Annotated in this window: 39 protein-coding genes (1 of these 39 cut by a window edge); 29 read left to right on the top strand and 10 right to left on the bottom strand. The window is 41.7% G+C overall.

The window, feature by feature from the left end:
* A protein-coding gene (locus ACESZG_RS12750; RefSeq protein WP_025581291.1) for a hypothetical protein crosses the window boundary here: on the bottom strand, positions 1 to 547 show its start. It extends 680 nt beyond the left edge of the window; the window shows 547 of its 1,227 coding nt (coding positions 1-547); it begins with the start codon at positions 545 to 547; its stop codon lies off the left edge, out of view.
* 559 nt (positions 548 to 1,106) lie between these two features.
* On the opposite strand from ACESZG_RS12750, the gene ACESZG_RS12755 reads away from it, so the two are divergent.
* Entirely contained in the window at positions 1,107 to 2,357 is a 1,251-nt protein-coding gene (locus ACESZG_RS12755; RefSeq protein ID WP_025581292.1) for an ATP-binding protein, read from the top strand.
* Positions 2,358 to 2,480: 123 nt separating this feature from the next.
* On the opposite strand, the gene ACESZG_RS12760 is transcribed toward ACESZG_RS12755, so the two are convergent.
* Both ACESZG_RS12760 and ACESZG_RS12765 read right to left on the bottom strand, forming a co-directional pair.
* Positions 2,481 to 6,359 carry a hypothetical protein gene (locus tag ACESZG_RS12760; RefSeq protein WP_055059006.1) on the bottom strand — a complete coding sequence of 1,293 codons (3,879 nt, stop codon included), beginning with the start codon at positions 6,357 to 6,359 and terminating at the stop codon, positions 2,481 to 2,483.
* Between the two features lie 291 nt (positions 6,360 to 6,650).
* Positions 6,651 to 7,667: a PD-(D/E)XK nuclease family transposase gene (locus ACESZG_RS12765; protein WP_118615040.1), complete on the bottom strand. Its 1,017-nt coding sequence runs from the start codon at positions 7,665 to 7,667 to the stop codon at positions 6,651 to 6,653.
* A gap of 111 nt (positions 7,668 to 7,778) precedes the next feature.
* Here ACESZG_RS12765 and ACESZG_RS12770 point away from each other — a divergent pair, with 111 nt between their 5' ends.
* Entirely contained in the window at positions 7,779 to 8,216 is a 438-nt protein-coding gene (locus ACESZG_RS12770) for a DUF6618 family protein (RefSeq protein WP_118615029.1), read from the top strand.
* Between the two features lie 92 nt (positions 8,217 to 8,308).
* Here the strand turns inward: ACESZG_RS12770 and ACESZG_RS12775 are convergent, their stop codons facing one another.
* Positions 8,309 to 8,524: a hypothetical protein gene (locus ACESZG_RS12775; protein ID WP_227311529.1), complete on the bottom strand. Its 216-nt coding sequence runs from the start codon at positions 8,522 to 8,524 to the stop codon at positions 8,309 to 8,311.
* Between the two features lie 171 nt (positions 8,525 to 8,695).
* Between ACESZG_RS12775 and ACESZG_RS12780 the strand changes: the two genes are divergently transcribed.
* The 4 genes from ACESZG_RS12780 to ACESZG_RS12795 all read left to right on the top strand — a co-directional run bounded on the left by ACESZG_RS12780 (position 8,696) and on the right by ACESZG_RS12795 (position 12,230).
* Positions 8,696 to 10,267 (top strand): AAA family ATPase, encoded by a 1,572-nt coding sequence (locus ACESZG_RS12780; protein WP_118615032.1) that lies wholly within the window; start codon positions 8,696 to 8,698, stop codon positions 10,265 to 10,267.
* Positions 10,268 to 10,525: 258 nt separating this feature from the next.
* Positions 10,526 to 11,380, top strand: a complete 855-nt coding sequence (locus ACESZG_RS12785) for a DUF3990 domain-containing protein (RefSeq protein WP_118615035.1) — start codon at positions 10,526 to 10,528, stop codon at positions 11,378 to 11,380.
* A 15-nt stretch (positions 11,381 to 11,395) separates the two neighbouring features.
* Entirely contained in the window at positions 11,396 to 11,884 is a 489-nt protein-coding gene (locus ACESZG_RS12790; RefSeq protein WP_368210829.1) for an antitoxin, read from the top strand.
* Positions 11,885 to 12,074: 190 nt separating this feature from the next.
* Positions 12,075 to 12,230: a hypothetical protein gene (locus ACESZG_RS12795; protein ID WP_368210827.1), complete on the top strand. Its 156-nt coding sequence runs from the start codon at positions 12,075 to 12,077 to the stop codon at positions 12,228 to 12,230.
* On the opposite strand, the gene ACESZG_RS12800 is transcribed toward ACESZG_RS12795, so the two are convergent.
* Positions 12,207 to 13,472, bottom strand: a complete 1,266-nt coding sequence (locus tag ACESZG_RS12800; RefSeq protein WP_373218464.1) for an ATP-binding protein — start codon at positions 13,470 to 13,472, stop codon at positions 12,207 to 12,209. The genes ACESZG_RS12795 and ACESZG_RS12800 overlap by 24 nt on opposite strands.
* Positions 13,473 to 13,853: 381 nt before the next feature.
* Between ACESZG_RS12800 and ACESZG_RS12805 the strand changes: the two genes are divergently transcribed.
* Positions 13,854 to 15,359 carry a recombinase family protein gene (locus tag ACESZG_RS12805; protein ID WP_347459828.1) on the top strand — a complete coding sequence of 502 codons (1,506 nt, stop codon included), beginning with the start codon at positions 13,854 to 13,856 and terminating at the stop codon, positions 15,357 to 15,359.
* A 57-nt stretch (positions 15,360 to 15,416) separates the two neighbouring features.
* Here ACESZG_RS12805 and ACESZG_RS12810 read toward each other — a convergent pair whose 3' ends face one another.
* A complete protein-coding gene (locus tag ACESZG_RS12810) occupies positions 15,417 to 16,163 on the bottom strand; it encodes a lysophospholipid acyltransferase family protein (RefSeq protein WP_373218466.1) in 747 nt (248 codons plus the stop codon).
* 253 nt (positions 16,164 to 16,416) lie between these two features.
* On the opposite strand from ACESZG_RS12810, the gene ACESZG_RS12815 reads away from it, so the two are divergent.
* From ACESZG_RS12815 to ACESZG_RS12855, 9 genes are all read left to right on the top strand, one after another.
* Positions 16,417 to 16,839 carry a protease complex subunit PrcB family protein gene (locus ACESZG_RS12815; protein WP_022379928.1) on the top strand — a complete coding sequence of 141 codons (423 nt, stop codon included), beginning with the start codon at positions 16,417 to 16,419 and terminating at the stop codon, positions 16,837 to 16,839.
* 22 nt (positions 16,840 to 16,861) lie between these two features.
* Entirely contained in the window at positions 16,862 to 18,412 is a 1,551-nt protein-coding gene (locus ACESZG_RS12820; RefSeq protein ID WP_022379929.1) for an SPOCS domain-containing protein, read from the top strand.
* A gap of 159 nt (positions 18,413 to 18,571) precedes the next feature.
* Positions 18,572 to 19,450, top strand: coding sequence for a 4-(cytidine 5'-diphospho)-2-C-methyl-D-erythritol kinase (ispE, locus tag ACESZG_RS12825; protein WP_022379930.1), 879 nt, complete (start codon positions 18,572 to 18,574; stop codon positions 19,448 to 19,450).
* Positions 19,440 to 20,159 carry a GntR family transcriptional regulator gene (locus ACESZG_RS12830; RefSeq protein WP_008707732.1) on the top strand — a complete coding sequence of 240 codons (720 nt, stop codon included), beginning with the start codon at positions 19,440 to 19,442 and terminating at the stop codon, positions 20,157 to 20,159. Before ispE ends, ACESZG_RS12830 begins: the two co-directional genes overlap by 11 nt.
* 174 nt (positions 20,160 to 20,333) lie before the next feature.
* Entirely contained in the window at positions 20,334 to 21,827 is a 1,494-nt protein-coding gene (locus ACESZG_RS12835) for a spore germination protein (protein WP_373218484.1), read from the top strand.
* Positions 21,824 to 23,509: a GerAB/ArcD/ProY family transporter gene (locus tag ACESZG_RS12840; RefSeq protein ID WP_373218469.1), complete on the top strand. Its 1,686-nt coding sequence runs from the start codon at positions 21,824 to 21,826 to the stop codon at positions 23,507 to 23,509. The genes ACESZG_RS12835 and ACESZG_RS12840 overlap by 4 nt, the downstream gene beginning before the upstream one ends.
* Positions 23,510 to 23,639: 130 nt before the next feature.
* The gene (locus ACESZG_RS12845) at positions 23,640 to 23,915 is read left to right on the top strand and encodes a hypothetical protein (RefSeq protein ID WP_062807205.1); all 276 of its coding nucleotides are present in this window, start codon (positions 23,640 to 23,642) and stop codon (positions 23,913 to 23,915) included.
* Between the two features lie 42 nt (positions 23,916 to 23,957).
* Positions 23,958 to 24,779, top strand: a complete 822-nt coding sequence (gene murI, locus ACESZG_RS12850) for a glutamate racemase (RefSeq protein WP_008707727.1) — start codon at positions 23,958 to 23,960, stop codon at positions 24,777 to 24,779.
* Positions 24,780 to 24,860: 81 nt separating this feature from the next.
* The gene (locus tag ACESZG_RS12855) at positions 24,861 to 25,307 is read left to right on the top strand and encodes a DUF1934 domain-containing protein (protein ID WP_020993305.1); all 447 of its coding nucleotides are present in this window, start codon (positions 24,861 to 24,863) and stop codon (positions 25,305 to 25,307) included.
* A 123-nt stretch (positions 25,308 to 25,430) separates the two neighbouring features.
* On the opposite strand, the gene ACESZG_RS12860 is transcribed toward ACESZG_RS12855, so the two are convergent.
* Positions 25,431 to 25,886, bottom strand: a complete 456-nt coding sequence (locus ACESZG_RS12860) for a hypothetical protein (RefSeq protein WP_022379933.1) — start codon at positions 25,884 to 25,886, stop codon at positions 25,431 to 25,433.
* A gap of 349 nt (positions 25,887 to 26,235) precedes the next feature.
* Here ACESZG_RS12860 and ACESZG_RS12865 point away from each other — a divergent pair, with 349 nt between their 5' ends.
* The 8 genes from ACESZG_RS12865 (at position 26,236) to ACESZG_RS12900 (ending at position 37,686) form a co-directional block, all read left to right on the top strand.
* Positions 26,236 to 28,029: a polysaccharide deacetylase family protein gene (locus ACESZG_RS12865; protein ID WP_373218472.1), complete on the top strand. Its 1,794-nt coding sequence runs from the start codon at positions 26,236 to 26,238 to the stop codon at positions 28,027 to 28,029.
* 36 nt (positions 28,030 to 28,065) lie between these two features.
* Positions 28,066 to 29,520, top strand: a complete 1,455-nt coding sequence (locus ACESZG_RS12870; RefSeq protein WP_022379935.1) for a polysaccharide deacetylase family protein — start codon at positions 28,066 to 28,068, stop codon at positions 29,518 to 29,520.
* An 18-nt stretch (positions 29,521 to 29,538) separates the two neighbouring features.
* Positions 29,539 to 30,819, top strand: coding sequence for a trigger factor (gene tig / locus ACESZG_RS12875; RefSeq protein ID WP_373218474.1), 1,281 nt, complete (start codon positions 29,539 to 29,541; stop codon positions 30,817 to 30,819).
* Positions 30,820 to 30,935: 116 nt separating this feature from the next.
* On the top strand, positions 30,936 to 32,288 hold the full coding sequence (locus ACESZG_RS12880) for a polysaccharide deacetylase family protein (protein ID WP_118338808.1): 1,353 nt from the start codon (positions 30,936 to 30,938) through the stop codon (positions 32,286 to 32,288).
* Positions 32,289 to 32,701: 413 nt separating this feature from the next.
* The gene (gene glgB, locus ACESZG_RS12885) at positions 32,702 to 34,588 is read left to right on the top strand and encodes a 1,4-alpha-glucan branching protein GlgB (RefSeq protein ID WP_373218477.1); all 1,887 of its coding nucleotides are present in this window, start codon (positions 32,702 to 32,704) and stop codon (positions 34,586 to 34,588) included.
* A gap of 213 nt (positions 34,589 to 34,801) precedes the next feature.
* A complete protein-coding gene (locus tag ACESZG_RS12890) occupies positions 34,802 to 35,035 on the top strand; it encodes a hypothetical protein (RefSeq protein ID WP_022379952.1) in 234 nt (77 codons plus the stop codon).
* A 336-nt stretch (positions 35,036 to 35,371) separates the two neighbouring features.
* Positions 35,372 to 36,580, top strand: a complete 1,209-nt coding sequence (locus ACESZG_RS12895) for a CobW family GTP-binding protein (protein ID WP_288547374.1) — start codon at positions 35,372 to 35,374, stop codon at positions 36,578 to 36,580.
* Positions 36,581 to 36,735: 155 nt separating this feature from the next.
* Entirely contained in the window at positions 36,736 to 37,686 is a 951-nt protein-coding gene (locus tag ACESZG_RS12900; protein WP_008707706.1) for a GTP-binding protein, read from the top strand.
* On the opposite strand, the gene ACESZG_RS12905 is transcribed toward ACESZG_RS12900, so the two are convergent.
* Positions 37,679 to 37,750 (bottom strand): DUF6783 domain-containing protein, encoded by a 72-nt coding sequence (locus ACESZG_RS12905; protein ID WP_368230103.1) that lies wholly within the window; start codon positions 37,748 to 37,750, stop codon positions 37,679 to 37,681. The two genes, ACESZG_RS12900 and ACESZG_RS12905, sit on opposite strands and share 8 nt — an antisense overlap.
* A gap of 99 nt (positions 37,751 to 37,849) precedes the next feature.
* Between ACESZG_RS12905 and pth the strand changes: the two genes are divergently transcribed.
* The 3 genes from pth (at position 37,850) to ACESZG_RS12920 (ending at position 43,212) form a co-directional block, all read left to right on the top strand.
* Complete coding sequence (gene pth / locus ACESZG_RS12910) at positions 37,850 to 38,431, top strand: aminoacyl-tRNA hydrolase (RefSeq protein ID WP_144136780.1); 582 nt, start codon at positions 37,850 to 37,852, stop codon at positions 38,429 to 38,431.
* A gap of 99 nt (positions 38,432 to 38,530) precedes the next feature.
* Entirely contained in the window at positions 38,531 to 41,848 is a 3,318-nt protein-coding gene (mfd, locus tag ACESZG_RS12915; protein ID WP_173702319.1) for a transcription-repair coupling factor, read from the top strand.
* Positions 41,849 to 41,970: 122 nt separating this feature from the next.
* Positions 41,971 to 43,212, top strand: coding sequence for a peptidylprolyl isomerase (locus ACESZG_RS12920; protein WP_373218480.1), 1,242 nt, complete (start codon positions 41,971 to 41,973; stop codon positions 43,210 to 43,212).
* Positions 43,213 to 43,400: 188 nt separating this feature from the next.
* Here the strand turns inward: ACESZG_RS12920 and ACESZG_RS12925 are convergent, their stop codons facing one another.
* On the bottom strand, positions 43,401 to 44,201 hold the full coding sequence (locus ACESZG_RS12925; protein WP_118409591.1) for an HAD family hydrolase: 801 nt from the start codon (positions 44,199 to 44,201) through the stop codon (positions 43,401 to 43,403).
* On the bottom strand, positions 44,191 to 45,387 hold the full coding sequence (locus ACESZG_RS12930; RefSeq protein WP_022379957.1) for a DUF4317 domain-containing protein: 1,197 nt from the start codon (positions 45,385 to 45,387) through the stop codon (positions 44,191 to 44,193). Before ACESZG_RS12930 ends, ACESZG_RS12925 begins: the two co-directional genes overlap by 11 nt.
* Positions 45,388 to 45,605: 218 nt before the next feature.
* Between ACESZG_RS12930 and ACESZG_RS12935 the strand changes: the two genes are divergently transcribed.
* Positions 45,606 to 46,124 carry a nitroreductase gene (locus tag ACESZG_RS12935; protein ID WP_022379958.1) on the top strand — a complete coding sequence of 173 codons (519 nt, stop codon included), beginning with the start codon at positions 45,606 to 45,608 and terminating at the stop codon, positions 46,122 to 46,124.
* Between the two features lie 106 nt (positions 46,125 to 46,230).
* Positions 46,231 to 46,647, top strand: coding sequence for an acylphosphatase (locus ACESZG_RS12940; RefSeq protein ID WP_306441525.1), 417 nt, complete (start codon positions 46,231 to 46,233; stop codon positions 46,645 to 46,647).
* Positions 46,648 to 46,803 lie beyond the last annotated feature (156 nt).

The following is a 46,803-nucleotide window of genomic DNA, read 5'->3' on the forward strand; positions in this document are numbered from 1 at the left end:
CTGGTTTTACTGCCATTCCTTCAGCATAAGTACCATTAGAAACAGTTACGTTCTGATCTGACAGCTGAACTGGAGTAATTGTAAATTTCTTATAAGTAATAGCGTTTACTTTCTGACCATTTTCATCTTCGAAAACCTGATTTGTTGTATCGTTGTTGCCAGCATAGTTGCCTTTACCAACTACAGCGATATATGCTTCATGGCTGGCATTACCTGTTACATTGTGGAAGTATTTAATTTCAAAATCTTTTCCTTCTTCTAATTTAACAGTTTTATGTGTAATCGGATCAGTATAAGAATAGTTGAATGTTGCGCTTGCAAAAGTATGAGCTTTTCCATCATAGATAAATGACTGATTAGCTACATTAACTTCTTTTCCATTTGCATCCTTTGAATCTGGATAACTAATTGTAAATTGACCAAGATCAATATTTACAGTACCTAATTTAGCTGTAATCTGTGTATTGTTATTGGAATCTTTTACTGTAGGACGAATCTGATGTCCGGTATAGCTTTGATCATTTACATTTACAGTTAAAGAAGACATATCAGCTGGTGTAATCGTAAATGTAGTTGTTGTAGTAGATGTATTGTCATCATCACCTTTTCCAACAATTGTTACAGTTGCAGTACCTACATTTGTACCGTTTGCAATAGACTTAATTTCGTAATCTACATCTTTTTCGAGCTCTTTTGTTCCATCCTTTACAATCAGTTCTGGAATAATTGCTTCTCCTGTGTAAGTATAAGATGCTTTTTCTGTAGAAACAGTCCAAGCACTTGCCTGTGGTTTGCTGATTTTAGAATAACGGTATACAGCTGCAGGCTGTGTAGTAATATTATTTCCGCTTGCATCAACACCCCAGAAATTTTTATTTGTAATTGTAATCTTAGTGCATTATTTACGTATAATATTTATTATTTCACAATTATACAATTACGTTGGCTTTTGATCGGCGGAATTATATTTGATGATTATATAAATCGTTGTATTCTATATGAAACGAAAAAAGAAATCGTTGCATTTCGATTGGAACGATTTTATACTATATATTACAAATCAATATTGGGTTTCAAAGGATTGAAAATGTGGAGGAAAATGTATCATGAGGGAAAGCAGAACATTGGAATATAAGGAAAATCTGTCATCTAACACGTTTCTGAAAACGATCAGTGCCTATGCTAATTATGGCGAAGGAAAGATTATATTTGGAATCAATGATCAGGGGAACGTCATCGGCATAACAGATCCAGTGAACGGATGTCTGAATCTGGAGAATAAGATCAATGACAGTCTCAGTCCTGTGCCGGAGTTCCGTCTGGAGATACAGGAAAATACGATCGTGCTCACTGTTTATGAAGGCAGGTATAAGCCTTATCTCTATAAAGGTAAAGCTTATAAAAGAAATGATTCTTCTACAGTTGAAGTGGATCGTCTGGAATATAACCGGTTGATCCTGGAGGGCTGTAATCAGACTTTTGAGGAGATCACTTCATTCAATCAGCAGCTTACTTTTGCTAAATTGGAAACAGAATTTATCCGGGTGATGGGCATTGAGAAGATCAATAAAGATATTTTAAAAACTCTTGAACTGTATTCTGATCAGAGTGGGTTCAATAATGCAGCTGCACTTCTTGCTGATGATAATCAGTTTACGGGAATAGATATCATACGTTTTGGTGATACCATAGATGAGATCATGGACAGGGAATCACTAGAAAATATTTCCATACTTTCTCAGTTGGAAAAAACACTTCAGATGTTCCGAAAGTATTATCAGTATGAAAAAATAGAGGGAGCCGAAAGGAAATGTATTGACAAAATCCCGGAAAAAGCCTTCAGGGAAGCAATAGCCAATGCTCTGATCCATCGAATGTGGGATATCCCGGCATCTATAAAAGTCAGTATGTATGCGGACAGGATTGAGATCAGTTCTCCGGGAGGGCTTCCTGCCGGAATCAGCGAAGAGGAATACCTGAATGGTCAGATATCCATACTCAGAAATCCTATTATCGGAAATGTGTTCTTCCGGCTGAAATATATTGAGAAATTTGGAACCGGAATCATGAGGATCAATCATGCTTACAGGAACGCACTGATAAAACCATCGTATCAGTGTTTTTCTAATTCTATCAAAGTAATTCTTCCTGTTATAAGGGAAAACTATGACCTGAGCGAAGCCGAACAGATACTGGTCAGCATCCTTAAGGGAAAAGAAAAAATGTCAAGATCAGAAATTGAGAAAGCAGCAGAAATGGAAAAGAGTAAAGCAGTACGTACTCTGAACAGCCTGATTGAAAAGAAAATCCTGAAAAAAACAGGTGCAGGCAGGGGAGTCAGATACACCTTGAAATAGCAGAAAGCAATATAAGGATAAGATTCTGTTAGAATATATGGTATAGGTTTATTAAAAAGAAAGACTCCGATCGCAATGACCGGAGCCTTCTTTTTAGGAATCTGTATTAATTACCCAAATGGATTATTTAACAGTAGCCTTTTTCAGGTTTGACCATGGGCTGAAGACTTTCTTTCCGTCTTCGGATGTTCTGTTGAATGCATGCATTCCAACTACCCATGTTCCCTTTGGTACTTTCTTGAATGTTGCTGTTACTGTACCTTCTTTGAGGTTCAGTACTTTGTGATCGCCATAGTGATATGGACGTGTCTCACCGTTTTCTTTCTTGGAGGATGTTCCAAGTACTACATCGTAACCAGTTGCATTTGCAGCTGCTTTGTATGTTACTTTGATAGTAGATCCGCTTACTTTAACGTTTGTGATAACCGGAGCATCTGGTGTGATTGCTGTTACAGAGAATGGATAAGCATTGGACCATTCACCAAATACTTTCTTACCGTTCTCATCACGTGTCCAAGCGTGGCAGTATGCATAGTACATACCCTGATCTACATATTTGAATGTAGTAGAAGTCTGTACCTGATTCTTACTGATAGATGTATAATCTTTGTTTGTGATGCAATCACGGTCTGTAGAAATTACATAATCATAACCTGCAGCGCCGTCAGCTTCACCAGAAAGGATAACAGTTGCTTTGTTACCAACAACTTTAACATTGCTGATTACTGGAGCACCAACATTTTCAGATTTCTTTACAGATACTTTCTGGCTTCCTGTATAGCTCTTGCTATCAGCTTTAGCTGTTACAGTAGCAGTTCCATCACCATTGTCTTTTACATCGTATTCTGTTGCTGGAACGATTACGCTACCATTAAGTACAGTAGTTGTTAATTTACCGTTTGTTTCGGAAATTTCAACTGTTGTATTAGCAATGTCTTTTTTAACAATCTTCCATGTTATATCAATAGTATATGTGTTTGTAGTGTCATTTACAACTGGATTGCTGAATACTCCAGTCCATTCACCTGTACCATTGCTCAGTTTATATCCATTTTTAAGCTTTAATGTAGCTTTTAATACTTTATTTGAAGCTGTAACATCTACATTGTTAGAAAGTCCTGTGAATTCATAATCAGTTCCTTCTACTAATGTTTTATCGCCAACCTTAATTATTACATTTGGTGTAACAGCTACACCACCAGCATATTCTGTGTCTGATACAGTAATATTTTTGCGACCTACAGTAACTCCTTCAATTGCGAAGTCCTGAGCTTTTGTATAAGTTACATCGCTTCCTTCAAATTTTGTAGAACCAGCATAGTTTCCAATACCTGTAACATAAACATATGCTTTTGGTCCGGTAATATTATTGAAATACTTGATTTCATAATCTTTACCTTCAACAAGATTCATAGTTCTATATTTAGCTACGCTTGGAACAAATTTAATGTCTTTAAATGTTTTTTCTGTTCCGTCATATCCAAATACATAATTTGTTTTGGTAAAGTCAATCTTATCACCGTTTTCATCAAATGCGTAGAATGTACCATTTAAATAGCTGGTAGTAAGTGCTCTAGGAAGAATCTTAAATCCAACTTCTTTAGTTTCACCAACAAAGTTAGTATTTGTTTTTACTGGTGCTAATGTTACTGTTGCATCACCAACATTTACATTTACTTTAGAAGTTGTTGGGTATGTAATTGCAAAATCAGAAGCGCTCAGTTCAACATCATTTAATGTGATTTTAAAATTAGAAGTTGTTGGCTTAATCTGACTTCCTGTATAGGTAAATGCTTCTTTTTCTGCGTCAGTAGTAGCTTTTGCTTCAACTTTAACATCACTCAGATTTGCTTTGTTAATTGTAAATTTAGCTGTCTGAGTTCCAGAATAATCACCTTTTCCTACAACAGTTACTGTAGCTTCACCAGCATTTTTGTTGTTAGAGCAGGACTGGATTTCATAATCAATACCAGATGCCAGTTCTACACCATCAACTGTTAATTTTACAGTCGGTGTAATTGCTTTTCCAGTATAAGTATAAGATCCTACAACTTCAAGTTTTGCATTAGTATCAGCGATATCTTTGTTAGTTACAGTTGTTGTTTTGGAAGCAGTAACTTCAGTTGTACCAGTTGTATAGTTTTTGTTTTTAATATCTGTTTCTACTAATTTTGTAGTAATTGTTGCACCTACTGAAACAGGAGTTGTGCTTGAAGTATATGTTAATTTATATGCATCTGCCGGAACATCTTTTTTCTTTCCTGTAGCGCCTGCTTTAACAGTAACTTTTCCATCCATGTAGTCAGATGCGGTCTGAAGACTTCCATTGTACTGAACTTTTTCAGGAACAGTAATATCTGCAGCTTCGATTACTGCGGCATTAATTGCAAATGTACCAATTTTAACACGGCCACTATAGTTTCCAGTACCTACAATGTAAACTTCTACGTCTTTTTTGGAAACAGCCTTAGCATTTGTGTTATCATTTACATACTCTACTTTGTAATCACTTGTAGATAAGTTAACATTTGTAGTTCCACTAACAAATTTAACATCTTTAATATCTTTAGTGATTGCCTCACCAGTGTATGTTTCAGCTCCTAAATCTTCAGCAGAATTTGCTTGTTTATCTTTAGTTGTGCCAAGTGTATATCTTAATCCATCTACTGTAAGTTTATTTAATGTTACAGAAAGATTTACGGTTGTGTTTCCGATAACGTTTGTATTATCACCATTTACAGAAACAGATAAAGTTGTCGCACCACTTGCTAAAGTTGCTGGAGCAACAGTAATAGCAGAAGAAATATAAGATGTTACCTCTGTGTCGCCAATGTAGAAATGAATTGCATTCTTTACAGCTGTTGCATTAGATGCATCATCTTTTCCAATACTGTCAGTAACAATTTTGAAATCTGACATCTGATTAGCAACAACTTTAACTTTATCTGTTGTAACTTTTATTACATTACCTGTATAATTGCGATTTGTTTTTTCATCTTTATCTAAGGAGTCTGTAGCAATGCTCAATGTGCTTTCAGTGCCAACAGCAGTTAATCCACTTCCAGTAACTGTATATACAGATGTTGGAAGAGTTTCTCCTGTTACAGTGTCTTTAACTGTTACATAATCAGAAGAGATTTTAGATCTTTCTGCATAAGAAACAGTATTTTTCTTTAATGTTAATTCTAATTTGTCTGGATTCAGAGTACGTTTGTTAATTATAAAAGGTGCTTTAATCTGTCCTGTATATCCTGCTTTGTCTACAGTAGCAACAACCTGAAGTGTTTTTCCAGCAGGTGTAGCATTTACAAGATCGTCTCCCTCATATGTATACTTAAAGTCATTATATGAAAGACCTGAAATACCAGCAATTGTAAATCCAGCAATCTGAGTATCACTAAATGCCACCTGTTTACCAGTATAAGCTACAGTTGCGCCACCAAGATTTAATGTCGCAGATGAAACATCTACACTCTTAATTTCAATGCCTTCAATTGTAGTTTTAAATCCAGCATTAGCACCCGTTCCTGTAATCTCTACAGATACAATATGACCAGCATCAGTAGATACAAAAGTAGCTGATGTTAATTTACTATTTAAATCAGCAACACTTGTAGCACTTCCAGTATAAGTTCCTGAATGACCAACAACTTCTTTGCCATCAATACGAACTTTATAATCAAAGTTTGCAACATCAGTGCTACCATCTTTAAGATCACCAGATACAGCCAAAGCGCCTGTCCAATTTGCTAATGTTAATTTAGGTGCAGTTGCAGTTGCAACATCTGTCACGTCAGTAGTATTTTCTACAACCGGAGCTTCTGTAGCATCATCAGAAAATGTTTCAGCAGCCGGAGCTTCAGTCTCAACGGCAGCATCAGTACCATCGCTGAACTCAGCAGCCCATACCGGCACATTAGAAGTAGCAAGCATTGCAACAACAAGTGACATACTTAATGTCTTTTTTGCCATGCCCTTCTTTGTGTTTTTAATCTTTGTCATGATTATAGTTCCCCTTTGGGTGGTGGACAGGTTGATTTTGTATAGGGATTTGGTGTGAGGAATGATGATTATTTGTTAAAGTATATGCGTTATATGATTTATAACTAATTTTTTATAGATTTTTATATGAAAATACATAATTATATTCAAAAAGGTCTGTATTTAATGCGCAAAAAAGCTTTCAATCATATCCGAAAAGATGCGATTGAAAGCTTTTTTCACATTATGTAATAAACTTGCTACTTGTTGAGTATAGTTTCATACAGAATTATAAAGGTATCATTTAGAACTTTAGGCTGTAAAAGTCATTCCCATAGATTTTGCAATCTCTTCCAGCTTATCTGTGGCAAAACCAGTATATTTTTTAATTTTGTCAATTGGTTCTTTATCTTCAAGCATCATTTTTGCAAGGGACAGATTTTTCTGTTTTACACCTTGTTCCACGCCCTGTTCGATGCCCTGTTCAATACCCTGTTCAACAAGTGCTTTTCCAAGATTACACATATCCTGCACCTCGCTTTCAAATTCTTCTGTCATGGCAATGCCGAAATCATCCTGAAGACGGGCTTTCTTCGTTTCCGGGGATATGGAAAGAGAAAAGAGTGTGTTCAGCAGATCAAGGATCTCCAGATCACTTTCTTTATCAGCATCACCCAGGTTTACGATCACAACTTCCATAAGGTCATAGCTGTCCGGACTTTCATAAGGTTTCCCCAATACCGTATCTTGTACTGTGTAATAGCGGAAAATCCCGTTCCTGCGTTTTTTTGCCGGATCCGGACAGATCCAGATGCTGTAGACTTTCTGGAGTTTTTCATAGTGTTCTCCAGTAAAGACAGTCCCATACTGTTCAGATATCATTCTTGCGCAGTAATAGAAACCTCTTGTAACTAACGGATATCCCGGTGTGTCATTCAACTGGATCTCCAGATTGATGATCAGCTGCACCGGTTCTGAATTGTCCGGAATGTATGCCCTGAAACGGATGTCATAATATACCGTCTGTTCCCTGATTGCATTTGCCTCGGAATTAAGGCTGTCTATCCGTTCGTTTCCATCCAGTGTTCCGGTGTAGTCAGGCTGCTCCTGATGTACTGCGCGGCTGGAAACTTCGATGTTGCCATTTAAGCAGTTTTCACAGATAAACTTAACACTGTATTGGGAAAATTCTTTTGTACAGGATTTGAGGATCCAGGCAGCAACTGCCTTATAGGTTAATAGTTTCTTGGCACATTCGTCATATCTTGCACGTTCTGCGGCAAGGTCTATAGTCTGTGCCAGATCTGTCTGATGTACTATGGATGTCACCTCCCTGTCACATATTTTGTATTTATATTTTATCAGAGCTGTTGTTTGTTTACCAGAGAAACTTTTCGACAATCATAGAATAAATTTTGACAAAAAAGAACTCCTATCGTAATGATGATAGGAGTCCTATTTGGGAATTTCTGTTCTTCTTGCTTTATAAAAATTTCTGTATCATTTTATGTAAAGATTACTTTCTTCCCGGATTTTTTCGATGATCTGACCCCAGTAGCTATGGGATCCTATTACCAGTGCAGCAATCCGGACAGCAATGAAAAAAACTGGACCGGTCATATCCGTCCATTAAACATAAACAGAAATGAGTTTGAGGTGACCGCTCGTGGGAGCACTTTCCATCTGCTGGTAGGAAAACATGCATATGGAAAGTATCTGTGTATTCCCAACTGGGGGATCGGCACAGAAATATCGTCTCTGTCGGACTGCTTCTGGAACAGGGAACGCCTTGAACAGGACTATCCGGAGCTGTCAAAGGTGGACATCATCAGTATTGTAAAAGCACTTGAAGCACTCAGCTCATATGTAACATTGTAAATGAAACAGATAATCCGGCAGGAAATCTGCCGGATTGCACAAAATGCCAATGACACAAAACATAGCAGATTATGACATGGGAGCAAATCTGACTAGTGACAAACTAAGAAATCAGCAACAGGAACATTTTGGGATAATCTTACCAATTTACCTTTGTGAAAAATAGCAAATCTATCCGTATTATCATAAAAAACTGCCAGATCACATTCTTGCAGCAAATACTGCAAATTTGCAAAGGATTCTATATATCTTTTTTCAATATCTGAAGCAGGAATTCCATGTCCACCATTTTGAACTCTTTCTTCCACTCTTTGTTTTGCAGTTTCAGCAGAATCTACACTTATGAAAATGCTTTTAAATGACAAACATTAAGAACAATTTGTCGATTCTTTGCTGTGGCAGAAGCATCAGAATAATGTTATAATTCCTATAAACAAGAAATAACAGGAATCAGTTTGGAAGAAAGGTGGTTTTTATTTATGGGGTTATATTTGAATCCAGGAAATGAGGGATTTTTTGAGTCAGTTTCTTCCCAGATTTATGTAGATAAAACAGAACTCATTCAGTATACAAACCAGGTATTTCGAACTAAGCAGAAGTTTCTTTGTGTAAGTCGTCCAAGACGTTTTGGAAAGTCTATGGCTGCCGAAATGCTGGCAGCATATTATCAAAGAAACTGTGATTCACAAAAATTATTTGCCAATATGAGCATAGCAAAAGACCCTTCATTCCCAGTGCATTTAAACAGATATAATACAATTTTTTTGAACATGCAGGATTTTTTCAGTCGCACACATAATATTGACAGGATGTGTGAGCTTTTCAGCAAATATGTTCTTCGTGATCTTCTGAGAGAGTATCCTGATCTTGATTATCTGGATCAGACAGATCTGATTGACGTGCTGCAGGAAATTTATAGAGAGTACAAAATTCCATTTGTTTTTATTATTGATGAATGGGACTGTATTTTCAGAGAAAATAAAAATGATATGGAGGCTCAGAAAAAATATCTGGATTTTCTCAGAAACCTGTTGAAAGACAGAAACTATGTCGGGCTTACTTATATGACAGGAATTCTTCCAATCAAAAAGTACGGTTCTCATTCTGCATTAAATATGTTTGACGAATTTTCCATGACCAATCCAGGAGCGCTTGCTGAGTATGTTGGTTTCACGGAGAATGAAGTGAAAGTGTTATGCAAACAATTTGATATGAGTTTTCAGGATACAAAGTGTTGGTACGACGGATATTTTTTTGAAAAAATCGGACATGTTTATAATCCCCGTTCTGTTGTAAGTGCCATGCTGAGCCATTCTTTTGATAATTACTGGAACAAAACAGAAACATTCGAGGCTCTGCGAGACTATATTGTTATGAATTATAAGGGCCTGAAAGAAGCTATTATCGAATTACTTGCCGGAAAAAGACTGGCAATAGATATTAGCTCGTTTAATAATGATATGACTACCTTTTCAAGCGCTGATGATGTATTAACGCTGTTTATCCATCTGGGATATCTCGGATATGATTTTTCCAGAAAGGAAGTGTTTATTCCAAACAGTGAGATCACAACGGAATTTATTACTTCCATACGAGATGCCGGATGGCAGGAAGTAATTACAGCAATAAGAAATTCTGAAGAGTTACTGCAGGCAACATGGAAACTGGAAAATAAAGTAGTTGCTGAGAAAATACAGGCGGCACATTTTGAAACTTCTATTTTAAAGTATAATGATGAGAATGCATTGGCTTGTGTACTTTCACTTGCATATTATAGTGCTCGTGCTTATTATACAGAAATCAGGGAGCTGCCGTCCGGAAAAGGCTTTGCAGATATTGTATACCTGCCCCGAAAAGAGCACCTGGACAGGCCGGCTATGATAATTGAATTGAAATGGGATAAAAGTGCTGACAGTGCAATCCGGCAGATAAAAGAACGCAATTATCCCCTGGCATTGAGTGGTTACTGTGGAAATTTATTAATGGTTGGAATTAATTATGACACGAAAACAAAAATACATGAATGTATTATCGAAAAATTGGATATGTAAATTGTAAAAATAAAAGCTCCGGTCGCAATGACCGGAGCCTTCTTTTTTAGGAATCTGTAGTAATTACCCAAATGGATTATTTCACTTTAACTATTTCAAGATTGGACCATGGGCTGAATACTTTCCTGTTATCAATGGATGTTCTGTTGAATGCATGCATTCCAACTATCCTAACACACAGGGATTACCAGTTGCAAATAAAATTTTTAATTGAACTTATTTAAGTAATATGCTATAAATAAGTTTGAGGTGATGAATATGGAATATAATTTTTCAGAGGATCTGAAGTCTATACGAGAGATTCTGGGATTTTCTCAAAGTGAACTTGCAGAAAAAATCGGAGTAGAGCAGGTGACGATCTCAAGAACCGAGCTGAAAAAAACAGAACCATCGGCAAGGCTTTTGGAAGCAGTATATTCGTTTGCATTTGATAAAAACATAAAGATAAACAAATTAAAGGAAATGTTCTGGAGAGATGATTTAGGTGCAAATGAAAAATTGCTTTTTCATGGCGCTAAAACTGAAATTGACGGAGAGATTGATATTCATAAGGGAAGAAAAAATAATGATTTTGGGCAGGGATTTTATACAGGAGAAAGTTATGAGCAGGCAATATCATTTGTTTCAGGGTTTGGTAATTCTTCCGTATATTATATCAGATTTGATGACAGAGATCTGAAATGCAAGAGATATGAAGTAAATCAGGAATGGATGATGACGATTGCTTACTATAGGGGAACATTGGATGAGTATAAGGATCATCCGGCAGTAAAGGCACTTATAGAACAGTCACGGAACTGTGATTACATAATTGCTCCAATTGCAGATAACCGTATGTTTCAAATTATTAATTCATTTATCGCCGGAGACCTTACAGATGAACAGTGTAAACATTGTCTTGCTGCCACAAATCTTGGGATGCAGTATATTTTTCTGACTGAAAAGGCTGTATCCCAGATAAAATTAACAGAACGATGCTATATATCAAATAATGAAAGGGAATACTATAAAAATATAAGACTTGAAGAGTCAAAACTGGGTGATGACAAAGTTAAATTAGCTAAAAGGCAATATAGAGGGCAGGGAAGATATATTGATGAGATTCTGTCATAAAGGGGTGACCAATATATGAAAAGGATGAATAAGGATGGAGTGCTTTTATGTGAACTTCAGGCAACAGCATTTGAAAAGTCAATTGATAAAATGGAGTCAAGTTCAGAGATTTTTATCAGGCGATTTATGAGGAGTCGAATAGCTAAAAGGCTTGATGATGGATCAGTACTGGAAAATAATATCCAGGCAGAGGATATCCTGCAGCTGGTTAATGAAGAATATGGGTTTTCTAATTATGGTTCTGTGAAATATACCCGTAACGAAATGTATTGGATTGGATATATTTACAGGTATTTTGTAATAACCTACGAATTAACTTCCATGCAAGTCTATAAGATCGTAAAGCCAAAGGAACTGAAAGGGCTGTTTTTGCCATATCATACAATGGATCCATCTCAGGCTATTGAGCGAATATTGGAAGCAAAAGGCCTGTTTACAGATGAAAAAATGGAATTGGAACGTCAGTATGAAATATTCAAAAGAATACGAAATAAAAAAATATAAGGGGCTGTCCTGAAATTCACCAATGTTAAGATTTTCACCGTATGATAAAGTAAAGTTCTTAGCAATATCAATTTCATTTCCGTTTAATGTAGTATAAATTTCATCAGCTGGTACTTCCAGTGAATATCCTCTTCCTGTCAGAATCAGCGAAGAGGAATACCTGGTCAACATCCTTAAAGGAAAAGAAAAAATGTCAAGATCAGAAATTGAGAAAGCAGCAGAAATGGAAAAGAGTAAAACAGTACGTACTCTGAACAGCCTGATTGAATTACATAAGAACTACCGGCCGGAGTCTGCTTTTGCCTGTTGTATCTGCCACGTTCTATATGCAAAATACCGCATATAAAGGCACGATCCGATAAGCTTCTTTTTGCCTGAAGTCTTCGGCAGAGATTAAATACATTTGCGTGGGTGCAGGAGAGAGAGAAGATTTATTCAGCTGCATAAGGTTCCTGCACTTCTGATGTGGGGTGGTGCGGTAGTCTATGGCAATAAAATGACTGTTTTTGGACAGTAAAAAGGGAACTTCCGCCTGGTTGCCGCTGGACCAGTAGGAGAGGGCATAGCCATTCTGGATAAAGTGCTGTGCCAGAAAGGTTTCGATACAGGCTGTACCGGCGGTGGTTTCTTCTCCTGACAGAAGCTGGAAGGCAGGGATTTTTAGTATGCATGAGCATAATCCGGTGTCAACAGGATACAGATGTAAGGAGGTTTCCGAAGGTTTGCTGCAGACAGCTGTCTGGCAGGGAATGGCAAGTCCGGCGCTGATCAGCCACTGCAGGGGTTCGTGGTAGACTTTGGCAGTAGCACCTTTTGCAATGCGGGTGTACTGGAATTTACGGCTGGTTCTGCCGAGCTGTGCAGGGATCGAGAGCCAGGCATTGCGGCAGTGGCGGGCGGTTCCTTTTGGAGCCAGAGCAGTAATATCGCTGAGAAAAAGATTAAGGAGCTTTTGCTGGGTGTCAGGTACCAGCAGGAGCTTCTTTTCTTTTTTGTATTCCATAATGGCAGCAGGCATTCCGCCGATGATCAGATAGAGACGGAACTGTGACAGGGCTTTTTCGTGGAGTTTCTTTCCCATTGGGCTGAAATCGGAGAAATGATTGCGGATTTCTCTTGTAAGGGCAAACTCAGCATTGGCCCACAGAAATTCTTCAAAATCCAGTGGATACAGAGTCAGGATATCAAAGTCGTGGACGGAGAAAGAATCAGAGTTAACCACACCTTTATAGATAGAGGCAATGTGATATTGTGGAAAGTCCAGGGCAATAGAGGTAAGAAGTGTGGAAATCTGAGGAATGCACTGGATATTGTCAAGAATCAGAAGGGAAGAGGCAGGGCGCAGTGGTTTTCCTGCACAGGTTTCCAGAAAAAGCAGTACTTCCTGTGGATCATGTGGAACAGACAGATAGTCTGTAGCAGAGCGGTCTGTTTCCAGATTGATGTAGAGTGTATGTTCGTATTGCTTATTTCCGAAGTCCATAAGTAGCCAGGTCTTGCCTGTCTGGCGAAGCCCCTGAAGGATTAAAGGTTTGCGGCCGGGATTTTTTTTCCAGTATATCAGGGAATCGGTACATTTTCTTCTCATATGGGAAATCTCCTTTTAGTCGGTGACACAGGTATAGAGTGAACGGTAACGGTACAGGACAGTTATAAATGATCAGCAGAGGAACGAGTTGATTGTAGAGGAATATTTATGACATCATTATACAATGAAACTGTCGGAAAAATCTATACATAAAGATAGAAAAAAGTCGATTTACACATTTTTAAATATTTGTTATCGTAATTGTATAGACAAAATGTAATCGCTCAGGTTTTTCTTCCCGGAGGAGGAATTGTTGAATGGTTACAGTGCCGGTTACTGTTTATTCTGTGCATTGCAAGACGTGTTGCGGAATGCAGGGTGAACGGTAACAACATTGCCCGGCAAAACAACAATTATTTCATTTCACAAAGGAGGACCCCTATGAAGAGAATCAATGCAATCTACGCAAGGCAGTCAGTGGACAGAGCAGATAGTATTTCTATTGAAAGTCAGATCGAGTTCTGCAAGTACGAGTTAAAAGGTGGAAGTTTCAAAGAGTACAAGGATAAGGGTTACAGCGGCAAGAATACAGTCAGACCACAGCTTCAGCAGCTTCTGACAGATATCCGCAGAGGGGAAGTGGAGAAAGTGATCGTGTATAAGCTGGATCGGATCAGCCGTTCTATTCTGGATTTTTCCAATATGATGAATCTGTTTCAGCAGTATCAGGTGGAATTTGTCTCTTCTACAGAGAAATTTGATACTTCGACACCTATGGGACGGGCAATGTTAAATATCTGCATTGTGTTTGCGCAACTGGAACGTGAGACTATTCAGAAGCGTGTCAGCGACGCATATTATTCCAGAAGTCAGAAAGGTTTTCGAATGGGCGGCAAGCCTCCTTATGGTTATCGGCTAGAGGAGATCCTGATGGAAGGAATCCATACAAAGAAGCTTGTGGAAGAACCCGGGGAAGCGGCAATTGTGCGGGAAATTTTTGATATGTACGAACAACCGGACACTTCTTATGGGGATATCACCAGATATTATGCGGAAAAGGGAGTGCAGTTCTACGGAAAGGAACTGATACGTTCCATGCTGGCCCAGCTTTTGAGAAATCCGGTATATGTGCGGGCTGATATGGATGTGTACCGTTTTTTCAGGAGCCATGGAACCAATATAGTAAGCAGTCCGGAGCAGTTTGACGGGATTCATGGATGTTATCTTTATCAGGGGCGGGATGCGCAGACAGATAAGCTGCAGAATCTTAAGGGACATATGCTGGTGGTGGCACCTCATGAGGGGCTTGTGTCTTCGGAGCAGTGGCTGAACTGCAGGATCAAGCTTATGAGAAATAAAACGATTCAGGCCAACCGAAAAGCTGTGAATACATGGCTGGCAGGGAAAGTGAAATGTGGCAATTGCGGATATGCACTTATGAGTATTAAAATACAGTCCGGTAAACAGTACCTGAGATGTACGAAGCGTCTGAACAACAAAGCCTGCCCGGGGTGCGGGAAGGTTTATACTGAAGATGTGGAGAATTATGTATATAAAGAGATGGTACGTAAGCTGCGCGAAGGACAGTCTCCTGCCGCTTATACGAATTTAAAGGAAAATCCGCAGGTAAAGCAGATTTACAGGGAGATTGAGGAAATAGAAAAGGAGATTTCTCTGCTTGTGGATTCTCTGGCAGGTGCCGGAGAAACACTGACAGATTATATTAATCAGAGAGTGGAAGAAATAGACCAGATACATCAGTTAAAGCTGGAGAAATTATCGGTGCTTGCGGAGAATCATGCGACACCGGAGCAGATGGAAAAGGTAGCATCTAATATAAGTCTGTGGGGAGAGATTGATTTTGAGGAGAAGAGGTTTACAGTTGATAAGATGATCAGGTCACTTAGGGTATTTCCCGGATCAGTCCAGATACAATGGAAATTCTGATATATAACAGTCCGGCAGAGCGTAAATTTTTGTTTTTACGCTCTGCCGATGGTCTTATTATTTTTCGGTCAGTGTTTTGTTCTTTATAAGCATTTCGCGAATTACGTTTTGCGTATATTCTCCGACATGCCTCTTATCTTCTTTGCTCAGTTCATCCGGATAGATCGGCTTACCGTATTCTACTACAACTTTTGCAGGAGATATCTTCGGGAAGTGTGCCTCGAAAATGTTGGCTGAATTGCTGATCGCAATTGGGATGATCGGGCATTTGGCCTTGGTAGCGATTTTGAAGCTTCCTTCATGGAAGGGAAGCATGTCCAGCTCATCTTTATTTCTGTTTCGGGTTCCTTCCGGGAAAATACAGATGGAAATTCCGGATTTTACTTTGTCTACTGCGGTCAGGATCGTTTTGAGTCCCTGTTTGATGTCTTTCCTGTCAAGGAAGAGACAGTGGAGATAACGCATCCATGTGGAAAGAAGAGGAATTTTCTCCATCTCTTTTTTGGCAATGTAGCCTGTACGGATCGGACAGCGGGAGTAAGTAAGAAGTATGTCGAAGTAGCTTCTGTGGTTGCCGATATAAAGTACAGGTGTGTCCTTTGGCACATTTTCTTCTCCGATCACAGTAATCTTTGCACCGGTGATCTTAAGGATAAATCGGAATACTGCCTGGATGATCCTAAGGGAGCTGATATCCTTCTTTTCAGGAGAAAATCTGCCGATGATCCATTCGACCAGCAGGATGGGGATGGACAGGATCAGGTATCCGATCACAACAATACAGACTAGGATAAATCGTATCATTCGTTAATTCCTTTCCGGGCATTATATAATGCTGATGCCCATATATAAGTATAGAAGTTATTATAAGGAATTATGAGATATCCTGCAAGAAATAAATCATAGTATAATGATTTTTTGGCATTAAATAAAGCACTCAGGACAGGATTCTTTCCTGCAGAAAAGCAGTTACTGTCGGATATATAGCATAGAGTATGGTAATAACAGGGCTGTATCCGGCATAGAATATTTAGCGAAGAATGAGCAGGGGTGCATTATGGGCAAAAGGACAGGAGGACTGCTCTGTGTGTTGCTGTTGGCTCTTTTGCCGGCGGGCTGTCAGTTTATCAGGATTGAGGAGGGCGAACGTACACCTCTGGAATATACGATCGTAAAGCAGGAGGAAATTCCGGAAGAGATTTCAGAACTGATGGAACAGAAGAAAAAGAAAGTATTTCAGATGACCTATCAGGTGGGAGATATAAGGTATCTGATGAAGGGATATGGAGAGCAGCTTACAGGAGGGTACAGTATTCAGGTGGAGGAGGTTTCCGAATCAGAGAACGCAGTATTCTGCAAGACAAGGCTGATAGGTCCGGAGAAAGCGGATGCAGGCAGTGAACCGTCTTATCCCTGTATTGTCCTGAAAATCAGAGAAACAGAGAAACCGATAGAATTTTTGGGTTTTATCATAAAGTAAACAGAGAAAGGAAGGAAGCAGGTTGGAATTAAAAAAAGAAAGTATTCAGATGCTGCGTATCAAAAATAAAGCGGCAGCGCAGGCGACTTTTGACGAGGACTATAATGTGTCCGATGTGAAACCGGATATCGGGAGACTGGTGCAGAGCAAAGCGGATGTTTCCATGGAGGAAGTGAGGCTGAGTGAAGGAAGAGCGCTTCTTAAAGGGACATTAAATGCAGATTTGCTTTATGTGGGGGAAAAAGAGGGCAGGATTTACAGCCTTTCTGCGAAGCTTCCGCTGGATGAGATGATTAATCTGGAGGGAATCGAAGGGGGAGATAAGCTGTGTCTGAAATGGGAGATTGAGGATCTCAGTGTTCATATGATCCATTCCAGAAAACTGAATATTAAAGCAATTGTAACTTTTTATGCAGTGGTAGATGAACTGGCAGTCGTTGAACTTCCGGTTTCCGCAGAGGATCAGGAAGTCTCTGTGAAAACGGAGAAAGTCCGGCTTATGAGTCTTCGTGTACATAAAAAAGATACTCTGCGCATTAAGGATGATATTACTCTTGCGTCAAACAGACCTAATGTAGAAAACCTTTTGTGGTATATGGCTGAACCGAGGAATCTGGATCTGCGGCCGGGAGAGAACAAACTCCGGGTGAAAGGAGAGCTTGCAGTTTTTCTTCTGTATACAGGGTATGAAGAGGAGAATCCACCTCAGTGGCTGGAGTATACCATGCCTTTTTCCAATGAGATGGAATGCAGTGGCTGTATGGAAGATCTGATCCCACATATTGAGGTGTCTCTTCTTCATCAGGGGATAGAGGTAAAGCCTGATCCGGATGGTGAAGAACGTATCCTGCAGGTGGATGTGGTACTGGAATTAAATATGAAAATGTACAGGGAAGAGGAGCATGAACTTCTTCTTGATGCATACAGCCCACACAAAGAATGTGTTCTTCATCGGAAAAAGGAAATGTTGGAAAGTCTTCTGGTACGGAATTTTTCCAGGTGTCGTCTGACAGACCGGATAGAAGTTAAGGAGAGTCAGGGAAAAGTTTTGCAGCTTTGCCACAGCAGCGGTAAGGTAAAAGTAGATAAGACCAGGATTACGGATAAGGGAATTGTGGCAGAAGGAATTGTGGCACTCAAGATCCTGTATATTATTGGAAATGATGAAATGCCGTTTTATTCTATGGATGCCATGCTTCCGTTTACCCATCTGATCGAGGCAGAAGAGATCGGGAAGGATTGCACATATTTACTTCAGGCTGACCTTGAACAGCTTTCCACTGCAATGGCAGATGGGGATGAGATTGAAGTCAAGGCGGCGGTGGGACTGAATGTGCTTGTGTTCAGACAGTGGGAAGAGCAGCTTATTGAATCTGTGGAAGAACAGCCACTGGATCGTAAGAAACTGGAAAGTATGCCGGGAATTACGGTCTATATTGTAAAGGCCGGAGATACCCTGTGGGATATTGCAAAGAAATTTTATACAACTGTGGATGAGATTTCGGGTGTGAACAGTCTTACGGAAAAAGAGGTAAAGCCGGGGCAGTCGTTAATTCTTGTCAGGCAGGGATGATAATGAAAAAAATTTCCGGAAAAAATGAAAACTCCTATATTGAAAACTAAAAAAAAATGATTTAAAATATGCGCAAAGAGTTTTATTGTATACAAAGTACAAATATAATTGCGAAAGTACAGTTATATACGGATGATATTGTTGGAAACGGAGGATTTTATGCGTTTACGTGCATTGGCGAAGATAAATCTGGGACTGGATATTCTCAGAAAGAGAGAGGATGGCTATCATGAAGTCCGGATGATCATGCAGACGATACAGATGTATGATGTTCTGGAGATGAAGAGGGTGAGGAAGCCGGGGATTTCCCTGTCTGTCAATTATTCCTATATTCCGAATGATGAACGAAATCTGGTGTATAAGGCGGCGAAGCTTCTGATGGATGAATTTCAGGTTAAGGGTGGTGTGGATATCCATCTTGAGAAATTTATTCCTGTGGCAGCAGGTATGGCAGGCGGAAGCTCGGATGCGGCAGCTGCACTGGTGGGGATCAACCGGCTTTTTAAACTGGGACTGAGCCAGAAGGAGCTGATGGATCGTGCTGTGAATATCGGGGCAGATGTTCCGTACTGTGTGATGAGAGGAACTGCCCTGGCAGAGGGGATCGGGGAGAAATTGACCAGGATCACTCAGGTGCCGGACTGTTTTGTACTGATCGGTAAGCCCGGAATCAATGTTTCCACCAAAGCTGCCTATGAGAGCCTTCAGCTGGATAAGATTTCTTCTCATCCGGATATTGACGGGATGATAGGAGATATAGAACGTGGAGATCTTCTGGCAATGACACAGAAGATGGGAAATGTTTTTGAGCCGGGAATTATAGAGAAATATCCTGTAATTGGCGAAATCAAAGCACTGATGGAGAGTCATGGTGCGTTAAAGGCGATGATGAGTGGAAGTGGTCCTACAGTGTTCGGAATTTTTGATGATCGTGAGAAGATGGAGGCGGCAGCAGAGGTTCTCAGAGAGAGCCGGCTGGCGAAGACGGTTTTTGCCACAGAAGTAACGAAAGCAGGAGGGAATACAAATGACAAGTGATTTTTCAGTAAATATGAATGAATATCTTCCATTAAGGGATGTGGTTTTTAATACGCTGCGTCAGGCAATCCTGAAGGGCGAACTGAAACCTGGTGAGAGACTGATGGAGATTGCGCTGGCAGAGAGACTTGGCGTGAGCAGAACTCCTATCAGAGAGGCAATGCGTAAGCTGGAGCAGGAAGGCCTGGTAGTGATGATCCCGAGACGTGGTGCCCAGGTTGCCAATATCACAGAGAAGGATCTGAATGATGTTCTGGAGGTTCGTATTGCTCTTGAGAATGTAGCTATTGAGAAAGCATGTGCCCGTATGACTGAAGAAGAAATGAGGAGACTCTGGCTTGCTGCCAAGGAGTTTGAACATACGATCGCAGAGGGAAATCTTGTTAAGCTTGCGGAGGCTGACGTTGCATTCCATGAGGTTATTTATCAGGCTTCTGATAATAAGAGGCTGATCCAGGTACTCAATAATATGCGTGAGCAGATTTATCGTTATCGTGTAGAATATCTGAAAGAAGGTGAAACACGAGATGTTCTGGTGAAGGAACATGAGGAACTGACAAAGGCGATCAGAGAGCGTGACGTAGAACGCGCGAAACAGCTTTCTTTCCAGCATATCGAGAATCAGAGAATGGCTATCATGCGTTCTATTGAGGCTGAGGATGCAGAACGTGAACGTGCAGAGAAAGAGAAATCCAGGGGACACAGATAAGAATGGTATAATATCTGAATATCGGGAAATTCTAAGAGAGGCAGGATGCCTCTCTTTTTTTGCGCATCCATGTATGTAAGTGGGTTTAGGAATATTGCCGACTGGCAACAGATCTGTCTGGTACATCGAAAACGATGTACCGGTATGAAACGAGGTGGGAAATTATTGAAGAAACTGGAAGAATCCCGGAAAGTATCTGCAAATCTGAGGGAGAATGAGAAATATCTGCGAAGCAGGCTGGAAAACTGCAGTGATATTCTGATCCGTCCCATGCGGCTGGGAGATAAACATAAGGTGGACTGCCTTATGGTCTATATAGAAGTTGCGGTTTCCAACATGATGCTGGATGATTCTGCTCTTGGAAAGATGATCAATCATTTCTGGGAGATTTCGCCGGAGGATATTCAGGAATTTATCAGGCATAACAGTCTTGGAATTGCAGATGTAAAGAAACTGGAGAATCTTGACGAGTCCATAGATGCCATGCTTGCAGGGAATGCAGTGTTTTTCATAGATGGATATGACAAGGCTATGAAAATCTCCAGCAAAGGTTATCCATCCACAGGTGTGATGGAGGCAGAATCGGAAAAGGTGCTGCGGGGTTCCAGGGAAGGATTTTCGGACAGTGTGAAAAGTAACAGTGCACTGATAAGAAAAAGGCTTCGTGATACCAGACTCAAGGTGGAAGAATATAAAATCGGTGTGCGCTCTCATACCTTAACGCAGGTGTTATACATGGATGACCTGGTACATGAGGGACTTCTGGAAGAAGTGAAGGAACGGCTGGAAGAATTTCAGATTGACGGAATCCTTGACAGCGGTATGCTTGAACAGCTGACAGAAGATGTGTGGTATTCTCCTTTTCCTCAGTATCAGACAACGGAACGTCCGGATCGTGCTGTGCAGGAAATCCTGAAAGGTAAGGTTGTGATTCTGTGTGATAATTCTCCGGAAGCATTGATCCTTCCGGGAAATTTTAGCAGTTTCATGGAGAGCAGCGAGGACTGGTATCACAGGTTCGAGATGGCTTCCTTTCTCAGAATACTGCGATATCTGGCTGTGATCATGGCGACTGTTCTGCCGGGACTTTACCTGGCAGTGATACGTTTCCATACACAGATTCTGCCATCTGCACTGATACTGTCTTTTGCGGAGGCGAGGGAAGGAGTGCCCTTTTCCAGTGTGGTGGAACTGATTTTTCTGGAACTGGCTTTTGAACTGATTCGGGAGGCTGGGGTGAGAGTTCCGGGATCTCTGGGAAATGCTATTGGCATTGTTGGCGGACTGGTGATCGGACAGGCAGCGGTAGAGGCAAATCTTGTGAGTCCGATCGTGGTGATGATCGTGGCGTTGACTGCGCTTGGCTCTATGACTGTTCCAAATGAAGAGTTTGCAGCAGCATTTCGGCTGGTGAAGTATGGGTTTCTGATCCTGGGAGGTTATCTGGGAATTTACGGAATCGTGCTGGGAGTATATCTGGTTATAGGGCACCTGGCAGGCCTGATAAGTTTTGGTATTCCTTATCTGGTTCCTTTTATAAAGAAAGAACAGAAGGGCAGCAGAGGAGAAGGGGTTCTGAGAGTTCCGCTGCGCAAGAGGGTATTACGACCGCTTTATGCAAGAGAGGAGCAGAAGATCCGTTTGAAGAGAAAGGAGTCCGGTTCATGAGATTTGCAGAGAATAACAGAATTTCCCACAGGCAGCTGTACAGGCAGATGATACTGGCATTACTGGCACCATTTATGCTCTGCGTTTTCGGAAAGGGTGGAATGAACGGAATCAGTGCAGTGGCGGGAATGATTTTTGCGCTGATATTGCTTGGGTTTTATGTAATCTGGCTGATACGGCTGACACCTTCATTTGAAGATCCGGTAAAGTCTGCAGGTGCTTTTGCGGGAAGGCTGATCGGGATTTTTTTTCTGATCTATGTGTTGATGGCGGGAGGATATCTGCTGGCACTTCTCAGGAGGCTGGTTCCTGCAAAGCTGATCACAGGAGTATCCGGCCGATGGATTGCATTCTGGGCAATTCTGGTATGTTCTGTCGGAACCTGCAAAGGTGTACAGAGAAGAGGAAGAATGGCGGAAGTATCAGGTGGTCTGCTTCTTGGCGGGATTATGATAATGATGATACTTTGTGTGCCACAGGCAAAAACGGAATATCTCATGGAAGAAATCCGGTGGGAGGAGCTTACAGTGAGAAATGTCAGTCAGTCTTTTTATGGAACTCTGTGTGCTTTCTCGCCGGTGGCATTGCTGCCATTTCTGTTGGGAAATGTGGAGAAATACGGAAGTGCGGGAAAGACGGTGGCAGGAGGGATCCTGACACTTGGCGGGATTCTTATTGGAATGGAGCTTCTGCTTCCGGCAGTTCTGGGATATGACAGGGTAGCGGCGGAAAGTTATCCGGTCCTGCCTCTGCTGGCAGGCGCAGATCTTCCGGGAAATGTACTGGCCAGATTTGACATCCTGTGGATGGGATTTCTGCTTTACAGCCTGCTTTTTGCAATAGGGAGTCTGCTGTATTATGGAAATCAGATTATTGGGAAATCTCATCCTGGTAGGGGGAGGTTCTGGCTTTTGGCACTGGTTTTCCTGATTTCGCTTCTGGAAGAAGAGGGAAAAGGAATACTGGATTATTTTGGATGGTGTCTGGCGCATATTTTCGTCCCGGGAATTCTCATCTGTCAGTTTTATATGTTTATCAGAGGAAAGGGACACCGCAGGAAGCAGAGGAAAAGGGCAGTCGGTGTGGTGACCGGGATTTTGTCAGTCAGTCTTTTTATGAGCGGATGTGGTGCGGCTGTGGAACCGGAGAAGAGAATGTATCCTATGGCACTTGGCGTGGATGCCTCAGAAGAAGGAATCTGTCTTACCTATGGGATGCCGGATCTTTCTGAGAGTACGGGGCAGGGAAAAGAGGAAGAAGATGGCGGTTCCCGGGTTCTGCAGATCAGTGGTGCTGATTTCACCCGGATTGAAAAAATGTATGATCAGTCACAGGAAAAACTTCTTGATATGGGGCATCTGCAGGTTCTGGTCATGGGGAGAACACTAGTGGAGGACGGAAGATGGAGAATGGTGCTGGATTATCTGAAACAGGAGATTTTTGTGGGGGAAGATCTTTATGTGTTTGAGGCGGAGGACGCAGGGGAGATCCTGAACTGGCATGGGGAGGATAATTCATCAGCAGGAGAATATATTACAGGACTGATCCGAAACAGAATGTCAGGAGGAAATATTACGGCTGTGACACTCAGAGAGCTTTTCTATGAAAAATATAAAGAAGATAAAATCCTGCGACTTCCGATTGTGAAGATCAGAAATGGAAGTCTGGAAGTGGAAGTATAAATCAGGAAAATATTGGCATAATCCAAATATTAAAGTGCTGCCTGGAAATTCCATATAAAATAAGAAAATATATAGGAAAATAACAAAGGCAGATATGGTAACTGATAAGATATAACAGGAGAGAGGGACAATGATGAATAAAAAGAGTAAGAACAAAAAATTAAGAAGAAAACTGTCGTTTGTTCTGTTCGTGGCAGCTGTTGGTGTTCTTATGATGAGAGCAATGCCGGGAATGTCCGGTAAGATAACAAAAATCGCTGAAAGACGACAGGAACAGGCTGCAGTTACTGCATGGTGGGGGACATTGTACCCGAAATTCTGCTTCTCGCAGTTCCCTGAGGAAAATAAAGGACAGAAAGATGACATAAAGATATCCTTCTGGCTTGCACAGGCTCTTGATTGGTGATAGAATAGTGAGACAATCAATAGAGATGGAGAATAGAAATCAATGAAAATAGACAGAGAGGCACCGATAGGAGTATTTGATTCCGGTGTGGGAGGGCTGACTGTTGCGCGTGAGATCATGCGTAATCTTCCTTCAGAAAAAATCGTATATTTTGGTGATACGGCGAGAGTGCCTTACGGAAGTAAATCGAAGGAAACTATCATCCGGTATTCCCGGCAGATCATTCGTTTTCTTCAGCAGCAGCAGGTAAAGGCGATTGTGGTTGCATGTAATACAGCCAGCGCTTTTGCCCTGGATGCAGTGAGGGATGAGTTTGACATTCCCATCATTGGCGTGATAGAACCGGGGGCTAAAGTGGCGGCTGCCCAGACCAGAAATAAGAGGGTAGGAATCATTGGTACTGTGGGAACTGTAGGAAGTGGGATACATGCAGAGTATCTGAAGCATCTGGATCCGGAGATCACTGTTTTCGGCAAAGCATGTCCGCTGTTTGTGCCACTGGTAGAAGAAGGGTGGCTTCATGATCCGGTGACTGATGAGGTCGCTGCCAGATATCTGAAGGAACTTCAGGATAAGCAGGTGGATACACTGATATTGGGATGTACTCATTATCCATTGCTTCGTTCCACCATCAGAAAGATCATGGGAGACGGAGTATGTCTGGTGAATCCGGCTTATGAAACCGCACTGGAGCTGGGAAGGCTTCTGGAGGAAAAAGGACTTGCCGGTGAAGGTACAGAGAAGAATGAATTTCCATATCGCTTCTATGTGAGTGATCTGGCAGATGAGTTTAAGGCGTTTGCCAATTCGATTCTTCCATATGATGTGGAGATGACGAAAAAAATAGATATTGAGAAGTATTAAAAACAGCAGATTGCTGAATGGTTATAATATAGATACATAAAAACAGGTTTTGAACAGTATAAAAACAGGAGTATGAGAAGAATGGATAAAGAAGTGCTGATTCATGTAAGGGGACTTCAGACAATGGATGCAGACGGTGAACAGGAACCTCTGGAGATTGTTGTACCGGGACAGTATTATTTCCGGAACGGAAGTCATTATCTGCGCTATGAGGAAGTCATGGAGGATTTTGCAGAACCTACCGTCAATTACATAAAAATTTCCCGGAAGGGAATGGAGGTCCGCAAGAAAGGTGTGGTCAATGTTCATATGGTTTTTGAACAGGGTAAGAAGAATATGACTTACTATACCACTCCCTATGGAACTATTGAAATGGGGATTGCGGCGACGAATCTGAATCTGCAGGAGAGTGATGGCGGTCTTGATATGAAAGTGGATTATGCGCTTGATATGAACCAGGAGCATGTGGCAGACTGTTATCTTGCGATTAAGGCACAGCCAAAGGACTGTAAGAATTTTACAATTTGATCAGATCTGGTAAGTTCTCTGCTTCGCTGCAGATATCTGTCTGATCCAAACAGAAAAAGGTCAGTGATCTGTGTGTATGGATGACACGATTCACTGACCTTTAGTTTATATGTCTGACTGCATTTATCTGGCAGTTTTGTCTTTCTTGAATTTTGCAAAGAAACCTTTCTTTTTGGGAGCCGGTGTCTGAAGGGAACCGCGGATTCCTTTTACGCCTACAATATAAAGACCGCTTACTTCGGCTTTGATTTCTTTCTTAAGCGGGATCAGGTCGAAAACCTTCTCATCTGCGATCATGATCGCAATCTTTGGTCCGATTTTAGCTTTAACGATTGGAAGCTTGGAACGGCGCATAAGTTTAGGTGTCTGTTCAATTACCATCTGAGGAAGTCCGGATTCTTTCAGTGGCATCCTCTTTTTATCGATAACCAGCATGGAAACGGTTTGTTTAGTTGCTTCAATCTGAGCCTGCTGTTCTTCCTGTTTCTTCTGGGCTTTTTTTCCGAAGAAATATAAACCGATCAGTGCAGCGATCAGGATAACAAGAATGACCAGAAGGACTATTGTTACTGTACTCATTTGCATCCTCCCTAATGTATGTGTTTTCACAGGGACTGTTGGTACGGACAGTCCATTGCATAAAAATTATTTTATCATTAAATAAGGTAAAACGCAATTGCAAAAAAAGAATTAATGGATGGAAAGCGGTAGAAATTTACATTATGAAAGGTTATAATTGTAGCAAAACTGTAATGCGACAATATTTGCCGGAGCGAACAGTAATGGTAAATATGCGGAACAGTTAAAGACATTTTTACAGGATGGAATCATAATGTGTGGTTATAATATATGTAACGGGAATTGTGGAGTTATTTTGTGACAGAATAATTTGTGAGTAAAAAACGGATATGATAAAAAGGAGAAAAGCATGAGCGAATTAAAGCCCGACTCTGAGAAGAAAGAGGAGCGACTTTCAGATAAGGAAAAAGTAAATACAGAAAAGACAAATGCAGAAGAACTAAATGCAGAAGAACTAAATGCAGAAGAACCAAATGCAGAAGAACCAAATGCAGAAGAACCAAATGCAGAAGAACTAAATGCAGAAGAGCTAAATGCAGAAAAACCAAATGTAGAAAAACTAAATGAAGAAAAACCAAATACAGAAGAGATAGACGAAGAACCTCCGGCAGCAAGCGAGGACGAAGATTTCTTTTTTGATGATAATAAAGCTTATGAAGCCCGTAGGGCAGCCAGACTGGAACGTCGCAATAAACTTCGCCGCAGAAAAAAAAGACTGCGTATCGCAGGCTGCATAGTGGTGGTGGCGGCCGCTGCAATTGGGATTGGAATAGGATTTTACGGGGAAGAACTGCAGAATTTTGTCAGTGAGCAGCAGGTTAAGATTGCGCAGATGGTGAAATCTGCAGACAGGAAAACAGAAGAAGAAAAAACAGCTCAGCAGACAAATGCAGAGGCAGAAGCTGAGAATGCGGTGACACCTGAAGTTCAGGATACAGATGGACTGAGTGAAGAGGACAAAACTCTTTACAGGCAGGCAAAGTATGCTGCAAAACAGTATGATTATGATAAAGCCATAAGTATGCTGCAAAACAGTGAGACTTATCAGACAAGTGAGAAGTTTCAGCATGCGGTTAAGGTTTATCAGAAAAAGAAGGAATCCTGCGTTTCCTGGCCGTTAGACCAGGTGACACACGTCTTTTATCATACTCTGATCAAAGATACCGGTAAGGCTTTTGACGGGGATTACAAGTCAGGAGATTACGATCAGGTTATGACAACGATTGATGAATTTAACCAGATTACTCAGAGTATGTATGATAAGGGATATGTCATGGTCAGCATTTATGATATGGCGACTGCGGATGAGAATGGGAATATGAATGCAGGGGAGATTCTCCTTCCTCCGGGTAAAGTACCGTTTGTGCTTTCGCAGGATGATGTGTGTTATTATCATTATATGGACGGGGACGGATTTGCAACCAAACTTATCGTAGATGAGGAAGGAAAAATCCGCAATGAATATGTGGAAGATGATGGCAGTATTTCTGTAGGCGATTATGATATGGTTCCTCTGATCGATCGTTTTGTAGAGGAACATCCTGATTTTTCTTACAGAGGTGCTAAAGGAATTGTTGCCCTTACCGGTTACAATGGAATTCTTGGTTATCGCACAGACAGCAGTTATGAAACCCGTCCGGATGATCTGGATGCAGATAAAGTAAAATGGCTGGATGAGCATCCGGATTTTAATCTGAATACAGAGAGAGAAAATGCAGCCAGAGTAGCGCAGGCTATGAAAGATGAAGGCTGGCTGTTTGCAAGCCACACATGGGGACATCAGAATGTAAGTCAGATCAGTTTGGAGAGATTACAGGCAGATACACAGAAGTTTAAAGAGAATGTTGATCCTCTGATAGGCGGAACAGATATTATTATTTTTGCATTTGGAGCAGATCTTACCAGTGTTGAAGATTATTCGGGGGAGAAGTTCGAATATCTTAAGAGCCAGGGCTATAATTATTACTGTAATGTGGATTCAAGCCAGTATTTTGTGCAGATCCGCAGTAATTATTTCCGGCAGGGAAGAAGAAATCTGGACGGATACAGAATGTACTATAATCCGGAACTTCTCTCAGATCTGTTTGATGCACAGTCTGTGTTTGATTCTTCCAGACCGGTGCCGGTTCCAACTATGGGGTGAGTATGATCTCTGTGCATAACTGAAAGGGGACAATATATGAGAAAAAGGATAGCATGTGTAACAGCAGCTATTTTGAGTATTTCGTTAGGAGTAAGCGGATGTGGGCTCATTCCGTTTGAACAGGATATTCCATTTCTGAGTTCCAGAGCTGAAAATGCGGAAACTGAGAAAAAAACAGAACAGCAGACAATTGATGAACAGGATGCTGATACAGAGAAAAGTACAGAAGATACACAGCAGGATGATGGTCTGAATGAGGGAGAGCAGACTGACAACGAAGATACAGAAGAGGCAGATGAGAAACAGGAAAATCCTATGGAGCAGGCAGCGCTTATGGCTGTACAGTATGATTATGATGGCGCCATAGAACTGCTTAAGAGTCAGCCGGATTACGAAAGTAATACGGATATGCAGAGTGCAGTTTCGGATTACGAAAATACGAAAGCCACCTGTACAGAATATCCGCTGGAGCAGATCACGCACGTGTTCTTCCATACACTGATCAAAGACACTGCCAGAGCATTTGACGGGGATTCAGACAGTAATGGATATAACCAGTATATGACAACAATTGATGAGTTTAACAAAATCATACAGAGTATGTATGATAAGGGATATGTCATGGTCAGTCCGCACGACATGGCGGTTATCAATGAGGACGGAACTATGTCCAGAGGCAGTATTATGCTGCCGCCGGGAAAAATTCCATTTGTGCTTTCTCAGGATGATGTAAGTTATTATCACTATATGGACGGAGATGGTTTCGCATCGAAACTTGTAGTGGATTCCAATGGTGAGGTTAAGAACGAATATATTGAGGATGACGGAAGTGTTTCCACAGGGGATTATGATATGGTTCCGCTGATCGATACTTTTGTAAAAGAACATCCGGATTTTTCCTATCATGGAAGAAAGGGAATCCTTGCAATGACAGGTTATGACGGTGTTCTGGGATATCGTACGGATATTGCATATAAGACCGGAAAAAAACTGCAGGATGATCAGAAAAAATTCCTGGAAGATCATCCGGATTTTAACTATAAGCAGGAAGTGAAAAATGCAAAAAAGGTAGCTAAGGCTATGAAGGCAGAAGGCTGGGAATTTGCAAGCCATACATGGGGACATAAGGATGTGGCTGCCACTTCTCTGGATGATCTGAAAAGAGATGATAAAAAATGGAAGAAATATGTGGCTCCCATACTTGGAGAAACAGATATGATCATTTTTGCATTTGGTGCGGATATCGGAAGCTGGGAAGGATATTCGGCAGACAATGAGAAATATGAGTTTTATAAGAGTCAGGGATACCGCTATTTCTGTAATGTAGATTCCAGTCAGTATTTTGTACAGATTACAGATGATTATTTTCGACAGGGAAGAAGAAATCTGGATGGATACAGAATGTATTATAATCCGGAAATGCTCAGTGATCTTTTTGATGTATCGGAAGTATGGGATTCTTCAAGACCAACTCCGGTACCTGGAATGTAGAAGGGAGTATTGATTATTATGAAGAAAAAAATATATCTTGCCATGCTTGCAGTTTGTTTTGCACTGACAGCATCTGCGTGTGGTGATGGCGGTGCTGTTATCACAGACGGTACAAAGACAGAAGGAGCTGCTGACGGGAAGAAAGCAGAGACAGGAACTACGCGTCTTGTTTCTATTGAGAATGTAGAGAAATATATTACGATCGGAGAATATAAAGGACTGACTCTGGACAATACGGTGGATGCGATCACTGACGATGATGTACAGGCGCAGATCGATGAGGATCTGAAAGATAAGGCAGAACCTGTATCTGATGCGGCAAAAGAAGGGGATCTGGTGACTGTAAATTATACAGGCACTAAAGACGGACAGACTTTTGACGGTGGTACTGCCAATAATTATGACTTTGTGATCGGCGACGGACAGATGTTTGAGGAGTTTGAAAATGGTGTGATCGGGATGAAGAAGGGTGACACAAAGGAGATTAAAATTGATTTCCCGTCAGACTATGCAGACGAAACTCTGGCAGGTAAGGAAGTTATATACAAGGTTACGGTGCAGAACGTGCGGCGTGAAGGAGAACTTACAGATGAATGGGTTGCAAAGAACACTGATTATACAACAGTAGATGATTATCGTGAGAGTATTCGCAGTGAACTTGAGAAAAACGCAAAGGAATCTGCGCAGGAGGTTCTTAAGAATACTGCATGGAGTACAGTGCTTGAGAACTCTGAAGTAAAAGAATACCCACAGGAAGATGTGGATAAGGCTGTTTCTGAATTTAAGAAGAGTATGGAAGTTTATGCAAAACAGGCCGACATGACTCTGGAAGAGTTTACAGACAGTCAGGGTATTTCGCAGGATGATTTTGATGAACAATGTCAGCAGTATGCAGAGGGTAAGGTTAAGCAGAACCTGATCGTGCAGGGGATTATGGATGCAGAGGGACTGTCACTTGACGACAAAGAGAGCCTTCAGCTGCAGGATAAACTGGTAGAACAGATGGGTGTTTCCAGTATTGCAGAGTTGGTTGGAACTTACGGACAGGATTATGTAGATGAATCAGTCGGACTTCTCAGAGTGGAGGAGTTCATTATAAAAAATGCGAGTGTGAGTGAGAAAGTCGCAAATGGTGATGTGCTGGCAGATGATGCAGATGCTGCGGCAGAAAATGCGGAACAGGACAGTGATCAGAATGTATCAGATGAAGATACTGATGATTCCGGACAGGACAATTCAGATGTAGATGAGAATCTGGAAGAGGAATTAGGTACGGAAGATGTTGATCAGAGTGAATAATTGGCATTGTATTTACCTGATAAATGAGTTATGATTATTGATAAAAGTGGATTACTCCGTACTGTGATGTACGCTGTCAGGGACTAATTAACAAAAAGAAGCGGGGAAAGGAAACCATGGATAAGAGGGTGTTGCGCGAAAGAATGCGCAGAAAAAAACGTCAGATGATGATCAGGCATTATACAAAGATCGGACTTTGTGTTATTGGCATGATTCTGGCGGTGGTGTTTGTGGTGAGAGGAATTATTATTCCGATCGCACATCATGTAGCCGGAGGCGGAAGCAGTGATCAGACTGTGCAGGCTCAGGCAGATACAGAAGAAGTTCAGGCAAATTCCGATGCTGCGGTGAGACAGCCATTGAAGGGTAAATCAGATACAGATAAGATTGCCGCGATGACAGCCGGATGGCATGAGGATGCTAACGGAAAGTGGTATCAGAATACAGATGGTACATATTTTTCAAATGGATTTCAGGATATAGATGGTGTTACCTATTCTTTTGACGAAAACGGATATATACAGACAGGATGGGTAGAAAAGGGAGTGAAGGATTATTACTTTAATGAAGACGGATCTTATGATCCGAGTAAGGTACGTCCGATGCTGGCACTGACTTTTGATGATGGTCCGGGACAGTATACAGATGAATTGCTGGATTGCCTGGAACAGAATAATGCTCATGCAACATTCTTTATGCTTGGTCAGAATGTCAGTGCATATCCGGATGCGCCAAAACGTATGCTGGAACTTGGATGTGAGGTTGGAAGTCATTCCTGGGATCATACACAGCTGACGACAATTGATCTTGACGCAGTTGCAAAGCAGTTCTCTGATACAGATGACGCATTAATTCAGGCATGTGGTCAGGGGGCGAGTGTGGCACGTGCACCTTACGGTGATGGAAATTCAGATATTTATAATACTGTAAATAAGCCGTTCTTTATGTGGTCGCTGGACACAGAAGACTGGAAACTTATGGATGCAGATGCAGACTATAACGCGGTAATGAATGGAGATCTGACAGATGGAACTATCATCCTGATGCATGATATTCATGAGCCATCTGTAAAGGCTGCTCTGAGACTGATACCGGATCTTATTGCACAGGGATATAAACTTGTAACGGTAAGTGAGATGGCAGAAGCCAAGAATGTGACCTTACAGAATGCATGTTATGTGGATTTCTGGCCGAGTACACTCAGTAATGGAGGCGTGCCGGGATATCAGGGCGGTTCCGATGCAGCAGCTTCTGCAGACGGAACAGATGGTACATCTGATGCAAGCGCAGATTCTTCTGACGGAAGCACAGATTCCTCAGATGGAAGTGGGGATTATTCGGATGGAAGTTCAGACGGTGGAAGTTATGATGATGGAAGTTCGGATGACGGAAGTTATGATGATGGAAGTTCAGATGATTCGGAAGATTACAGTGATGATTCTGTAGATTACGGAGATGGAACGGAATAAAAAACATATGCAATCCTGCAGTGTGGACCATACAGAAGAATTACGAATATACGAAAGAGCAAAGAAGAGAGCAATGGTACTTCTTTGCTCTTTATGTTTTTTACAAAAAACACATAAAATATATAAAAAAATTGTTAAATATACACATATTTTTAATTGACGTATGGAATGTCCGTTGGTATAATAAGGCTTATAGAATGACTAAAAGTCAGTTCGTATTCCTGATTGAACTTGCTGTAAGATAGTTACTGTTCATACGCCAAAATTCCATTGCCGCAGGCAATCTGGAATGAACTTTGGCTACGTTACTGAGAATGGAGTGAACAGTAACGTAAGATATCCTGTTACAGTATTATTTTATGGAATCAGTATCTGCAAAAAAGATAGAAACCGAAGTTAAGGGAGGACTCCAGATGGGTGTGAGTATGAAATTTACGGATTTGGATCAATATTTATTTGGACAGGGAACCAATTATGAAGTATATAAGAAACTGGGTGCCCATCCGACTACATACAGACGAAAAAAAGGTGTATATTTTGCGGTCTGGGCACCGAATGCACAGTCTGTTTCTGTAATCGGTGAATTTAATGACTGGGAGGAAGAAGCAAACCCGATGGAGAAGGTTGGGCCGATCGGTGTTTATGAAGTGTTTGTTCCGGGGGCAAAGATCGGACAGCTGTATAAATTCTTTATCGTGGGTGCGCATGGAGAGAAGCTATATAAAGCAGATCCTTATGCAAATGAAGCTGAACTCCGTCCGGGTACAGCCTCCAGGATCACAGATATCACAAACTATAAATGGAAGGATGCCACATGGATCAAGAACAGAGAGAAGTTTGATGAGCAGGTAGAGCCTATGGCAATCTATGAGGTTCATCCGGGTTCATGGAAGAAGCATCCGCAGTCAGAGGAAAATGAAAAAGGATTTTATAACTATAGAGAATTCGCACATGCCCTGGCAGCTTATGTGAAGGAAATGGGATATACCCATGTAGAGCTTATGGGAATCGCAGAGCATCCTTTTGACGGTTCCTGGGGATATCAGGTGACCGGATATTATGCACCGACTTCCAGATATGGAACGCCGCAGGATTTCAAGTATATGGTGGATTATTTACATCAGAATAAGATTGGAGTTATCCTTGACTGGGTACCTGCACATTTCCCGAAAGATGCCCATGGTCTTGCGAACTTTGACGGAACCGCAGTGTATGAGCACGCAGATCCGAGACAGGGAGAACATCCGGACTGGGGTACCAAGATTTATAATTACGGACGCCCGGAGGTTAAGAACTTCCTGATCGCAAATGCCCTTTACTGGGTGGAGGAGTGCCACGTAGACGGACTTCGTGTGGATGCTGTTGCTTCCATGCTTTATCTTGATTATGGTAAGAAGGATGGAGAATGGATCGCAAATAAATATGGCGGAAATCAGAATCTGGAGGCTATTGAATTCTTTAAGCATCTGAATACAGTAGTTCTTGGAAGGAATCATGGAACTGTGATGATCGCTGAGGAATCTACTGCATGGCCAATGGTTACAGGGGATGCAGAGAAGGACGGACTTGGTTTTAGTCTGAAGTGGAATATGGGATGGATGAATGACTTCCTGGAATATATGAAGCTGGATCCGTATTTCCGTAAATTTAATCATAATAAGATGACTTTCTCCATGTCATATGCATACAGTGAGAGATATGTATTAGTTCTTTCTCATGATGAGGTGGTTCATCTGAAATGCTCCATGATTGAGAAGATGCCGGGAGAGTTACCGGACAAATTCAGGAATTTAAAGGCTGCCTATTCATTTATGAACTGCCATCCGGGTAAGAAGCTTCTGTTCATGGGACAGGAATTCGGACAGCTTCGTGAATGGAGTGAGGAGAGAGAACTTGACTGGTTCCTTCTGAATGAAGAGCCACACAAGGAACTTCAGAATTATGTGCATGATCTCCTGACTATTTATAAGAAATATCCGGCACTTTATGCCGGTGATAATAATCCGGAAGGATTTGAGTGGATCAATGCGGATGACGGGGACAGAAGTATTTTCAGCTTTGTGAGAAAGTCTCCTACAAAGAGAAACAATATTCTTTACATAGTTAACTTTACACCTGTTGACCGTCCGGATTACAGGGTTGGTGTTCCGAAGAAAAAACAGTACAAGCTGATTATGGACGAGAATGGACTTCTGGAGCAGCCAAAGACATTTAAGGCAGTGAAACAGGAATGTGATAACAGAGAGTTTTCCTTCGCATATCCGTTGCCGGCTTATGGGGTTGCGATTTTTACATATTAATTTTGAGGGATGATTTCGGGGTATATGTGAATATCTGAGAGAATTATTGTCAGGGGCATGTTATTTATTTGACAATATTGCAGGGTAAGCCCGATAATATATGAAAAATTCGTGAAATATAAATAATTGCTTTTGAAATTTATCTGCGTTATAATTATCGCGAACACAAGGAATAGAGAGAATAATGGTTTCCATGTTGAAAGGAGAATGAACATGAAAGTATCTAACATTAAAGACATCGATAAATTTTTTTCTGTAGTTGACAGCTGCGAAGGCAGAGTAGAATTAGTAACAGGCGAAGGTGACAGACTGAACCTTAAATCTAAATTATCCCAGTATGTATCTCTGGCAAACATTTTCTCAGGCGGAGAGATTCCGGAACTTGAGATCGTTGCTTATGAGAAAGACGATATTGATAAATTAATGAGCTTTATGATCAATGGTTGATCATTAGTGTATACAGGCGGGGGCATGATGGTGGATCATGCCCCTTTCTTTGATGTGAACAGGCAGGTTGTTCTGAAGGTATTGAACAGCTGCAGGATATTTGTAAACCAGGGGGCACAGGCGTTTCCTGGTCAAAGTGCGTTGATGGCAGACTTGAATACATTGGATATCTTATGTATAATGAGTACGTTATAGGTAAATATATAAACAGACAGATAATGATGGCAGTTCCAAAAGTTATTCTGTTTGTTCATAAAAATGGCAGAATATAAAAAATGACGGCTATATGGCAGTTATTCAGAAATATAAATTTTAACGAAGAGGAGAAATAAGACAATGGCAACTAAGATTGATATTATTTCCGGTTTCCTTGGAGCCGGTAAAACTACATTGATTAAGAAACTTCTGAAAGAGGCTTATGCAGATGAGCAGGTTGTACTGATCGAGAACGAATTTGGTGAGATTGGTATTGACGGTGGTTTCCTGAAGGAAGCGGGAATCCAGATCCGTGAAATGAATTCCGGATGTATCTGCTGTTCATTAGTGGGAGATTTCGGCACTTCTCTGAAAGAGGTTGTGGACAAATATCATCCGGACAGAATCCTGATCGAGCCATCAGGTGTTGGTAAACTTTCAGATGTTATCAAGGCAGTACAGGGTGTTCAGGGAGATGTGGATATCGTTCTGAACAGCTATACAACTGTAGTTGATGCAAAGAAGTGCAAAATGTATATGAGAAACTTTGGTGAGTTCTTTGATAATCAGGTTGAATATGCAGGTGCGATTATCATGAGCCGTACAGATATCATTGATGAGAAGAAAGCACAGCAGGCAATGGAACTTCTTCGTGGAATTAATGCGAAAGCTGCTATCATCACCACTCCGATTGAGAAACTGGACGGAAAGAAAATCCTTGAGGTTATGGAGAAACCGGTATCTCTTGAGGAAGAACTGATGTCTGAGGAAGAGGTATGCCCGGAGTGCGGACATGTACATGAACATGGAGAGCATCATCATCACGATCACGACCATGATCATGAATGTGGCTGTGGACATGATCACGAAGAACATGAACATCATCACCATGACCACGACCATGAATGTGGCTGTGGACATGATCACGAAGAACATGAACATCATCACCATGACCACGACCATGAATGCGGCTGTGGACATGATCATGAGGAACATGAGCATCATCACCACGATCACGACCATGAATGCGGCTGCGGACATGATCATCATGATCATCACCATCATCACGCAGATGAGGTATTTACAAGCTGGGGACGTGAGACGATTAAGAAATACACAAGAGAAGGTCTTGAGAAGATGCTTGAGGCTCTTTCCGCTTCTGAAGATTACGGTATTATTCTTCGTGCAAAGGGAATGCTTCCTGCAGAAGACGGAACATGGATTTATTTTGACATGGTTCCGGAGGAAACAGAGATCCGTGAAGGTGCACCGGAATACACAGGTCGTCTCTGCGTGATCGGCTCCAAACTGAAAGAAGATAAGCTTGCAGAATTATTCGGGCTTGCATAATGATTATGAGGAAACAGCGATTTATGGCAATCCTCTAAAATACTGCATCTGGATTCAGCTCATCAGAGTGTGAAATCCTCGCCATAGATGCGCGACTGAATGATTTCGGCAGATAATAACAGAATCAGAATAAAGATAAAGGAATAAATTATATGATGGATGATATCAGAGTTCCCATTTATTTGGTTACGGGATTCCTGGAAAGCGGAAAGACTACTTTCCTGGATTTTACACTGCAGCAGGAGTATTTTGCCATTGACGGCAAAACTCTGTTGATTCTTTGCGAAGAAGGCGAAGAAGAATATGATATGGATAAACTGAAACTTACAAACACAGTTGTGGAAGTGATCGAGGATGAAGAAGATCTGACACCACAGCGTCTGGCTGCCATGGATATCATCCATCAGCCGGAGCGTGTTGTGATCGAGTACAACGGAATGTGGCTTGTAAGTAAGTTTGAGCAGATGGAGCTTCCGGAAGGCTGGGGAATTGAGCAGGAGATTACCTGTGTGGATGCAACTACTTATCAGGTTTATATGGCAAACATGAAATCTCTGTTCATGGATATGATCAGAAATACAGATATGGTTGTATTTAACCGCTGTAAAGAGGGAGATCCGCTTCCTGCATACAGACGTGGGATCAAGGTTGCAAATCAGAGTGCAGAGGTTATCTTTGAAAATGAAGAGGGCGAGATGGATGACATTTTCCAGGATGAGATGCCGTTTGATATCAATGCACCGATCATTGAGATTCCACCGGAAGATTATGGTATCTGGTTTGTGGATGCCATGGATAATCCGGATAAATATGTAGACAAAATTGTCCGCTTTAAAGGACGTGTCATGAAACCACGTGGAATGGGAAGTAAATTCTTTGTTCCGGGACGTGTGGCAATGACCTGCTGCGCAGATGATACCACTTTCCTTGGATACGTGTGCAGAAGCGATTATGCACCGCATATCAAAGAGGGCAGTTGGGTAGAAGTAACAGCGAAGGTCGCATTTGAGAACCGTACAGAATATCAGGGTGAGGGCATTGTTCTTTATGCAAGTGATGTGAAAGAATGCGAGCCGCTTAAGGAAGAGATGGTATATTTTAATTAATTATCTTAGAGCGTGTCTGAAAAATCATTCCCGCAAGATGTGCGTCACAATTTATAAGATTGATTTTTTAAACACACTTTAGAGTATGTAAAAAATAAATTTGACATCAGGACAGGTATGGTAATTCCGGAAAATGGTGTTAAATTAAGCAGGAGACACATATATGTATTTAGTAGTTGGCCTGGGAAATCCCGGGAAACAGTATGAAGCAACACGCCACAATATGGGATTTGATACCGTTGACCGTCTGGTAGAGGATTACAATGTCCCTCAGGGTGGTGTGAAATTTAATGCCATGTACGGTAAAACCATGATCGGCGGAGAGAAAGTGATTCTTATGAAGCCACTTTCTTTTATGAACCTGAGTGGCGGTCCTGTTCGTGAGATGGCGAATTATTTTAAAATTGATCCGGAATCAGAGCTTATTGTTATTTATGATGATATTGATCTGGAGCCCGGGCAGCTTCGCATCCGCAAGCAGGGAAGTGCGGGTGGACATAACGGGATCAAAGATATTATCCGCCAGCTTGGCACAGAGAAATTTCTCCGTATTAAAGTAGGAGTTGGTGCAAAGCCGAAGGGATGGGATCTGGCAGATCATGTACTTGGCAGATTTTCCACAGAAGACAGGAAACTTGTGGATGAAGCAATAGCAAAGGCGGCAAAGGCTGTGGATATCATAATCACACAGGGTACAGATGCAGCCATGAACGAATATAACAGAAAAGTACCTGTACAGAAATAAGCAGACAGGAAATAGATGATTGTTCAGCAAAAGGTATAGAAAGCGGTAACTGGAAACAGAAGCCGCTTTTATTACGTCGAAGGATCATGAGGGGTGAAGATGAAAGCATTTTTAACACCTCTGCAGGGGCTTGCAGAGTTTGAACAGATTAAAGAAAAAAGCAAAACGAATAAGGGAATCCTGCAGGTTTCGGGGTGTATGGAATCGCAGAAATCTCATCTGATGTACGGACTTTCCGGGATTGCGCCTTATCGTCTGATCCTGGCGGAGGACGAACGCCGCGCCAGAGAAATTTATGAAGATTACAGATTTTATGACAGAAAAGTGTATTCTTATCCTGCGAAAGATCTTCTGTTCTTTCAGGCAGATATCCATGGAAATCTGCTGATACGTCAGAGGATGAAGGTCATTAAGGCGTTACTGGAAGAGAAAGAACTGACAGTTGTTACAAGTATTGACGGATGTATGGATTTTCTGGAATCTCTGGGAAAGATAAAAGAACAGCTGATTCATTACGAAAGTGACAGCACCGTAGACATAGAACAGCTGAAGAACCAGCTGGTGGCTTTAGGTTACGAGCGGGTAGGACAGGTGGAAATGCCGGGGCAGTTCTCTGTGCGTGGCGGTATTGTGGATATTTACTGTCTCACTGAGGAAAATCCATGGAGAATCGAGCTTTGGGGAGATGAGATTGATTCTATCCGGAGTTTTGATCCGGAGAGTCAGCGTTCTCTGGAAAATCTGGAAGAACTTACGATCTATCCGGCTGTGGAGCATATAGGGGACAAGGATATGGTTTCCTTCCTGGATTATTTTCCGGAGGAAAGAACCATAATCTTTCTGGATGAACCAAACCGACTGACTGAGAAAGGCGGGGCTGTAGAAGAAGAGTACAGACAGAGCCGTATGCACAGAGAGGAAAAAGGCAGCCGGAATCTGCCGGAAAACTGGCTTTGTTCTTTTGAACAGCTTCAAAAAGAACTGAATAAACGCAACTGTATTTCTGTATGTGCGCTGGAACCGAAACAGGCAGGCTGGAAAGTGCGGGAGAAATTTTACCTGGAGGTAAAATCAATCAGCGCTTATAACAACAGTTTTGAACTTCTGGTAAAAGATCTTCATCAGTATAAGAAACAGGGATACAGGATCGCGTTGCTTTCCGGTTCCCGCACAAGGGCCGAGAGGCTGGCAAAGGATCTTCAGGAAGAGGGACTGGCAGCCTTTTATGGACAAGATTATGACAGGGAGATCTGTCCGGGCGAGATCATGGTGGTTTATGGCCATGCAAAGAAGGGCTTTGAATACCCGTTGATCAAGTTTGCGGTAATGACAGAATCTGACATTTTTGGACAGGAACAGAAAAAAAAGAAGAAAAAAAATTACAGTGGAAGCCGTATTCAGGATTTTGCGGAGCTTTCTATCGGCGATTTTGTTGTCCATGAAAAGCATGGTCTTGGTATTTACCGAGGAATTGAAAAAGTTGAAGTAGACAGGATCGTTAAAGATTATATTAAAATTGAATACAGAGGCGGAAGCAATCTCTATATTCCTGCTACTCAGCTTGACTGTCTGCAGAAATATTCAGGGGCAGATGCTTCAAAGGCTCCGAAGCTGAACAAACTTGGTACTCAGGAGTGGAATAAAACAAAGAGCAAGGTTCGTGGGGCAGTTAAAAATATTGCAAAAGAACTGGTAGAGCTTTATGCAGTGCGTCAGGAAAAGGAAGGATATGTCTGTGGTCCTGATACTGTATGGCAGAGAGAATTTGAAGAAATGTTTCCATATGAAGAGACAGAGGATCAGCTCAGTGCTATTGAGGATGCCAAACGTGATATGGAGAGTACCAGGATTATGGACCGGCTTATCTGCGGGGATGTGGGATACGGCAAAACAGAAGTGGCGCTGCGTGCCGCATTTAAGGAAGTACAGGAGAGCAGACAGGTAGCTTATCTTGCACCTACAACGATCCTTGCGCAGCAGATTTATAATACCTTTGTGCAGAGGATGAAGGAATTTCCGGTACGTGTGGAACTGTTGTGCAGATTCCGGACCCCGGCACAACAGAAGAAGGCAATCGAAGATCTGAAAAAAGGTCAGGTGGATGTGATCATTGGAACGCACAGAATCCTTTCCAAAGACGTACAGTTCAAAAATCTTGGCCTGTTGATCGTTGATGAGGAACAGCGGTTTGGAGTTACGCATAAGGAAAAAATCAAGCAGTTAAAGAAGGATGTGGATGTCCTTACACTGACTGCAACGCCCATTCCCCGTACTCTTCATATGAGCCTGATCGGAATCCGGGATATGAGTGTCCTGGAGGAGCCTCCTATGGACAGAATGCCGATCCAGACATATGTTATGGAATATGATGAAGAGACAGTCCGAGAGGCTATCAACAGGGAATTGCGCAGAGGCGGACAGGTTTATTATGTTTATAATCGAGTGACGGATATTGCAGATGTTGCCCTGCGTATTGCGAAGCTGGTGCCGGACGCAAGGGTGGATTTTGCTCATGGCCAGATGAGTGAGAGGGAACTGGAGAATGTGATGTATTCCTTTGTAAACGGGGATATTGATGTGCTGGTTTCCACCACGATCATTGAGACAGGGCTGGATATTTCCAATGTAAATACTATGATTATTCATGATTCAGACAGATACGGGCTTTCTCAGCTTTATCAGCTTCGGGGAAGGATCGGGCGTTCCAACAGAACTGCCTATGCGTTTCTGATGTACAGAAAGAATGTGATGTTGAAGGAGACGGCTGAGAAGCGTCTGGCTGCGATCCGCGAGTATACGGATCTGGGAAGCGGATTTAAGATTGCAATGAGAGATCTGGAACTTCGAGGTGCCGGAAATCTGCTGGGTGCGCAGCAACATGGACATATGAATGCGGTTGGATATGATCTTTATTGTAAGATGCTCAATGAAGCAGTGAAAGAGGCGAAGGGTATTCATACAATGGAGGATTTCGAGACATCGGTTGATCTGAATGTTGATGCGTATATTCCTGATTCCTACATCAGTAATGAATTTCAGAAGTTGGATATTTATAAAAGAATTGCGGGGATTGAGACACAACAGGATTATGATGATATGCTGGAAGAACTTCTGGACCGTTTCGGAGAACCCGGAAAGGCAGTGCTGAATCTTCTGGCGATTGCGAAGTTAAAGGCGATTGCTCATCAGGGGTACGTAACGGAAATAAAGCAGACTGGAAAAACAGTCCGGTTTACCCTTTATGAGAAAGCAAGGCTGAATACAGAAGGCTTTCCGGCTCTTATGCAGAAATACAGAAGAGGTCTGCAGTTTAAGAATGAGCAGGAACCAAAATTTATCCTGGAACCACAGGGGAATCTGATCCTGGCATTGACGGAATTTGCAGAGGAGCTTAAGAGCATGGCGGAAAATATGTGAAATATACTACATATTTTTCGATTTGCCTTGCCCTTCGCAGGAAAAAAGTTTATACTCTAATAACAGTACATTCTGGGAAAGTGGTATGGAAGAAAGACCAGATTGATAATATGGAGGAAGAAATGAAAAAAATGGTAAAGAGAACAGCCGTTGTGACACTGACAGGTGTGATGTCAGTTGGTATGCTTTCCGGCTGTGGAAGTAAAACATTAGATGGAACAAAGACAGTGGCTACTGTTGACGGAACAGATATTCCGCTTGGAGTTGTAAGTCTTTATGCCCGCGAACAGCAACAGCAGACAACAACCATGTATTTAAATTATATGGGAAGTGCAGATAATATCTGGGATCAGACAGCAGGTGATGATTCAGATGAGACTTATGGTGATCAGGCAGTGACAAGCAGTCTGGAGTCTGTTGAGAAGATGTATATTCTCAAAGAGAAGGCTGCGGATTATAACATAGAGCTTACAGATGATGATGAAGCAGCGATCGCAGATGCAGCATCACAGTTTATGGCTGCAAACAGTGAAGAGACAATTAAGGAACTTGCGGTAACGGAAGATCAGGTAAAAACACTTCTGGAGCTTCAGACAATTCAGAAGAAGATGTATGATCCGGTTGTAGCAGAAGGAAAGATCACAGTTTCTGATGATGAAGCGAATCAGACAACCTTCACTTATGTAAGTATCTCTACAAGCGGTGATGATATAACTGATGAGGAGAAAAAGACTAAGAAAGAACAGGCTCAGGAGATTCTGGATAAGATGAAAGAGGATCCTACAGCAGACATGAGTGAGATTGCCAAAGGTGTAGATGACAGTTATTCTGCAGTACAGGGTAATTTTACAACAAAAGAGAGCGAAGACGAGGATGAAGATTCCGGCAGCGAGGCATATCCGGATGAGGTTCTGAAGGTTCTGAGAGGACTGAAGGACGGAGAAGTCGCAGACAATATTATTGAGACTGACACAGGATACTATGTAGTAAGACTTGACAAGATCAATGATGAAGATGCCACAGCTTCCAAGCGAGAATCTCTTCAGAATTCCAAAGAAAATACCTATTTTACAGATACAACTGCCAAATGGCTGGATGAGGCAGATGTAAAGGCGGTTAAGAAAGTCCTTAAGACACTTAAGATCACTGACAAACATACCTTCATGGCACCGACTCCTACCCCGGTTCCGGAAACACCGACACCTGAAGTGACAGAAGAGGCAACTCCAACACCGGAAACAGAGGAAGTTACAGAAACACCTGCAGCAGAGGATACAGAGACAACAGAGACTCCGGCGGCAGAGGAAGAAGCAGCAGAAACTACTGAAACACCGGAAGCAACACCGACAGAAGCAGCTAAATAAGAAAATCCGAACTGTCAGTAGCCTGCTGATAGGAATTGAGTATTGTAAATTAAAACAGCTATGATGAAAACCTGAGTGTTTTCACATAGCTGTTTTTGAGTTTAAATAAATCCGAAATCATTCTCCTAAATATGCAAAAATAACACAGATAAATAGAGATATGATAATACGTTATTTTGTATGTTCTGCTAAATGAGATGGAAATGCTTCAAAGCATTGGCAATTCCGTTGTCCTCTATATCGGTTGTCTGGTAAGTGCAGTGAGGCAGGATCAGGGGATCCGAGTCGCCCATTGCGATGCTGTTTCCGGCGAACTGCAGCATAAGAAGATCGTTCGTGCTATCGCCGAATGCATAGGTGTCTTTGACCGGAACCCCAAGGCGGTCTGCCAGAAACCGGATTCCGGTTGCTTTGCTGAGATTTTTCTGAGTCAGTTCCCAGGCCTTGTCTTCATGTATGAAACACAGAAAATGTTCATCTGCAAATTTGCGGAAAGTTTCCATATCAGAATCAGCAGACGGAAAAGCCAGAAACTTGTCAAATGTAAAATGGTTGTATGTTTCGGGCGGGTAGAGAGCCAGATCTTCTACTATAACTTCTGCTTTCAGCTTCTGAACAGTTTCAGGAACAGCACGTGAACTGCTGTCATATAAAATCTTATCCGGGCGTTCAAAAAACGCAGGAATTCTGCATTCCCGCAGTAATTCTGTTGTTTTACGGCAAAGCGGATTTGGAATAGAACTGGAAAATAAAAGCTCTTCATTCATATAAATCTGGCTGCCGCATCCGCATACATAGCCGTCGAATCCCATTTCTTTAATGATTTCCGGAATCATTGTATAGGTACGTCCGGAATTGATGAAAAGGAGATGACCATTATAGCGGGCTTCTTTTAAAGCCTGTTTCGCACTGTCCGGAACTGTCCATGGGTAAGGGGTTAACAGGGTTTTGTCAATGTCAAAAAATAAGAGTTTACGATTATTCTCCATCAGATGTCTCCTCTGTCTCAGTATCTGTATTGTCATAAAATTCGTCATCAGAAGGATTTTCATTTCCTGTATGTACGCGGATTCCGTTCAGTTCAACTTCGCCTTCCATTGGAATCACAAGGCACTTGCGTCCGTCAATTACGCGTGTTTCCACAAGATCGGCACGTTCAGGATCTACGTGGACTACAACATCCGGGGTTTTGATCTCGAATCTTTTTGTATTGGTGATGTTGGAAGCAACCAGAGAGGATTTTTCCCCGGCTGTGATCTCGTATTGTTCATCAAATGACTGTAGTTTTTCATCTTCTACGCCGCATTCTTCAAAGAGGCGTTTTACCTCAGATTTGGTCAGAACTACAGGTTCCGGCTCATCCTTCTGTGATTCGATCAGGTCGTTTAATTTCTCGTGAATGCTTAATACAGTGTCATATCTGCAGTCGTCGCCCAGAGTATCTTCAACCAGTGCGTTAAAGGAATCACGCTGTCCTCCTGCAGAAAGAGGTGCTGTACATCCAAGCAGTTCATCGATAAAAATATCCCGAAGCTCGTTTGCATTTTTACTATAATAAAGGACACCATGGATGTCAGTGCTGCGGTCGTTAAACTGCGGGAAAAGGAAAGCAACATCCGGAAGTTCCACGATCCAGTCGCGGATACGGTCCTGAATGCTGTTGGTTTCGGCATTGTAGCAAAGACCTGCCTTAGAGAGTTTTACAGGACAGATACAGCACATGATGTGCTCATAAATCTCATCAGATGCATCAAACATTTCTGCACCGTCGGAAGATTTTCCGGGGATATCATATACTCCATGGATCAGGATGATGTAGTAGTTTTCGGGATAATCATAGTTTTCAATGATCTTATCGTAGAAACTTTCTACCAGTGCATCATCGGTCAGTTTGCTTTCTCTCAGTTTCATAAGAAAATGTTGAGTTCCACCCTCAGTTTCCTGCTCGAGAGGAAATTCCATGTTCATCAGATTTTTTCCTATTGTTCCGGAAAGGGATTTGCGGAAAATTTCAAAGTATTTGAACATTTCTTCTTCTGATAAAGAGAGAAATGCTTCTTTCAGTTCGGTTTTTTTATTCTTTTCTCCGTCAACGTAACATCCGCAGATGCGGGTGAGAGAACAGTTCTCGGGAGTGAACTGTTTCTTGATTTCAGAAATTTCTTTTTTGTTCATATAGTTTATACCTCATGTTAGTCTGTTCTTTATTATAGACTAGTTGTGATGCAGGGGCAAGGAAAATTGCCTGAAAATTATGGGAAATACAGGTGAGTTTTGGTAGATGTAGTGCTATAATATAGGAAGATATTGTTGCCTGGCTGTGTTGCTGAGAACGTGGTGGACAGTAATGTTGCTTTGACAGTGATGAAAATAAATACAGGAGGATATGAGACATGAATGAAACAATAAAAAATCTTTTGGAGCGAAGAAGTGTACGTGGTTATAAAGAAGATCTGGTGCCGGAAGAAGTGTTGAATGAAATTCTTGAAGCAGGGGAATACGCACCAAGCGGAATGGGACAACAGGGTACACTTATGGTAGTAACACAGAATCCGGAACTTGTTGCGAAGCTTTCTAAAATGAATGCGGATGTGATGGGGACTGAGAGTGATCCGTTCTATGGGGCACCGACAGTTGTTGTGGTCTTTGCAGACAGTAATATGCCTACATGTGTGGAAAATGGAAGTCTGGTTATGGGAAATCTGATGAATGCTGCTCATGCCCTTGGGGTTGATTCCTGCTGGATTCATCGTGCAAGAGAGGTGTTTGCTTCTGAAGAAGGAAAGGCATTGAAGGCAGAGTGGGGTGTGCCGGAGTCTTATGTTGGAATTGGTCATTGTGTGCTTGGTTATCGCTCCGGGGAATATCCGAAAGCGAAAGCGAGAAAAGACGGATTTGTGATCAGGGTGTGATTGTAGTGTGGCGGCAGAGTGATTCCTGAAACAGGCTGGCAGGAAAGATGTGAGAATGTTCGGGAAATCAAGTTGCCGGCACAGTAGCTGTGAGAGAGGGTTGCTGTTGAGTATATTTGATTTTAAGAGAAAGAAGTACAGAACGTTTCTGCAGGATTCTGAGACAGGTGAGGAGATTGCCGAGGAGTATGAGAAAGGCCGGGGAGTCTGGAAAAAGCATGATGTTCAGGATGGGAAGGGTTCGGAGATGAGAGAGAATCTGATAAGGAAGCATTATTGGTTTTCGGGGAGAGTGCAGGGAGTTGGATTTCGCTATCGGGCCTGTTATATTGCCAGTTCTCTGGGGGTTACCGGTTGGGTGAGAAATAACTGGGATGACCGCGTGGAGATGGAGGCGCAGGGGAGCAGGGAGCTGCTTGCGCAGATGGTGGAGATGTTGGGGAGACAGAGGTTTATTGAGATTGAGGGGATTGAGGAGAGGGTGATTCCGGTGGAGGTTGAGAGTGGGTTTTATTCCAGATGAAAGGGACGCAAGCTCAAATCATTCTCTTCGGCTTGACTTCGGGTCTTAAGAAAAACTAAGCTCGGGAAGATCAGGTAAGAGGGACGCAAGCTCAAATCATTCTCTTCGGCTCGGTTTCGGGCCTTAAGAAAAACTAAGCCCGGGAAGATCAGCTAA

Source organism: Blautia sp. Marseille-P2398, assembly GCF_964240315.1.
In the GTDB taxonomy this organism is placed as follows: Bacteria; Bacillota; Clostridia; order Lachnospirales; family Lachnospiraceae; genus Blautia_A; species Blautia_A wexlerae.

What these genes read in the sequence shown, in the direction of transcription:
- ACESZG_RS12755 (WP_025581292.1), top strand. Translation starts at nt 1,107, where the DNA reads ATGAGGGAAAGCAGAACATTGGAATATAAGGAAAATCTGTCATCTAAC.
- ACESZG_RS12760 (WP_055059006.1), bottom strand. Translation starts at nt 6,359, where the DNA reads ATGACAAAGATTAAAAACACAAAGAAGGGCATGGCAAAAAAGACATTA.
- ACESZG_RS12770 (WP_118615029.1), top strand. Translation starts at nt 7,779, where the DNA reads ATGATGATAGGAGTCCTATTTGGGAATTTCTGTTCTTCTTGCTTTATA.
- ACESZG_RS12780 (WP_118615032.1), top strand. Translation starts at nt 8,696, where the DNA reads ATGGGGTTATATTTGAATCCAGGAAATGAGGGATTTTTTGAGTCAGTT.
- ACESZG_RS12785 (WP_118615035.1), top strand. Translation starts at nt 10,526, where the DNA reads ATGGAATATAATTTTTCAGAGGATCTGAAGTCTATACGAGAGATTCTG.
- ACESZG_RS12790 (WP_368210829.1), top strand. Translation starts at nt 11,396, where the DNA reads ATGAAAAGGATGAATAAGGATGGAGTGCTTTTATGTGAACTTCAGGCA.
- ACESZG_RS12795 (WP_368210827.1), top strand. Translation starts at nt 12,075, where the DNA reads ATGTCAAGATCAGAAATTGAGAAAGCAGCAGAAATGGAAAAGAGTAAA.
- ACESZG_RS12800 (WP_373218464.1), bottom strand. Translation starts at nt 13,472, where the DNA reads ATGAGAAGAAAATGTACCGATTCCCTGATATACTGGAAAAAAAATCCC.
- ACESZG_RS12805 (WP_347459828.1), top strand. Translation starts at nt 13,854, where the DNA reads ATGAAGAGAATCAATGCAATCTACGCAAGGCAGTCAGTGGACAGAGCA.
- ACESZG_RS12810 (WP_373218466.1), bottom strand. Translation starts at nt 16,163, where the DNA reads ATGATACGATTTATCCTAGTCTGTATTGTTGTGATCGGATACCTGATC.
- ACESZG_RS12815 (WP_022379928.1), top strand. Translation starts at nt 16,417, where the DNA reads ATGGGCAAAAGGACAGGAGGACTGCTCTGTGTGTTGCTGTTGGCTCTT.
- ispE (WP_022379930.1), top strand. Translation starts at nt 18,572, where the DNA reads ATGCGTTTACGTGCATTGGCGAAGATAAATCTGGGACTGGATATTCTC.
- ACESZG_RS12830 (WP_008707732.1), top strand. Translation starts at nt 19,440, where the DNA reads ATGACAAGTGATTTTTCAGTAAATATGAATGAATATCTTCCATTAAGG.
- ACESZG_RS12840 (WP_373218469.1), top strand. Translation starts at nt 21,824, where the DNA reads ATGAGATTTGCAGAGAATAACAGAATTTCCCACAGGCAGCTGTACAGG.
- ACESZG_RS12845 (WP_062807205.1), top strand. Translation starts at nt 23,640, where the DNA reads ATGATGAATAAAAAGAGTAAGAACAAAAAATTAAGAAGAAAACTGTCG.
- murI (WP_008707727.1), top strand. Translation starts at nt 23,958, where the DNA reads ATGAAAATAGACAGAGAGGCACCGATAGGAGTATTTGATTCCGGTGTG.
- ACESZG_RS12855 (WP_020993305.1), top strand. Translation starts at nt 24,861, where the DNA reads ATGGATAAAGAAGTGCTGATTCATGTAAGGGGACTTCAGACAATGGAT.
- ACESZG_RS12860 (WP_022379933.1), bottom strand. Translation starts at nt 25,886, where the DNA reads ATGAGTACAGTAACAATAGTCCTTCTGGTCATTCTTGTTATCCTGATC.
- ACESZG_RS12865 (WP_373218472.1), top strand. Translation starts at nt 26,236, where the DNA reads ATGAGCGAATTAAAGCCCGACTCTGAGAAGAAAGAGGAGCGACTTTCA.
- ACESZG_RS12870 (WP_022379935.1), top strand. Translation starts at nt 28,066, where the DNA reads ATGAGAAAAAGGATAGCATGTGTAACAGCAGCTATTTTGAGTATTTCG.
- tig (WP_373218474.1), top strand. Translation starts at nt 29,539, where the DNA reads ATGAAGAAAAAAATATATCTTGCCATGCTTGCAGTTTGTTTTGCACTG.
- ACESZG_RS12880 (WP_118338808.1), top strand. Translation starts at nt 30,936, where the DNA reads ATGGATAAGAGGGTGTTGCGCGAAAGAATGCGCAGAAAAAAACGTCAG.
- glgB (WP_373218477.1), top strand. Translation starts at nt 32,702, where the DNA reads ATGGGTGTGAGTATGAAATTTACGGATTTGGATCAATATTTATTTGGA.
- ACESZG_RS12890 (WP_022379952.1), top strand. Translation starts at nt 34,802, where the DNA reads ATGAAAGTATCTAACATTAAAGACATCGATAAATTTTTTTCTGTAGTT.
- ACESZG_RS12895 (WP_288547374.1), top strand. Translation starts at nt 35,372, where the DNA reads ATGGCAACTAAGATTGATATTATTTCCGGTTTCCTTGGAGCCGGTAAA.
- ACESZG_RS12900 (WP_008707706.1), top strand. Translation starts at nt 36,736, where the DNA reads ATGGATGATATCAGAGTTCCCATTTATTTGGTTACGGGATTCCTGGAA.
- pth (WP_144136780.1), top strand. Translation starts at nt 37,850, where the DNA reads ATGTATTTAGTAGTTGGCCTGGGAAATCCCGGGAAACAGTATGAAGCA.
- mfd (WP_173702319.1), top strand. Translation starts at nt 38,531, where the DNA reads ATGAAAGCATTTTTAACACCTCTGCAGGGGCTTGCAGAGTTTGAACAG.
- ACESZG_RS12920 (WP_373218480.1), top strand. Translation starts at nt 41,971, where the DNA reads ATGAAAAAAATGGTAAAGAGAACAGCCGTTGTGACACTGACAGGTGTG.
- ACESZG_RS12925 (WP_118409591.1), bottom strand. Translation starts at nt 44,201, where the DNA reads ATGGAGAATAATCGTAAACTCTTATTTTTTGACATTGACAAAACCCTG.
- ACESZG_RS12930 (WP_022379957.1), bottom strand. Translation starts at nt 45,387, where the DNA reads ATGAACAAAAAAGAAATTTCTGAAATCAAGAAACAGTTCACTCCCGAG.
- ACESZG_RS12935 (WP_022379958.1), top strand. Translation starts at nt 45,606, where the DNA reads ATGAATGAAACAATAAAAAATCTTTTGGAGCGAAGAAGTGTACGTGGT.